The organism is Clostridium sp. AF27-2AA (assembly GCF_003478505.1).
GTDB lineage: Bacteria > Bacillota > Clostridia > Lachnospirales > Lachnospiraceae > Brotaphodocola.
In genome coordinates this window covers 21233-78903 of sequence record NZ_QUFI01000014.1, presented here as the reverse complement: position 1 = coordinate 78903, position 57671 = coordinate 21233, and the positions used below count along the sequence as shown (strand labels likewise).

The following is a 57671-nucleotide window of genomic DNA, read 5'->3' as shown; positions in this document are numbered from 1 at the left end:
TCGGGACCCGGATTCCGTGTATCCGATCTTCCGCTCGGAAAGCAAGGAGAATCTGGCAAGACTTTTGGAGCATGAGGAAAATGTTCACCTGCATAACCTGGTGGTTGATCTGAATCCCGGCAGAGAAAAGCAAAGTGAGGAACAAAAATCGGTAATTCCAGAGACAGAGCCGGAGAACACTCATGCAGAAAACTATCGTATCAACAGCTTTCATCTTGGCGAAGGCAGTCCCAAACAGAAATTCCGTGCCAACATGGATGCTATCTACACGCTGAAAACCTTAGAAAACCAGCACAGGGATGCGACACCGGAAGAACAGGAAACACTGGCCAATTATGTCGGCTGGGGCGGGCTGGCAGATGCCTTTGACGCAGAGAAAGCTGCCTGGACAGGCGAATATAAGGAACTGAAAGCAGCTCTTACGGAAGAAGAATATGCCGCAGCCAGGGCTTCGACTCTGAATGCACACTACACCAGTCCTACCGTGATCCGTGCAATCTATGAAGCGTTGGACGGTATGGGATTTGAGAAAGGCAATATTCTGGAACCGTCGATGGGTGTCGGCAACTTCTTCGGTATGCTGCCGGATTCCATGCTGGAAAGCAGACTGTATGGTGTGGAACTGGATTCCATCACAGGGCGTATTGCGCAGAAGCTGTATCCGCAGGCAGAAATCAAGGTGGCAGGTTTTGAAACCACCGACCGCCGCGATTTCTATGATCTGGCTGTGGGCAATGTGCCATTTGGCAACTACCGTGTCAGCGATAAACCCTATGATAAGCTCGGTTTTTCTATCCACAACTATTTCTTTGCCAAGGCATTGGATCAGGTTCGTCCCGGTGGCATCGTGGCCTTTGTTACCAGCCGCTATACGATGGATTCCAAGAATCCAGATGCACGAAAGTATCTGGCGCAGCGGGCAGAACTGCTGGGAGCCATCCGACTTCCCAATAACGCATTCCGTGCCAATGCCGGTACAGATGTAGTGTCGGATATCATTTTCCTGCAAAAGAGAGACCATCCCATTGATATCGAACCGGATTGGGTGCATCTGGGGCTGACATCGGAGGGTATTACCCTTAACAGTTACTTTGTTGACCACCCGGAAATGGTGCTGGGTGAGATTACAACGGAGAGTACCCAGTACGGCAAGGAAGAATGTACGGTCATTCCGATTCCAGGTGCGGATCTGGGAGACCAGCTGCATGAGGCTGTGCAGCACATCGGCGGGCACTATGAAGCGCAGGAGCTGGCACCGGAGGAAGAACTGTCCTTGCAGGGCGAAACCATTCCGGCAGACCCCAATGTAAAGAATTTCTCCTATGCAGTGGTGGATGGGGATGTCTACTTCCGTGAGAACAGCATCATGCGAAAGGCTGACCTTTCTGCGACAGCCACCGGCAGAATTAAGGGCATGGTGGAGCTTCGCACCATTGTGCAGGAACTGATTGACTACCAGCTGAACGATTACCCGGAGGACGCGATTGCCCAGAAACAGCGGGAACTGAATGTAGCCTATGACCGATTCGCCGATCAATACGGGCTTATCAACTCCCGTGCAAATGCGCAGGCTTTTTCGGAAGATTCGTCTTATTATCTGCTTTGCTCTCTGGAAAATGTGGACGAAAACGGAAGGCTGGAATCCAAGGCGGATATGTTCACCAAACGGACGATTCGACCGGAACGGGCTGTTACCAGCGTAGATACTCCGGCGGAAGCTCTGGCAATCTCCATCGGAGAGCGCGGCAGAGTGGATTTGCCCTATATGTCGGAGCTTTTAGGAACACCGGGGGAATATGAAAAAATCCAGCAGGAATTGCATGGTGTCATTTTCAAAGACCCGATGACGCAGGGTGGCGAGGAAACCGGCTGGGTAACTGCTGACGAATATCTGTCCGGCAATGTCCGTGAAAAGCTCCGCGTGGCAGAACTGGCTGCGGCTTCTGACCCTGCCTTTGCGGTGAACACGGAATATTTGAAGAAAGCACAGCCGAAAGACCTGGATGCGTCGGAGATTGATGTGCGCCTTGGTGCCACATGGGTCAATCGGGATTATATCCAGCAGTTCATGGAAGAAACCTTTGAACCGCCGTTCTACCTGCGCCGAAATATTGAAGTGAAATTTTCTCCCATGACGGCAGAATGGCAGATCACCGGCAAGAGTACACCGAGCCGGAATGATGTCCATGCCTATATGACCTACGGCACCAGCCGAGCCAATGCCTACCGGATTCTGGAGGATACGCTGAATCTGCGGGATATCCGTATCTACGATACCGTGGAGGATGCAGACGGCAAGCAGAAGCGGGTGCTGAACAAAAAGGAGACCACCCTTGCCCAGCAGAAACAGCAGGCCATTAAGGATGCGTTCCAGAATTGGGTGTGGAAAGACCCTTATCGACGTGCGGAACTTGTGGAAAAGTATAACGAGCTGTTCAACAGTACCCGTCCCCGTGAGTACGATGGTTCTCATATCCGCTTTGGCGGCATGAATCCGGAAATCCGGCTGCGGGAACATCAGCAGAATGCCATTGCCCATGTGCTGTACGGAGGCAATACGCTGCTGGCCCACGAGGTAGGTGCCGGCAAGACCTTCGAGATGGCAGCTTCTGCTATGGAGGCAAAACGGCTGGGACTGTGCCAGAAATCCATGTTCGTTGTTCCGAATCATTTGACCCTTCAGTGGGCCAATGAGTTTCTGCGCCTGTATCCGAGCGCAAAACTGCTGGTGGCAAGCAAAAAGGACTTTGAAACTGCCCGCAGAAAGAAGTTCTGTGCACGAATTGCCACTGGCGATTACGATGCTGTCATCATCGGGCATTCTCAGTTTGAGAAAATCCCGGTGTCCGCAGAACGGCAGGAGAGGATTTTGACTGCCCAGATTGATGAAATCGAAAACGCCATTGCTGAGATGAAATCCCAGAATGGCGAACGTTTCTCCATCAAGCAGATGGAAAAGACCCGGAAAGGATTGGAGGCGAGATTGGAGAAACTCCGGGCAACCGACCGTAAGGACGATGTGATTACCTTTGAGCAGCTGGGCGTAGATCGGCTGTTCGTAGACGAGGCACACGCGTTCAAGAACCTGTTCCTCTACACAAAAATGCGCAATGTCGCAGGCTTATCCACATCGGAAGCGCAGAAATCTTCGGATATGTTTATGAAGTGCCAGTATATGGACGAGTTGACAGGCGGGCGCGGCATCATTTTTGCGACCGGCACCCCGGTCAGCAACAGCATGACAGAGCTTTACACCATGATGCGCTACCTCCAGTATGGCACATTGCAGCAGAAAGGGCTGACCCATTTCGACAGCTGGGCTTCTACTTTTGGTGAGACCACCACGGCCATTGAGCTGGCACCGGAAGGAACCGGATACCGGGCAAGAACGAGATTTGCAAAGTTCTTCAACCTGCCGGAGCTGATGAACATGTTCAAGGAAGTGGCGGATATCAAGACTTCCGATCAGCTGCATCTGCCGGTGCCGGAGGCAAAGTTTGAAACCGTGGTGGTGCAGCCTTCGGAACATCAGCAGGCGATGGTAGCGGAGCTTTCGGAACGGGCGGCGGCTGTGCATTCCGGTGTGGTAGACCCATCGGTCGATAACATGCTGAAAATCACATCGGACGGCAGAAAACTGGGATTGGATCAGCGGCTGATGAATCCGCTCCTGCCGGATGACCCCAACAGTAAGCTCAATGCCTGTGTACGGAATGTGCTTCGGATTTATGAGGAAGGACAGTCGGATAAGCTGACCCAGCTGCTGTTCTGCGACCTCAGCACGCCGAAAAACGATGGAACCTTCAATGTCTATGAGGATATCCGCGCCAAACTCATCCAGGCCGGTGTACCGGAAGAAGAAATCGCATTTATCCATGATGCTGATACCGAGGCAAAAAAGAAAGATTTGTTTGCCAAAGTCCGTACCGGGCAGGTGCGGGTGTTGTTAGGTTCGACACAGAAGATGGGTGCAGGCACGAACGTGCAGGACAGGCTGGTGGCCGTGCATCATCTGGATGTGGGCTGGCGGCCTGCGGACATGACCCAGAGAAATGGCCGTATCATCCGTCAGGGCAACCGCAACAAAGAAGTGCAGGTTTATCAGTATGTGACGGAAGGAACCTTTGATGCCTACCTCTATCAGACACTGGAGAATAAGCAGAAGTTTATCAGTCAGATCATGACCAGCAAATCTCCGGTGCGTTCCTGTGATGATGTGGATGAACAGGCACTTTCCTATGCGGAGATCAAGGCACTTTGTGCAGGAGACCCGCAGATCAAGGAAAAAATGGACTTGGATGTGGATGTTGCAAGGCTGAAGGTATTGAAGGCAGACCATCAGAGCCAGCAGTACCGATTGGAAGATAAGCTGATGAAATATTTCCCTGCGGAGATTGAGAAAACGCAAGGGTTCATCAAGGGCTTTCAGTCGGATATTCGGACGGTGGCGGCACATCCGCTGCCGGAAGAAGGGTTCTGCGGTATGGAGGTGAATGGCACACGATTTACCGAAAAGGCAGAGGCCGGTGAAGCAATCCTTGCGGTCTGTAAAGCCAATCAGAGTTTGGAGCCGGTGCCGCTTGGCAGTTATCGTGGTTTCAAGATGGAACTTGCGTTTGACAGCTTCCAGAAAGAGTATCAGGTACTGCTGAAAGGCGAGATGACCCACCGAGTGCCCATCGGAACCAGTGCGGCGGGCAATATCCAGCGTCTGGACAATGCTCTTGCCGGGATTCCTGCAAGGCTGGAAAAGGCGGAACAGCAGTTGGACAGTCTTAGAAGCCAGCAGGAAGCGGCGCAGGCCGAGCTTGGAAAGCCGTTTCCCCAGGAGGCAGAACTGGCAGAGAAGAGCGCAAGACTGGCAGAACTGGACGTACTGCTGAATATGGATGACCGTGGAAAGGATGATCCTGACCGTGAGAAAACAATGGAAAAGCCGTCTGTCCTGGCAGAGCTGCGTGACCGTGCAGGTCGCATTCCGCCGGTGACACATCGGGATGATGAGGAGGTGGCACTATGAGCGTTCGGGAACACTGGATCAATGTCCGGGTAAACCCGGAAGAGCTGGCGAGGATTCGTGAAAAGCAGAAGGAATTGGGGATTCGGAATACCGGTGCCTATATGAGAAAAATGGCGATGGACGGATACTGCGTGAATCTTGATTTGTCGGATGTGGCGCAAGTGTCTACCCTTCTTCGCCGATGCAGCAATAACCTGAATCAGTACGCAAAACGAGCCAATGAAACCGGAAGCATCTATGCGGAGGATATTCGGGATTTGCAGAGGCGGCTGGATGAACTCTGGGAGATGCAGAAGCTGATCCTTAAGAGGCTTTCTGGTATTCGATGACGGCACAAACGTGCGGGATTTCTACAGCACATGGCACAGATGAAACGGTCTGTGCCGTTACATATTTTTTGGTCTACCTGTTGACATCGTGGTGTTTGGCAAGCGGGTACGATAAAATGAAGATGAAAAGAAAAACGAAGGGGTGAGATTCATGAAGATCGTATGTCTTTTGTTGAAGCTGGTGCTGAAAATCCTGTTGTTGCCGGTTGCGTTTCTGCTGCGATTTCTATGCTTTATCTGGAATCTGCTGATGCAGCTATCCCTGTGGGTGCTTTCGCCGGTTATGCTGTTCGTTCTTGGCTGCGGCATCTATTCTGTGGTTCGGGCGAGCTGGACGGATGTGTTCCTGCTGACCCTGATTGAGATGGGACTGTTCGCAGCTGCGGTTGGTGCGGGCGGTATCATGGAACTGATGGAGCAGCTGTGCGAGCGTGTAGAGGATGTTTTGACAATTTGAGTTCAGGAGGGATTAGATGGATATTCAGTTTATGAAAGATTATTATGATTTACGGTACGAGGAAACAGATGGAGAGAATCATTTTGTGGATGAGGCAGCTTATCAGGAAAAACAGTCTGAGCATTCAAAGATGGAAGACCAACTGATGGAAATGGTGGGTGGCAGCGAATCTAATGTGTGGAAGCTGTACGAAAACATCATGTGTGTCTATTTCGATATGGAAGAAAGCATCAAGCAGGCAGTTTATTTGCAGGGAGCTTATGATCGGGAACGGATGTTAAAATGAGAATAGTGAATTGGTAAGAGCTGCCTTCGGGTAGCTCTTTTTAGATGGAGGAATATGAAAAATGGCGGCTACAAGACTAATTGCTCTGCATATCAATAAAGGAAAGACGGTAGCGCAGTGTTTGGCTGACCGTACTGATTATTCTGAGAATGCAGCAAAGACGGAAGATGGAAAATACATTAGTGCGTATGCCTGTGACGCAAAGATCTGTGATGAAGAATTTCTGCTTTCCAAACGGCAGTATGAGCATATCACGGGTAGAACCCAGGCGCATGATGTGATTGCATATCAGATTCGGCAATCCTTTAAGCCCGGAGAAATTACGCCGGAGGAGGCAAACAAGGTTGGGTATGAGACGGCCATGCGATTCACCAAGGGAAAACACGCATTTATCGTTGCAACCCATGTTGATCGCGCGCACATTCATAACCACATTATTTTTAATTCGACTACATTAGACTGCACCAGAAAATTCCGAGATTTTCGCTTATCCGGTCTTGCACTGGCAAGGCTCAGTGATATCGTCTGCCTGGAACACCAGTTGTCGGTCATTATCCGGAAGCCCTATGGAGAGCGGCAGAAGAGAACGGAATACCCGGAGAAAAAATCGCAGCGAGATGAAATCTGCGAGGCCATTGATGTAGCATTGGCAAGAAAACCAAAAGACTTCCGGGAACTGATTGGAATTTTGCAGGAAGCAGGATACGAGTATAAAGATGGAAAACAGCCTGCACTGCGGGGAAAAGGCCACGCCAGATTTGCCCGCTTCCGCTCTCTTGGTAAAGGATATTCGGTTGAAGAACTCTGCGAAGTGATTGCTGGAAATGCGGTTCATAAAAGCAAATATGTAGAGAAAAACCGCACAAGCGCACGGTCGTCACAGGTGCATCAGAAGGCGGAGCTGTCGTTCCTTATAGATGTCCGTACCAAAATGCAGGAGGGCAGAGGCGCGGGATATGCGCGTTGGGCGAAAGTCTTTAATCTGAAGCAGATGGCAAAAGCTATGATGTTCATGGAAGAGCATGGAATCAAGAGTTATGCAGAGCTGAAGGAAAAGGCAGATGGAATTTCAGAAAAATGTGATGCGCTGCTGGAATCTGTAAAAGCAGATGAGGCACGGATGTCGGAAGTGTCGGTGCTGCGGAAGCATCTAATCAATTATGCCAAGACAAAAGATGTTTTTGCCGCGTATAAAGCATCCGGTTACAATCGGGAGTTCTATGAAGCCCATCGGGATACGCTGGCCTTACGCAGCGCAGCGAAAAAGGCATTTGATGCCTATAAGAAAGAGAACGGCTCTGACAAGAAGCTCCCGCGCATCAGCGAGCTGAACGCAGAGTATGCAATGCTTCTGGAACGAAAGAAAAGCTCTTATGCAGAGTACCGCAAGACCAAATCGGAAATGCAGGATTGGCTTGTGGCGCAGAAGATTGTGCAGGAAATCCTGAAAGAGGATGAGCAGAAAAAAGAGCAGCTGCATGAGCAGGAAGTGCGGCAGGAAGAAGAAAATAGACAGAGTAGTCGATGATGGAAAGTCCGGTGCAGTGTGGGTGTAATGCTCGTTCTGCACCGGGCTTTTTTCTTTGGCAGGAACTGCCGTTGAAGCATCCGGAACGGATGCGCAGCCCGATGCCGCAGGCAGCGTTCTATGGGGATTGGGGAGCTTCCCCAACAAGCAGAAAATCGCTTTCGTGTCACGAAAGCCCTGCTTGCAGAAGAGTGGGTTCTAAAAAAATCGTTCAAAATTTGGAAGAACTTTCGATTGATTTTGTTCGTTTCTTGGAGTAGAATATAAATGAGAAATTTTAACTTGCTGCGAGTGACTTTAGACATCGAAAAAGAGGTTCCGTATGGATTTCATGACGATTAAGCAGGCTTCTGAAAAATGGGGCATCTGCACAAGGAGAGTACAGACATTATGCACGGAAGGGCGAATTGATGGTGCCGAGCGTTTAGGCCATCAGTGGGTCATTCCTATTAACGCCGAAAAGCCGAAGGATGCCAGAATCAAAAGCGGCAAATACATTAAAACAAAATCCGGAAATGGAGAGAACGAAGATGGAAAGAAAACCGTATAGTGCCGGAGCAGTGAAATTTTCGTTCTGGTTCATGGAATTTCGGAAAACCGTGCAGCTTTTGAGCGAGGGTAAGAGCTTTGCAGATATTAAAAAGTTGAATGAAGAGACAAACATCTATGGTGCACCGACAAAACTACGAGCGCAGCAGATTTATTCTACCGTAACAGCCCGTATCAAGACATTAGATGAAAGCTTTTATCCAATCTTTTTGAGCAGTGATCTTGCTACACAAAAACTATTTGTGCTGACTGCGGCTCTTTTGCATGACACGCTGTTCTTTGATTTTGTGTATGAAGTAGTGCGGGAAAAAATGATTCTTGGTTCCGATGAGCTGACGGATGCAGATATCCGGATATTTTTCAAAAATAAGCAGGAACAGAGTGAGAAAGTGGCTTCTCTTCAAGACTATACGCTGCGCCGCCTCGGTTCCTGCTATAAAACGCAGCTTTATGAAGCGGGGCTTTTAGAAAGCAACCGGGCAAACAGCACAAGAAAAATACTGAAGCCAATTCTTGATATTGCATTTGAGCATTGGCTTTATGACCATGATCTTGGCATCATGGTAAAAACACTGACGGGGGTAAGATGAAATGGATTTAAGCCAAAGACTGGACGAGATGGAGCTTGCAATCCATAAGCCATCTTTCCGAAAAGGAACAGGCCGCGCAAATGAGGTCAACTATTGGGTGTTTGATTATCCACCGGAAAAGGAACTGGAAGTTCGGGAGCGTGTAGAGTATCTGAAAAATAAGAATGACCGGGGCGATGATGATTTTGAGCTTGTGGTCTTTGACCTGTATGATATCATCATTGACTTTTTGGAAAAGAAAAACTTTATGGAAAAGTGCTATGACTTTGAAAAAAAGCGAGGAATCGAGCGTATCGTCAAGGCAGTGACCAACTCCATGAAGGTGAATGACGATGACAGCCTGATCGTGCAATATATCAAAGAACATACGCCGGAGAATGCAGTCGTGTTCTTAACCGGTATCGGCAAGTGCTATCCGATTTTGCGCTCCCACAAGGTGCTTAACAACTTGCATCAGGCATTTGTGCGCTGCCCGGTCGTGATGTTCTTTCCGGGAACCTATAATGAGCAGGAGCTGATCCTGTTCAATGAGATTAAAGACGATAACTATTACCGGGCATTCCGACTGGTAAAGTAATGGATGGAGGAAACTGTTATGCAGATCAAGGACATGTTCCGAAAGAAAATTGACCGTGAGATACAGGGCGTTATCATTGTCGGTCAGGGTGAAGAAACAAATGTAGCGCAGGAGCTGGAAGAGTACGTTGTGACCCGTGAGCTTCAGCGTCATTTTGCGGATTTCTTTGCAGCATATAAAAAAGGTATTCAGGGAACCACACCGAAAATGGGTGTCTGGATTTCCGGCTTCTTTGGAAGTGGTAAATCTCATTTTCTGAAAATCCTGTCCTATCTGCTTCAGAATAAACAGGTCGGAGACAAACATGCCATCGACTACTTTATCGAGGATCAGAAGATTACCAATCAGATGGTGCTGGCAGATATGCAGCTGGCAGCAAACACCCCATCGGATGTAATTCTTTTCAATATTGATTCCAAAAGCGATTCGAATGGCAAAGAAAATAAAGATGCCATTGTGAACGTATTCCTGAAGGTTTTCAATGAGATGCAGGGCTTCTGCGGTTCCATGCCGCACCTTGCTGACCTGGAGCGCAGGCTTTCCGAGGAAGGACGTTTTGAAGAGTTTAAGGAAAAGTTTGAAGAAGAGTATGGCGATCCGTGGGAAAGCTCTCGCCAGGACTTCGATTTCATTCAGGATTCCGTTGTCGATGTTCTTTCTGACATGGATTTCATGAGCGAATCAGCTGCCCGTAACTGGTGCGAGAAAGCAACCGAGAGCTACCAGATCAGCATTGAGGATTTCGCCAAGCGTGTAAAGTCCTATATTGATAAAAAAGGGAACAACCATCATGTTGTCTTCCTTGTGGATGAGATCGGCCAGTACATTGGTGATGATTCTAAGCTGATGCTGAACCTTCAGACAGTGACGGAAGAACTGGGCAAGGAATGCATGGGCAAGGCTTGGGTAATCGTAACGAGCCAGCAGGATATCGACTCCATTACCAAGGTGAAGGGTAACGACTTCTCCAAGATTCAGGGACGTTTCGATACACGTCTTTCTTTGTCCTCTGCCAATGTGGACGCTGTTATCAAAAAGCGTATTCTGGATAAGACAGAGACCGCAGCACAGAGCCTGCGTCTGCTTTATGACCAGAAAGCAACCATCATCAAAAATCTGATTGTCTTCAACGACGGCGTGGAGAAAAAACTGTACGCCAACGCAGAAGATTTTGCAGAGGTTTATCCTTTTGTTCCGTACCAGTTTAATTTGCTTGCCAGCGTGCTGACCAGCATCCGTACCCACGGTGCATCCGGTAAACACCTGTCCGAAGGTGAACGCTCCATGCTGGCTCTGTTCAAAGAATCTGCCATGCAGCTGATGGACGATGAGATGGGAGCCATCGTGCCGTTCTATCGGTTTTATGATGCGTTGGAAAACTTCCTCGACCACAGCCACAGCAGCGTGATCATCCGCGCTTATGATAACAGCTACATCAACCCGGAAAAGAAGGAAAAAGATGTCTTTGCCATCAATGTGCTGAAGACCCTTTTCCTGATTAAATATGTTCTGGAGATCGAAGCCAACGTGGACAACATCGTCAGTCTGATGATTACCAGCATTGACGATGATCGTATTTCTCTGAAAGCACAGGTGGAGGATGCACTGAAAGTGCTGATGCGCCAGATGCTGATCCAGAAAAATGGCTCCATCTATGTATTCCTGACCGATGAGGAACAGGAAATCAACAACGAAATCGAAAAAGAAAATGTGGAGATGCCGGAGGTCATCACGAAGATTGCGGAGATGATCTATGAGGACATTTTCTCCAGCAAGAAGTATCAGTATCCAAGCTTTGGTGGACGGTATGCGTTCTCCTTCAATCAGACAGTGGATGACCGCCCCTATAAGGCAAACCAGAATTACGATATCGGCCTCCGTGTGTTGACCCCGTGGTATGAGGGCGGCACCGATGATGGTACGCTGCGCCTACTCTCTGGCCAGGGCAAGGAAGTCCTTGTGGTTCTGCCGAATGATGATGCGTTCCTGACGGAAATGCGAGCATACTTAAAAATTGAGCGGTTCCTGCGCAAGAATACCTCTGTGCAGCTTGCCAAGTATGAGACCATTAAGGAGGCAAAGCGCGTGGAGATGCGGGAACGCAACGGTAACGCCAAGCTTTACCTGACGGAAGCTCTGAAAGAGGCTACCATCTATGTCAATGGCGATGTGCTGCACACCTCCGGCAAGGAAGTGACCAGCCGCATCAACGAGGCAATCGGAAGATTGGTGCAGACGGTTTACCACAAGCTGTCCTACATCGACGCAGCGATGGGCGAAGCAGACATCCGGAAGATGTTCAAGACCAGCAATCAGCTGTCGCTGGCACTGGGAGATACCGGAGAATCCAATGTTCACGCACTGGATGATGTGCTGCAATTCGTGGCAGGTAACTCCCGGATGCACATGAAAACTTCTATGAAAACCATCAAGGATCGCTTTATGAAAGCACCCTATGGCTTTGTGGAAGATGACATCCATTGGCTGGTGGCACGTCTCTTTAAGCGTGGAGATCTGTCCTTTACGGTCAACGGTGAGAGCGTCAATCTGAACAACCGTTCCGAAGAGGAAATCATCGGCTACATCACGAAGAAGCAGTTCGTGGATAAGCTGCTGACGGAAGTGCGCGTCCGGGTGCCGGAAAATCAGAAAAAGGCCGTTCGCACCGTGATGAAAGAGCTGTTCAAGGTGGCACCGCCTGCCGATGACGAAGATACCATTATGAAGAACTTCCAGCACTATTGTGAGAATCGGATCACTGAGATTGAGCGGCTGGAACCGAAATATGAGAATTACGCCTATCCCGGAAAAGAAATTCTGGAAAAGGGCAAGAAGCGGCTTTCCGCATTGGTGCAGATTCAGGCACCGCTGGAATTCTTTAAGATCGTATTTGACGAGCAGGACGATCTGATGGATTTTGGCGAGGACTATGAGCCTATCCGTGATTTCTTTGGCAGTGAGCAGCTGACCATCTTCACCCGTGCGCTGGATATGCTGAATATCTACGAGGACAGCAAGACCTACATCGTGGATGCAGAGCTGGAAGACGTGGTGGCCAAGATGCGCACCATTGTCCGGATGGCGAAGCCCTACAAGGAGATTCCGAAGCTGCCGGAGCTGCGCGAGAAGTTTATGAACTGCTATATGCGCATTCTGGAAGAGCAGGCAGAGCCGGTCAAGGATTCCATCAATCAGGATCGGAACCGTGTCTTTGAAGTGCTGAACACCAAGCCTTATAAGGATGCGAAGTTCAACCGTTATCTGGAACTCTTTAAGGAGATCATGGACGGTGCGGAGCACTGCAACAATGTTTCCACTCTGCGAAGCTTCGCAGATAAGGCGGAGGCACTGAAGCTGCGCCTGCTCAACGAGATGAACGCAGAAGATATCCGTCTTGTGCAGGATGCAGCGGCAAAGGCCGAGGCAGAGCGCAAGCGTCAGGAAGAAGAGGCGGAAAAACGCGGCGAGACCGTGAAACCGGCAGAAAAGGTAGCGGAACCGCAGCCGGTATATAAGGTGCGCACCACGAAGAATGTTTCCATCAAGACGGTTGCCAAGACTGCATCGTGGCGGTTGGAGAGTAAGGACGACGTTGATAAATACCTTGCCGCATTGCGTGAAAATCTGCTGAAAGAGATGGACGAAGATACAATCGTCAACATTGAACTATAAATGACAGGAGGATTGGCTCCATGAACAAGACAGCCATAAAGAATTTTGCGATTTGGGCGCGGAATAAGCTGATTGCAGATGTTAGCTATGATGCCCGCCTGATCGGTATTACGGAGGACGGCATTGCCAAGCCGCTGCCGCAGAGCTTCGGCGGCACTCAGTTCTTTGATATCGGCACCGCAGAACCGTATTCGATTTCCGGTGAGGCCGTGCGCCAGCGTGACAAGCTGATAGAGGTCATCCAGCAGAAGGAAAAGGATACCGACTACAAAACCGCATATCAGTATGTGATCGAGGAGGTTGCCTATACATGGTTCAATCGCCTGATTGCGATCCGTTTCATGGAAGTCAACGACTATCTGCCTTCCCATATCAGGGTGCTTTCTTCCGAGAGCGGAAAGCTGGAGCCGGATCTGGTCACAACACCGTTTGACGCAGAGCTTCCCTTCACTGCGGAGGAAGAAGCTCAGATTTTCCAGCTGAAGCAGGACAACAAGCTGGACGAAGTGTTCCGCATCCTGTTCCTGAAACAGTGCAACGCCCTGAACGAGATTCTGCCTGCGCTGTTTGAAAAGACAAAGAACTACACCGAGCTGCTGCTCAGCTTGTCCGTTATTGACCAGGATGGTGTAGTCTATCACCTGATTCACGATATCCCGGAGGATGACTTCAACATCGAGCGCGGTGGTCAGGTGGAGATTATCGGCTGGCTGTACCAGTATTACAATACCGAGCCGAAGGCCGCTGCATTTGCCAAGAACGGTAAGATCACCAAAGAGGAAATCCCTGCTGTAACCCAGCTGTTCACCCCGGACTGGATCGTCCGCTACATGGTGGAGAACAGCCTTGGCCGTTTGTGGGTGGAAGGACACCCGGAATGCGACCTGAAAGAAAACTGGAAATACTATCTGGAAGAAGCACAGCAGGAGCCGGAGGTGCAGGAAAAACTGGCGGAAATTCGTAAAGAGTACGCTGCCCTGAACCCGGAGGATATAAAGCTCATCGACCCCTGCATGGGTTCCGGCCATATCCTCGTATACGCCTTTGATGTGCTGATGCAGATTTACGAGAGTGCCGGTTACAGCCAGCGTGATGCTGCAAAAAGCATTCTGGAGAATAACATCTACGGTCTGGACATTGATGACCGTGCCTATCAGCTGGCGTACTTTGCCGTGATGATGAAAGCACGGCAGTACAACCGCCGTATCCTCAACGGAGAAAACACCTGCCATGTCTATGCCATTCAGGAGAGCAACAGTATCAACCGTGCGCACCTGAAGTATTTCGGCGCAGGGATGGATGATATTGAGAAGAACGCCGCCAAGATGCAGCTGGAAGGTCTGCTGAACACCCTGACCGATGCCAAGGAGTATGGCTCTATCCTGAATGTGGAGAGCTACAACTGGGATTTGCTGCGCCAGTTTGTGGCAGCGGAAGATACCGCCGGTCAGATCAGCATGGATAGCGTGGGTGTGGAAGATACCGCCGAGCAGCTGAATCGACTCATTGATATTGGCAAGACCATGGCGCGGAAGTATTGGGTTACCTGCACGAATCCGCCCTATGCCGGAACCAGCAATCTGAGTGCAAATGTCAACAACTTTGTCAAGAAGAACTACCCGGACAGCAAAGCTGACCTGTTTGCCGTGTTTATTGAGCGTTGCCGTCAGATGACTGTGAACAACGGTTTTCAGGCAATGATTACACAGCACGCTTGGATGTTCCTTTCCAGCTTTGAAAAGCTCCGCGAAAAGATGATGCAGACCGAAACGGTTAACATGGCCCATCTGGGAGCAAGAGCCTTTGAAGAAATTGGCGGTGAAGTTGTCCAGACTACTGCCTTTGTACGGTGTGTAAATCATATTGATGACTATAAAGGCACTTATTGCCGATTGATTGAACCGACCTCTCAGCAGGGAAAAGAGGAAATGTTCCTTGCAGGGGAAAATCGCTATACCGCAAATCAGGATGATTTTGGGAAAATTCCTGGAGGGGCGATAGCTTATTGGACAAGTGATGCAATGCTAAAAGCATTTAGTAACCAGATTCTATACGATGTTGCGCGACCACGCCAAGGAATGGCAACTACCAACAATGATCTGTTCTTAAGATTGTGGTCGGAAGTGTCTTTTAAGAAAATGGGATTGGGGTGTACTTCACAGGAGGAAGCATTAGAAACAAAGAAAAAATGGTTCCCCGTTACTAAAGGCGGAGCATTTAGAAGATGGTATGGGAACTTTGATTATGTTGTTAATTATGAGAACTCAGGTAAAACTATCTGCGATTATATTGACACAACTCCTGGTGTTAAAGTGAAATCAAACGGAAGAGTTATCAATCGAGATTTATATTTTCATAAAGGAATGACATGGTCAACGATTGCTTCTGGGCCTTTTGGAATGAGATATGTTCCAAATGGATTTATTTTTGAAACGAAGGGATCAATGTGCTTTACCAGTGATGATTTATTAGATTATATATTGGGGTTGTATAATTCTCCGGTTATTCAATGTTTTCTTCAAATGGTCTCACCGACACTTGACTATCATGAGGGCCCCTTGGGAAAAACACCAGTGTTAATCAAGAAAAATGAGCAGATAAATCAACTTGTTGAAGAAAATGTCAAATCATCTAAAACTGATTGGGATTCCTTTGAAACCTCTTGGGACTTTAAAAAGCACCCCTTGATTCGCAATGTTTCCACGATTTCCGAAGCCTTTACCCAGTGGCAGTCAGAATGCGATGACCGTTTTAACCAGCTGAAAACCAACGAAGAAGAGCTGAACCGCATTTTTATCGACATTTACGGCTTGCGGGATGAACTGACCCCGGAAGTGGAGGACAAGGATGTAACCGTGCGCAAGGCGGATTTGCAGCGGGACATCAAAAGTTTGCTGAGCTATGCTGTGGGCTGTATGTTTGGTCGCTACTCAATTTATAAAGATGGCTTGATTTTTGCAGGTGAACCGTATTCCTTGCAGGCGTTTGCGGATAAGCTGAACGACCGCCCTGGAACGATTTCTGCTGATGAATTGGAACGTGCATACAGCAATGAAGGTGTCGTGGTCGAGGAAATGTTTTTCCCGGATGCTGACAATGTTATCCCTATCACCGATGAAGAATATCTGGACGATGATATCGTATCGCGCCTGTGCGACTGGCTGAAGGTGGTGTACGGTGCTGATACGCTGGAAGCAAACCTTGATTACATCGCAAAAGCCCTTGGCAATAAGGGCGGCACCAGCCGGGAGATTATCCGTAACTACTTCCTGAACGATTTCTTCAAGGATCACTGCCAGACCTATTCTGTTACCGGTTCCGGCAAGCGTCCGATCTACTGGCTGTTTGACAGTGGCAAGCAGAACGGCTTCAAGGCACTGGTTTACCTGCACCGCTACACGCCGGATACTATCGGTAACCTGCGTATCGACTACCTGCACAAGATGCAGCGTGTGTATGAATCCGAAATCAACCGGATGCAGGATATGATGGATCACAGCGAGAATGCCCGTGAGGTTGCAGCAGCCTCCAAGCGTAAGGATAAACTTGCCAAGCAGCTGAAGGAATGCCGGGAATACGATGAGAAGATCAGCCATCTGGCACTTTCCCGTATCGAGCTTGACCTCGATGACGGCGTAAAGGTCAACTACCGTAAGCTCCAGACCGCGCAGGACGGCAAGTTCTATGAGGTGCTGGCGGACAGCAAGAACATCATGGTGAAAGAAAAGAAATAAGAGGAACAGGAGGCGTTTGCAATGATTTTGTACCACGGAAGCAATGTTATCGTAGAACAGCCGAAACTTATCCGGCAAAATCGCTATCTGGACTTCGGTTTTGGATTTTACACCACCACTAACCGCGATCAGGCAGTGAACTTCGCTCAAAAGGTCACTGACCGCCGCAAAACAGGAGCCGCTACGCTCAATATTTATTCCGTAGAGGAAGCTGTGGCTTTCAAGGAGTGCAGCTTGCTGCGCTTTGATAGCCCAGATGAAGCATGGCTGGATTTTGTAGCTGAGAACCGTCAGGGAACCTATCAGGGAAAGCAGCATGATCTGATTTATGGTGCTGTGGCAAATGATGATGTGTACCGTACCATTACCCTGTATATGACCGGAGTGTTGGATAAGGAACAAACACTGGCGGCACTCAAGATTCGGAAATTGTTCAACCAGCTGGTGTTTGCAACTGAGAAGTCCCTGCAATACTTGCATTTTGAAGGGAGGGAGCTTGTATGAATGAAGATCAGTTCAGCGCAATGCTTGCAATCATTGTGCCGCCCATCATCGAACAGATTACAAAAAACAGCAATGTGGATGATGAAAAAGCGATTTCCCGCTTTTATCAGTCCAAGCTCTATCAGGAGCTTTCGGATGAAAAATCGAAATTGTGGCATTACAGCCCGATGACGCTGTATACCATGTATCAAGATGAACTTCTGACAGGCTCCTATGATTACCCGGAGGAGGCGTGAGTGATGAGCAAAGAATCCAATTTTTTGATTTATTGCATGGAGCGGTACCGTCATTTCAAAGGGCTTTCCGGTGCAGATGTAGCAAAGACTTTTGAAGAGTATGGCATCTATGGGTACATCACAAAGTATTTTGAATCACTGCACACAATGGGGGATCATTGTATCGTGCAGGATATTGACGATTATATTAGCAGCATCACAGGCAATAAACGGATCAAGGCGTAACTGCCTGTATGATATTCCCCAAAGGGCGGAATCTATCAAGTAAAGGAAATTGATATGGCAGAATTGAACCTGAAACAAATTATAGACCGCCTGAATGCGGAATTTACTGGGGAGACCCGAAAACTGGTTTTCTGGTACGATGACAAGGCAGAATTTTCCGAGGATATGGAGACGGTGGAGCTTCAGAATGCGAAGATCTACCATCTCCAGCCGGATAACCAGTTCTATACAAAGTATTTTCTGGAGCGTGTGGATAAGACCACGAATTATCTGATCTATGCACCGTTTCCGAAACCGGATGTAAGGGACAACCATCTGGAAGACACAATGCTGTATTCCAGACGGTTCTTTGCTGACCGAGCCTCCTTGCTGTCGGTTGACCTGGGTATTGAGGAAAAGTACAAGCCGGTTATTGAGAAGCACATCAAGTTTTTCGCCAACAAAGAGCGCACTCAGCGGTTCTATGATTTGGAAATCGAAAACTTCAATGAAGAAAATATCCTTGTCGGTCTGCTAAGTGCAGTCTGCAAGGCGCGTACCTGCTCTTTTGAAGAGGTTGTGCGCATCGTGTTGACGGATGGCGAGCTGGTGGACAATGCTTTCTTGCAGGAGTTTGAAAAATACGATCTGCTGTCTGCATTCTGGCAGCTCTGTGAGCAGCATTTCGGATACACTGATACAAAGCCGAGTCTGGAACGGCTGCTGGTAACGTTGTTCGTTACTTATACTGGTCGATATGTGCAGGCAGAGCTTCCGGCAGCATGGAGGAGCTTTGTCTCCTACAAGTCCGGTAATATCATCGCATTTCTCGATAGCCTGATGAACAGCGTCCTGTACCGGGACAAATACGATGCTCTGTCGGCGCACGTTGCCAAAGGGCTGAGTGTTCTTTCGACATTTGCAGGAATGCGAGTGGACGATTTGGTGGAGTGCGACACTTTCCTTGCCGTGGATCAGGTGCTGGTAAAGTGGCTCATTGGCAGACTTGTTTCGGAAGATATCGGTGCAATCGTAAACGGATTTACCATTCCGGAACTCTGTGAAAAACGGGCTAAAATGCACTTTGGCAGAAAGACCGGGAAAACCTATCAGATGCTTTCCAGTGCATACAGCATGGTGAAGGAAGCGGATTACCATGCCGCAGATGGCTTAAAGCCAATCATCGACCGATATCTTGCTGCGGATTACAATATGGATCAGCAGTATCGGAAATTCTACTATTATTACGACCAGCTGGAGAGCACGGAAAGCTTTGAGCCGCTTCGGGAGCTGGTGGAAAATATCTACACGAACGAATATCTGGCTTGTCTGCTCCCAGCATGGAATGCTGGAATTCAGCAGGATGCCGCATTTTCGGCGATTCCGTTGCAGCGGGAGTTTTACAATGCCAACCTGCGCTATACCAAGGAACGCACCGTGGTCATCATTTCGGATGCCATGCGTTACGAGGTAGGACAGGAGTTGTTTGCCAGAATGCAGGATGACCCGAAATGCACGGCAAAACTTTCTGTACAGTTGAGTGTTCTTCCGTCTTATACGAGGCTCGGTATGGCAGCACTTTTGCCACATAAGACACTGGAAATGACGGATGATTTTCAGGTACTGGCAGATGGTATCCTTTGCGATAATCTGGCAGGTCGGCAGCAGGTGCTGCAAAGCTATAACCCGGATAGTGTCTGTGTACAGTTCGATGATATCAAAAATTTGAAAGTGGCAGAGCTGCGAGATGTGCTGACAAAACGTCAGATTATCTATGTATATCATAATCAGATCGACGCGCGCGGAGACAAGGCAAATACCGAGGATGAGGTATTCAATGCATGTGAGGAAGCCGTTCAGGAAATCATGGATTTGATTCATAGAATTTCCGTCAGCGGCAACACCTATCATTTTATCGTCACTGCCGATCATGGCTTTATTTACAAGCGTGATAAGTTGACAGAAAGTGACAAGATTTCCGGGAAAAGCGCGGACAAAGCATTTGTCAATCGCAGATTTATTGTGTCTAAGGCGGCACTGGAAGATGACGGCATTGACCATATGAGCATGGGACACGTTCTGGGGAATGAGGACAGCAAGGTGGTGTCCTATCCAGTCAGCAGCAATGTCTTTAAGGTGGCCGGAGGCGGTGCTAACTATGTGCATGGCGGTTCCTCACCGCAGGAAATGCTGGTGCCGGTGCTGGAGTTTAAGATGGAGCGCGGTCATATGGAAACAAAGAATGCAGAGATTGCTCTGGTCAGCATTGTCCATAAGATTACGAACCTGATCACGTCCATGGACTTTATTCAGTCGGATGCCGTTAGCGATACTGTAAAAGCTGCAAAATACCGCATTTTCTTCCTCTCGGAAGACAATGAGAAAATCTCGAACGAAAACAGTTATGTGGCAGACAGTCGTGAGGAAAATGCACAGAAGCGTATCTTCCGGATGCGGTTCACATTCAAGAATAAGAAATACGACAAGGACAAGCAATATTACCTTGTGGTTTACGACGAAGAAAGCGGTCTGGAGCAGTGGAGGCAGCCTGTCATCATGGACATTGCCTTTGCAGATGACTTTGGATTCGGATTCTGATATAGAGGAGGCAGGAATTCCGTATGGAAATGATGGATATGGCGGCAGATGATAACCGTGAAGAACTGCGCCGGAAGCTGCGCAGCAACTTTGACGGTCGGATCGTCCGAAAAGACCTGACAAAGAAAATAAAAGAAGGAGCGAATGTTCCGGTCTATGTGCTGGAGTTCCTGCTGGGTCAGTATTGTAGTTCAGACGATGAGACAATCATTGAGCAGGGCGTTCAGAATGTAAAACGCATTCTGGCAGATAATTTTGTCCGCCCGGATGAGGCTCAGAAAATTCTCTCACAACTGCGCAAGAACGGGAGCCATACCATTATTGATATGGTGACCGTACATCTCGACATCAAAAAGGATTGCTTTTTTGCAGAGTTCTCTAACCTTGGTCTCACCAATGTGCCGATTACGGATGATTATCCGGAAAAATATGACCGGCTGCTTTGCGGCGGTATCTGGTGCATCGTGCAGCTGGAATATGAGTCTGAGGGAGACAGCAGCTTTGGAATCACGGATATAGATGGACAGCCGATTTCCTCTAAACAGAAAAAGCAGAAGGACATCTCTCCCATCAGCATCCATAAGCTGACTCCGATTCAGATGCCCCATATCGACATCGAAGAAGTTCGAGAGGGACGCAAGGCATTCACACAGGAAGAGTGGATGGATGTTATGCTGCGTTCCTGCGGATATGAGCCGGAACAGCTGAACAATCGGGAAAAGTGGCTGCTGCTTGCGCGTATGTTACCGCTGGTGGAGAACAACTTCAATCTCTGTGAGTTGGGGCCGCGCAGCACAGGCAAGTCCCATATCTATAAAGAAATCAGCCCGAACAGTATCCTGGTATCCGGTGGTCAGACGACCGTTGCAAATCTGTTTTACAATATGGGGCGCAAAACCGTAGGTTTGGTAGGCTTATGGGACTGCGTTGCCTTTGATGAGGTTGCCGGAATCAAGTTTAAGGACAAAGACGGCATTCAGATTATGAAAGACTATATGGCTTCCGGTTCCTTTGCCCGCGGCAAAGAGGAAAAGGCAGCATCGGCATCTATGGTCTTTGTAGGAAACATCAATCAGAGCGTGGATGTGTTGCTCAAGACTTCCTCTCTGTTTGACCCGTTCCCGCCGGAGATGGGAACGGACACAGCCTTTCTTGACCGTCTGCATTGCTACATTCCAGGTTGGGAGATTCCGAAGTTCCGTCCGGAGCATTTTACAAACGACTACGGCTTTATCACGGATTACTTGGCAGAGTTTATCCGAGAACTGCGGAAAGAACAGTATGGTGATGCGTTGGATAAGTATTTCCGCCTTGGAAAGAACCTGAACCAGCGCGATACGATTGCTGTCCGCAAGATTGTAGGCGGCTATGTGAAATTGCTGTATCCGGATGGGGAGTTCACCAAGGAACAGATTGAAGAAATTCTTGTATTTGCGCTGGAAATGCGCCGTCGCGTCAAGGAGCAGCTGAAAAAACTGGGTGGAATGGAATTCTATGATGTGAACTTCAGCTATATTGATCTTGATACCTTTGAAGAAAAATTTGTTTCCGTGCCAGAGCAGGGCGGCGGCAAACTCATTCCTGATGGTATCTGCAATCCTGGACAGGTATATACCGTAAGTCAGGGTAAGTCCGGTATGATCGGTGTATTCCGCCTCGAAAGCCAGATGCTGCCCGGCAACGGAAAATTTGAACGTACTGGCCTTGGCAGCGACCGTGACTGCAAGGAATCCACGAATACGGCGTTCAATTTCCTGAAAGCTAATGGAAATCGTATCAGTGGCAGCATCAGTACCACGATGCGGGATTACATCATCAACTATCAGGATTTACAGGGCATTGGCATGACTGGAAAGCTGGCATTGCCTACATTGATTGCACTATGCAGCATCGCTCTTGGACGGCCTACGGTCAGTACACTTGCCGTGCTGGGAGAAATCAGTATTAGCGGCACGATTCTGAAAGTGGACGAGCTTGCCAATAGTTTGCAGGTGTGTCTCGATAGCGGAGCAAAGAAAGTGTTGCTTCCGATTACCAGTGCAGCAGACCTTGGCACCGTGCCGCCGGAGCTGGTGGGTAGTTTTAATCTGATTTTCTACAGCAGCGCGGAAGATGCGGTGTTTAAGGCGTTGGGGGTAGAGTAATACTAAAGGTACGGAGGAAATGCGCCAATGGAGAAAAGTTCGCTGGATTACCGTGAAAAATTATATTCTCAAATACAAGAAGAATATGGAAAACTTGTATATACCTATACATGTCATTTTAAGATGGCTGATCGGTTGAGTAAGCGTAATTTTTGGATAAAATGGGGACAGATTGGGTTATCAGCAATATCAACAGGCGGCTTTTTGGGAGTGCTCATTTCAAATGAACAGATACTGTTATGGGCTGGTGGACTATGTTCAACAGCACTTCTTGCCCTAACAAGCTATCTGAAGGATAAGGACATTTCCACTGAAAAAACCGATCATATTAAGACTGCAAATAAGCTGTGGAAGGTAAGAGAAAAATATCTGTCACTTTTGACAGACTTTGACGAAATTAGTATTGAAGAAATAGTGCGCAAAAGAGATGAACTGTTGGATGAAAGTTCGGAAATTTACTGTGCTGCACCTTTAACTGATGGGAAAAGTTATGCTGCCGCCCAAGCTGCGCTTAAAACAAATGAAGAGCAATTCTTTACGCAGGAGGAATTAAACAGGATGCTTCCGGCGCATTTGAGGAAAAAATGAGTAAATGGGGGATGAATACATTGAGTTTGTATGTTCAAAGAAATGAAGAAGTAATATCAGCTGACAGCCGTTCTCTTATTTCAAAAAGATATTGCACTGTAACATCAGCAATGAACCGTGAGTTTTGGAATATAACAAGCGATAGACAAAATAGTATATATGTTGGCTCCTATGGAAGGGGAACTGCGATAGATACAAGTGATATTGATATTTTGATGTCCTTGCCGGAATCATATTACAACCAGTTCAACTCTGTTTATGGGAATGGTCAATCTCGTCTTCTGCAAGTAGTTAGACAGGCTATTCTTGTTCGGTATCCAAGAAGTGAAGTAAGAGCAGATGGACAGGTTGTGAAGATCAATTTTTCAGATGGAATGTTCTTTGAAATTCTGCCGGCATTCAAAAATTGGGATGGCTCATACAGATATCCAGATACAAATATGGGTGGGAATTGGCGTTCAACTAATCCAAAAGCAGAACAGGATGCCATGAAAAACAAAAATATAAGCAGTAATGGACTGCTTTTTGACACTTGCAAGCATCTACGATATGTGCGAGATAACTATTTTAGAAGCTACCATTTGTCAGGAATAGTTATTGACAGCTTCGTTTATCAAGCAATAGGAAATTGGAGATGGCTTTCCTCTGGAGAAAGTTCAACTTCAGCAGCAGGTACATACGAGAAGATTCTTTTAGATTATTATAATCAGCATTTTATGTGGGGAGCGATGCCTCTTAGCGCACCAGGAAGCAATCAACAGGTGTCTACGGATAACAGCAGAGATTGCCTGGGTAAAGTTCTTAGATATATTGCTGGTTAAATACAGCAAGGGATAATGACAATAATTAGTAGGAAGGAGGAATTGTTATGACTGATACTCGAAAGAAAGCCTCTATGTCGCAGGTGCTGGCAGATATAAAGCCTTACATAACGAAGAAGTTCATGGCGGCACCGTGTATAAATAATGTTTTGAAATCAGGGATGAGGTAGAAAGGAAAGTTCCATGACAAAGGATGAAGTAAAAAAACTCAGGATGAACAGTCCGGAATCACTACAGTTTTTAAATAATGCTACAAAATTTTATAATTTAATGATGATGTATCGTTGTGCTATTCGGGAGATACAAACTAAACTTGAGGTTTTGGATGATGAATTTTCAGTTGAGAACAATCGAAATCCTATTTCTTTTATAAAGACAAGAATTAAGAAACCCAATAGTATTTATAATAAACTGCAGAAGATGGGATATGAATTTACAACAGAAAATATACAGACATATCTCAATGATGTAGCAGGCGTTCGAATAGTTTGTGCGTTTATTGATGATATTTATATGATATCTGATTTGATCACACAACAAGATGATATCAAAGTTATTGAAGTAAAGGATTATATAAAAAATCCCAAACCAAATGGCTATCGAAGCTATCATATGATTGTTGAAATACCAGTATTTTTTGCTAAGGGTAAAACACCTATGCGTGTAGAATTACAGATTCGAACCAATGGTATGGATTTCTGGGCAACATTGGAACATCAACTTCGTTATAAAAAAGGCATTGAAGAAATGCCTGGATATGATGAGATAAGTGAAGAATTACTTCATTCTGCAAGAGCTATCATTGAAGCAGATAATGAAATGCAGAGAATAAAAGACAAAATTGGTATGTTCCACGAAATTTAAGCAGAAATTTGATCGGGTAGAAAGGTTGGAATATATATGAAACAAGATACTTTAGAAGGAAAAGCGAAAACAAAAAACGGAGTAAAACGATTGTGTTTTTCCATAATCTGCATTCTTCTAGAAGTAGTTTTTATTATTACTATCGTAACACGCTTAAATGAATATGCAGAAATCATAAATTTATTTACAAGGATTTTGAGTGGAATTTTGGTTTTGGGATTGTACGCATCAAATAAGACATCCTCTATGAAAATGCCTTGGGTCATCTTAATTCTAATTTTCCCAATTATGGGTGTAGGCCTATATTTATTGATTGGTTTGAATGGCGGCACACATAAAATGCGTGAGCGGTATGCAGAAATTGATAGCAAATTGTTACCAATGCTTTCCGATAATCAGGAGTGCTTAAACAGAATAAACGAAACGATTCCGAAGGCAGGAAATATTGCAAGTTACATACAAAGAAATTCGCAGTATCCAATCTATCAGAATACGGATGTGATGTATTTCGATGAAGCAGTAAAGGGATTAGAGACCCAGCTTGAAGATCTCGCAAAGGCACAAAAGTTTATCTTTATGGAATATCATGCGATAGAAGACGCTGAAGCATGGCATAAGATTCAAGATGTTCTGGAAGAGCGAGTAAAAGCAGGTGTGGAAGTTAGAGTATTCTACGATGATATGGGTTCTATAGGCTTTATTAACACAGATTTTGTGAAAAAAATGGAGACAATAGGAATTCATTGCCGTGTATTCAATCCGTTTATGCCAGGTTTAAATCTGTTTTTGAACAATCGTGATCATAGAAAAATAACAGTTATTGATGGAAAAGTCGGATTTACAGGTGGGTATAATCTAGCAAACGAATATTTTAATTACACACACCCGTATGGACAGTGGAAAGATACAGGTATTCGTTTAGAAGGAGATGCTGTTCAGTCGCTTACAGTGACATTTTTAGAAATGTGGAATGCTGTTAGTGAAAAAGCTACGAATGATACTGATTTTAGTAAATACATTATTCATTACGATTATAAAGCACAGCAAACAGGTTTTGTTCAGCCTTATGCAGACAGTCCTATGGATAATGAGCAGGTCGGAGAAGAAGTTTATATCAGTATGATAAATAAAGCTGAAAAATATTGTTGGTTTATGACTCCATATCTAATCATAACAGATGAAATGACGCATGCGTTATGTCTGGCTGCTAAGCGAGGGGTAGACGTAAGAATTATCACACCTGGTATCCCTGATAAAAAATTCATTTATAATGTAACTCGTTCTTTTTATCATGGATTAGTTAAACATGGTGTTCGTGTTTATGAGTGGACTCCTGGTTTCTGTCATGCAAAAATGAGTGTGGCAGATGACTGTATGGCAACTTGTGGAACAATTAATTTGGATTATCGAAGTTTATATCACCATTTTGAAAACGGCTGTTTTATGGCAGATTGTCAGGCAGTTGTGGAAATAAAAAATGATCTGATAAGAACGATGGGAGAATGTCGTGATGTGACAGACCAATATCAAACCGGACGAAGTGCATATTTGCGACTGGGACAATTATTTATGAGATTGTTTGCAGGACTATTATAGCAGAAAGAAGAGGTGTTCGATATGTGTACAGCAGCAACTTACAAAACAAAAGATTTTTATATGGGCAGAACGCTTGATTATGAATTTTCCTATGGGGAACAGATCACGATAACGCCAAGAAATTACGAATTTGATTTCCAGTTTGCCGGGAAGATAAAAAGCCATTATGCTTTGATCGGAATGGCATTTGTTGCAGGAGGTTATCCGCTTTATTATGATGCTGTTAATGAAAAAGGCCTTGGAATGGCAGGTCTTAATTTTGTCGGCAATGCGGCATATGAAGAAGCTTTGCCGGAAGATGAAACAGAAGTCAGCCAGGTGGCACAGTTCGAGTTCATCCCATGGATCCTTACACAGTGTGCTACTGTAGCAGAGGCGAGAGAGAAGCTGGCAGCAATGAGACTGACAGGCACAGCATTCAGTGAACAGCTGCCGACAGCACAGCTTCACTGGATCATTGCAGACAAAGACTCCTGTATCGTTGTTGAGTCTATGAAAGATGGGCTGCATGTATATGATAATCCGGTAGGAGTGCTTACCAATAATCCACCATTCCCGAGTCAGATGTTTGCACTGAATAATTATGCCGGAGTATCCAGAAAACAGCCGGAGAGTACTTTTGCAGGAGTATTACAGCTTGATGCATATAGCAGAGGAATGGGTGGAATGGGAATACCTGGAGATCTTTCCAGCCAGTCAAGATTTGTGAAAGTTGCCTTTACAAAATTAAATTCGATCTCCGGTGAAGAAGAGGATGAGAGTGTAAGCCAGTTCTTCCATATCTTAGGATCCGTAGATCAGCAGCGTGGATGCTGTGAGGTGACAGAAGGCAAATATGAGATCACGATATACACGTCCTGTTGTAATACAGCAAAAGGTATTTATTATTATACGACTTATGATAATCATCAGATCACAGCGGTTGACATGCATGCGGAAAATCTGGATTCAGATCAGCTGATCTGTTATCCGCTTCTGTCCAAGGGCGAAGTCAGATGGCAGAATAAATAATACGAAAATGCACGGAGAAAGCATAACGCAGAACAACAGGAGGACAATATCGAGATTGTATGGAATGCAGATGTTAGGTTGATAATTGTGCAAGCACCGCCTGCACAATTTGTGCAACAAAAAAGAGGAGCCAGTCCAGACTCCTCAAAGGTACGTTATTTCAAAAAGTTGCTCTTGTGTTCCAGCGCGTGCAGATTATAGCCAAGTGTAGCCAGGTGCGCTACCTTCAGCGCAACCAGATTGATGTCGGTGGACATCGCACTGGCGATCTGCTCGGCTGTGTATCCATACTCATAGATGTAACGAAGGACTTCATCGCTGTCCATCAGAATCTCTGCTGCTACGATGTTCGCTTCATATTCCGGTTTGGATTTCATATCGTAGAGCATGAACTCATGAATCGGGGTGGTTTTCGCCATATTCCGGTGAAGCTGGTCATGACCTAATTCATGTGCGCACACGATGCGCAGCATATTTTCATCCAGACTGTTATTCAGGAAAATAAAGCGATTTCGCTTAATCACCCGGTACATTCCCTTCAGGGAACCGAAATTTTCGCAAAGCATGACATTGATACCAAGCTGCCTTGCAATTTCAAAAGGGTCTCTGGAACCGCAGCGTTTTACCAGTTTCTCACCGACCCGTGAAAGCTGTTCCGCATTCATCATACCACCTCCAGTTTACAGTATAGCGAAAAGTGTGTACGATAAATATCACTGATCGGTTTTTTTACGCCTCGTTTTCGGGGCGTATTTTTTATTGTTCTCTTTGGCAATCCAGTAGGCATCGGTCAGAGCTTTATATGCTCCTTCGATGGCATCCTCGCTTAATTCGCCGCCAGCGAACATACCGGTCACTTCGCTGACCAGTTCTTCAATATCTTTCGCTGCTTTTGCGCCGCCTTTTTCATGGGCTTCTACAACATAGGTGCCGCTGCTTCCCAGCAGATACTCAGTAGTAGTATTCAGCGCATCCGCGATCTTCTGGATCGTAACCATATTGGATGGTTTACGGCTGCCAAGCTCATAATTCTGAATTGTGCGGGCGGTTACACCGGCCTTCTCTGCAAGTTCTACCTGAGTTAAATTGGCTTCTGTTCTTTTTTCTTTCAACCTTTCTTTGAAGACCATAGGAATACCTCTTTCTTTTTTGATTACGAACACGAACACTTTTTCATAAAAATCTATTGACACGAAAAATTGTGCTTGCTATAATGACGATGAAAACACGAAATACAATTCGTGTAATTATAGTATCACAAGAAATGCTGTGTGTCAATGCGTTCGTGAAAAGTTGTTCGTGCTTTCACGAACGGAGAGGAGGAATACGGGATGCAAAGGGTGATTCTTCATTGTGATATGAATAACTTCTATGCCTCTGTCGAGTGTATGCTGAACCCGGAACTGAAGAACAAGCCGGTGGCAGTGTGCGGTTCTGTGGAGGAACGGCATGGCATCGTACTTGCGAAGAACTATGCAGCAAAGGCGTTTGGCGTTTCCACGGGAGAGGCAATCTGGCAAGCAAAGCAGAAGTGCCAGGATCTTGTGATCGTGGAGCCGCACTATGAGCAATATATGAAGTTTTCAAAGCTGGCTCGTGGGATATACGGTCGCTATACCGATCAGATCGAGCCGTATGGGATGGACGAATGCTGGCTGGATGTGACCGGAAGCGGCTGCATGGGAACCGGATTTGAAATCGCAGATGAGATTCGCAGAACGGTTAAGTTTGAATTGGGACTTACGATTTCCGCAGGAGTGAGCTTCAATAAGATTTTTGCCAAGCTTGGGTCGGATATGAAAAAGCCGGATGCGATTACCTGCATCGAAGCAGATTCGTTCCAGGAGAAGATTTGGTGTCTTCCCGCCTCTGACTTGCTTGGAGTCGGCAGAGCGACCGAGAAGGTTCTGTCCGGTTATGGGATTCATACCATTGGAGAGCTTGCTGCAACATCGGATGATTTCTTGAAGTGCCGCCTTGGAAAGAATGGACTGGCGATTAAGAAATATGCTAATGGACTGGATGATTCGCCGGTTATGCGTTCCGATTATGTCTCCCCAGTAAAGAGCATTGGGCACGGAATAACGACCATGCAGGATTTGGAGAATAACGCCGAAGTCTGGTGTGTCATGCTGGAACTGGTGCAGGAGATCGGAACCAAGCTGCGAGCACATAAAAAGAAAGCTGGCGGAATAGCGATTTCCATCCGCAACAACGAGCTTTACACGAAAGAGTGGCAGTGCCGGATTGGTATTCCGACACAAAGCCCTACCTATCTGGCGAAAACCGCATTTGCACTGTTTGCAAAGAACTATCAGTGGGAGCATCCGATTCGTTCAGTGACGGTTCGGGCAATCAACCTGTTTGAAGAGGATTGTCCGATACAATACGACCTATTCACCGACGTGAAATCACTGGATCGCCAGGAACGGCTGGACGCAGCGATTGAGCAGATTCGATTCCGATTCGGGAAAGATGCGATTAAAAATGGGGTACTTTTTCAGAAAAGCAAGATGCCGACAGAGCGAAAAGTGGATTTGGTTATGCCGACAGGAATGATTGGTTAATACAGCACCGGTAGAATCTGGTGAGTTCTTTGCTAAAAGAAGTCAACACATTCGCCGGTTTACAGAGGAGGAGCGTAGAATATGTCGGAACAGAAATGTAGAAAAGTATATGTACCTGTGAACTTAGATGTGGATGCAGAGGGAAATATTCGCCCGCGCCTAATTCGATGGATTGACGGACGGGTGTATGAGATCGACCGATTGAAGCATAAGTGCCGAGCTTCTTCCACGAAAGTGGGCGGCTGCGGAATTCGTTATACGGTCATGATCGGTGGGCATGAGAGTTTTCTGTTCAACGAAGATGAAAAATGGTTCGTTGAGGCAAAGGAGCAGTGCCTATGATCCTTTCACAGAAAAAAATAGAAGAAATCGCTGTTGCAGTGATAAGAGATTTTCAAAAGTCCTTTTTCGGCAGCGAAGCAGATGATCCGGCAAGATTTGCGCTTCCGACACCCATTGACCAGTTTGCATCCGATTATCTGAACCTGAAGGTGTCATTTCAAAAGTTGTCCTCGGACGGAAGCATCTATGGTCTGACCGCGTATGTGGATACAGAATATCAGATAGAGGTTGATGGAAGTCAGAGGAGCATCTTCCTGAAAACTAATGATGTGGTTCTGGACAAGGGTTTCATTGAACCAGAGAATATTCGGAAACTCTGCGGAAAACGCAGATTTACGCTGGCACATGAGTGCGCTCACCAGATATTGTTTCAGCTGGATGCCGATGACCGAAAGATAGCCTGCCATAAGAGACCGGAAGTGAGGAAAAAAGGTTCCCGCGTTCTGAGAACGCAGGAAGATTGGAACGAGTGGCAGGCCAATTCGCTGGGAGCTGCCATCCTGATGCCCCAGTCAGAAGTGGATCGGGCGATGTGGTTCATCAACAGCAGAAAGCCTCTGACATGTTATGGATGGCGTTTTTATAACAAAGACCAGGTGAAGATAGATACTTTCTGTGGTGTCTTTGGCGTTTCGAGATCGGCAGCTGCTATCCGCTTGGAACAACTGGGCTATCTGAACCGGAAAAAGGATTATGAATATCGTGATCCATTGGAGGTGTGGCCATGAGCGGGAATATCAGAGTATCGGAACCATCTGCGGAAATGCAGATTAAAATCATCCGGGCAAAGGATGCGATTGCTTCGCAAAAGCCCAGGATTGTCAGGTGCCCTTATTGCCGACACAATTCAATCATCGTCTTTGAGGATACCAGAGGACATGTGCAGACCAAATGTAAGGCCTGCGGACGCGAGACCGTCTTCAATGTTTTGGAGATGAGAAGATTACGGAGATTGCAGCTCTACTATTCGTCTTTGAATGGTTGAGATGACAATAAATAACCCTATTAACACAATTTTATAAGTCATAGCTGTGCTGTGGAGCCGCTGATAGGCGAAGTCTTCCGAATGCCGCATGAGACAGAATTATGGGATACCCATGTTCTGTTTTATCGGCACAGGATTTTTCTTCACCGTCATGCGGCTCTTTTTTGACCTTCCGTCGATCCGGTTCTGTACCGGCTGTGCGGAAGGAGAAACGTATGTATTACGATCAGCATGTATGTGGAGCAAGAATTCAGGAATTACGCAAATCAAAAGGGTATACGCAGGAGGCCCTGGCTGAGGCGATTGATATTGATGCAAAACGCATTTCCAAAATTGAGCGCGGAGTAATATCGGCATCTTATAATGACATGATTTTGTTTTCGGAATTCTTTGGAGTAACGCTGGATTATCTGATCATTGGCAAGAGACAGGATGTGGATGCGTTGAAAAAGAAAGTGCAGGATGCCATTACGCAGCTTCAGGAAGCACTGATGTGAACTCGCAAAATTAGGTGGGCAAAGTCGCAGTTTCCGGCGTGTTATGTAAAACCGCATTCTTTTATACTTACTTTACAGCTAAGGCAACAAGGCTGATGAACTATGAAAATTGAATACTCATTCTCCAAGTACATTACTGACAGAACGAGCCTTCGACTGCACGCCATGATGCCCAACAGGGGCGAAGCGGAATCGCAGCAGCAAATGTCGGATTGCAACCGACGGTGGTGTAAAAGCCTGTCAGGGACAATGATACTTCCGTAATTCGCGGTCCGGCCATAAAGAAGGCGGGATGGTTAAATTCCAATGGAGCAGTGAAGCACACTGCCGCTTGTGAGAAATCCCCGATCTCTGGGGTGCCAAGAAAAAGTACAGAGAAACCATATTTTAAGAAAGGCTGTCAGAATAAAGCATTTGTATTATTTTCTGTCAGCTTTTATCCATAGATGATTATGGGATTGGAGGCAACCAGATGAAAGAAAACTGGGTTTACCGGCGAGGAGATATTTACCTTGCCAATCTTGGTGTTCCGATAGGATCAAAGCAGGGCGGTGTTCGTCCGGTAGTGGTTCTTCAGAACGATGTCGGCAACTTTTATTCGCCGACGATTACGGTTGCTCCTCTGACAACGAAGATACAAAAGAAAAGAAACCAGCCGACACATTATTTTCTTCGGAAGGCAAAAGGGCTGGCAAGATCTTCGATGGTATTGGCGGAGCAGCTTGATACATGTGATAAGACCTGTGTGATTCGGTATCTCGGCAAGGTAAGCAAGGGACAGATGCGCGGAATTGATGAAGCTGTGAAAGTGCAGCTTGGATATTATATTCCGGAACAGGCAGAGAAAAAAAGGCAAGGCAAATGCCGAAAGGAAGTGAATTTTGATGGTGGATAAATTGATTAAGCGTAAAGAAGCCGCTGAGATGTTGGGGATTAGCCTGGACACCTTGGATCATGCAAGAATGGAAGGGTTGATCACTTACGTTCAGTATGTTGAGAATGGCTGTGTTTATTTTACTGAAGTTGGACTTCAGGAGTATATTGCAAGGTCTACACACCGTGCAAGGCCGAAGGATAACAATCCGACTTTCCGAAAGAAGAGAACAGTCAGGAGCGAAATTCGACATCGTTGAGTATTGGCAGGTTATTCGCAATAATGAATATATCAGCTAAAAGTTTGGAGGTGTCGAAGATGGCAAGAAAAAGATATGCGATTCCTCAGTACGGAACCGTCATCATGGCGGGTAAGGAATATTACCGGACTCGAATTGAGGATGCTGATGGAAAGCGGGTGGCGTTGTATGGTAGAACCCGTGAAGAACTATATGATAAGGTGCTCGAAGCGAGAGAGCAGATTGAGGATAATACATTTCGCAGATCATCCCCCACAGTAAAGGAGTATTGCGAAAAGTGGCTGTTGTTACAATCCGCACAGGTAAGAGCCACTACTTTGACGGATTACACATCGAAAGTAAACCGGCATATTATAAAGCCTCTGGGTCATATGAATATAGCAGATGTTACAGCAGATGATATTCGTCTGGCACTGGTTCCGGTATCCAAAAAATCAGCGTCTGTGTACAAATCGGTTAATATACTTTATAAGAGCATTTTTGCGGCGGCAAAAGAAAGCAAAGTGATTCAGGACAATCCTACAATTTATTTGTCTGGAAAGAACGGAGGCGTTCCTCAAAAAGAGAAAACCCCTTTGACTGATGATCAGGTGGAGAGATTGCTGGATGCGATAAGAGGACTGCCGCCGTATGTATTTGTGATGCTTGGTTTGTATGCGGGGCTTCGGCGAGAAGAAATTCTTGCATTGCAGTGGGATTCAGTTTTTCTGGATGAAGCAGCACCGTATTTGACAGTGTGCAGAGCTTGGCATACAGAGCACAATCGACCGGTAATAATGTCTGAACTGAAAACAAAGGCTGCTCATCGAGATGTACCGCTTCCTGATTGCCTGACGAAATGCCTGAGAGAAGCAAAGGAGACTTCCACATCAGACTATGTTGTTGCGAACAGCGAGGGTGAACCGCTTTCATATACGCAGTTTAAGAGGCTCTGGCAGTATATTGTGACCAGAACTGTAAAGGAACGGAGCTACTACCGTTATGAGAATGGAAAACGAGTGAAGCATACGGTGAAACCGGTGCTGGGCGAAAGAGCTGCGCATAATGGAAAGGTGGTTTATAGCTTAGATTTTGAAGTGACACCACACTTGCTGCGGCATACTTATATTACAAATCTTATTCACGCATCGGTTGATCCTAAAACAGTTCAGTATCTTGCCGGTCATGAGAACAGCAAGATAACGATGGACATTTATGCAAAGGCAAAGTATAACCGACCGGATGAACTGGCGGGCATATTAGAGGATACCTTTACACTGTGGGATGCAGAATAGGCCAGACCGTTTCATGAATGAGATCAAAAAGAGTAGGGATAATCCCTGCTCTTTTTACTTATAGCCGACATCCTTGAGAACCGGAGCAGCATTCTGGATAATTAAAGAGCAAAGATCAATTTGGATATCAAGAAAATGGAGGAAGCAATAATGGCAAGAAAAAAAGTAGTGCCGGAATATGGAACAATTATGAAGAGGGGTGTTCAATATTACAGAACACGAATGCAGGATGCGGATGGAAAATGGATTTCGCTATATGCACAGACTCCTGAAGAGCTGTACGATAAATCCATTGAGATGAAGCGCAGTATCGAGAATGAAATATTCCGGAAGAATAATCCGACAGTAGCTGAGTATTGCGAAAAATGGTTGAAGATGCGTTCGGCGAGTGTGCGAGAAAACACATTGAGCGGATATGAGCGCACGATAAGAAAATACATTATTGGAGCTATTGGAGATATGTATATGGACGAAGTGACGACCGATGACCTTCGCTTGCTGCTGGTTCCAATCTCCAAGCAATCAGCTTCCCTGTACAGCAAAATGAATATGCTGATCAAATGTGTCTTCTATTCAGCAGAAGAAAGCAAAATCATCAGTTATAATCCGGCTGCGTCGCTTTCCGCAAAAGGCGGAACACCAAAGCAGGAAAAGAAGGCATTGACGGATGAGCAGGTGAAAATTCTTCTGGATACAATCAGGGGATTACCACCGTATGTTTTCGTAATGATTGGGTTGTACGCAGGGTTGCGGCGAGAAGAAATTCTTGCACTGCGATGGGATTGTGTTTTCCTGGACGGAGCCACTCCATATATCTCGGTACGGCGAGCATGGCGTTCTGTGAATAATCGTCCGGTAATTTCAACAGAATTAAAAACGCCAGCAGCTAAAAGGGACATTCCTATTCCGGGCAAGTTGGTGGAATGTTTGAAAGAGGCAAAAGAAAAGTCAAAATCGGAATATGTGATCTCTGACAGGAATGGTGACGCTCTGGCTGAATCTCAGTTCGTGAGGGTGTGGAAGTACATAGCAGTTCGTTCTACGGAAGAACGCTGCTATTACACCTATGTGAATGGGCAGAAGATTAAGCATGTGGTAAAGCCGAAGCTTGGTGAGCATCAGCCGAACAATCCGAAGTTGGTATATACGATGGATTTTCAAGTGACACCGCATCAATTACGTCACACTTATATCACGAACCTGATTTATGCTTCGGTTGATCCTAAAACCGTACAGTATCTTGCCGGACATGAAAACAGCAAGGTGACTATGGACATTTACGCTAAAGTCAAGTATAATAAACCTGCCCAATTACATGGGGTGATCAACAGAGCAATCGACACATCAAAAAAAGATTAGGGTTAAAATCCGACAAAAGCTCACAAAATTGTGGGTTTAAGAACTGGTGGACGAAGAGCAAAAGGCTTGAAAAACCGCGTAATATCAAGCAAAATCGAGCTTCGGTTTCGTGAAATACGGTCTCAAAGCAGCTCGTCGCGCTCCGCAGTTCAGCAAGCGATAATCGACTGCTCAGACTATATCAAAATGGTTCAAAAACCCCGGAAAATCAAGGTTTTCCGGGGTTTTCTTATACCTAAATGGGCTGATATGGTTTGACCAAATTTGGTAAAACGAGAGCCGTTTTCACCCAATTTTTAGTGGTCCGCAAGTGGTTAACTGGCCAAAAAGAGGGCAAAAAGAGGGGGAAGTGGTTCCCAAAGTGGTTAACCGAGAGTCGATTTTTGGTGTGCTTTTCAGCCCTCCTTCCCCTCGTTTTTTGGCTGTGGCAGTTTGGCATAGTTTGAGCTAATTTGAATAATTAAATGTGAATTTTGGCACTTCCATTATACAACACAATCGAACTCAAGGTGTCTTTCTTTTATGCAAAATCACGAACTTGCTCATTTATAGCTTCTTGATTAAATAGGCGCGAAGCGCCACATTTTTGGAGACATATGTCAAGTGTTTTTGGTGAAAAAAGTGGGGGATTTTAATAAAAATGGAATCTGAAAGCCTTATATTTACTAGTGTACTGTATCATTGAAATTTAGTATATCTGCCGCTTTAATTAAAAAGTGACAGATGATAGTGTCGGATACAGTGATATCAGTTTTTCCTGTGCATCCCCTGTTTGGAAATGCCACTGTATCTTAGCTGTATCCCGATTACATTCCAGTTCCCATGCTGATAACTCACATTTAAGTTTGTCAAGGGTGGATATTCGACGCGAAAGACATTGGCGTGTCATTACATTAAGCTCAATTTCTGCCATGTCAAGCCAATTTCCATGTTTAGGCGTATAGTGGATTTCCAGTCGTTTTATGATCCTTCTTGCTTCTGATGGTGGAAATGCTTTATAAAGTGAAGCAGCTTTATGGGTGTTTAGATTGTCCATTACCAGTATAATTTTCTTTGCATCTGGAAACATTTCATCTGGCAGATATTTGATTTCCATTGCCCAGTCAATTGCAGTACGGTGTTCATGGACACTTACATGGTGTCTGCCGCCAAGTGGTTCAACAAAAGCAAATATGCTGCAGGTGCCATTCCTCTTATATTCGGAATCCGTTTTCTGGTTGTCACCCGGACGAACAGGCAGTGGCTGCCTTACATTATCCAAAAGCTGGTATGGCTTTTCATCCATACAGACAACAGGGTACATCGGGTCATATGGGAGTTCATAAACATCAAGGACATCTTCCATGCAGGCTACAAAATCAGCATCTTCTTTTGACGGAATACACCAGTAATCATTCATGTGAGGTCGAAGTTTATTTTTTTTAAAGCCCTGCCGATGGTATCTTTACTGACTGGAACATCAAGTACAATTTTTGCCTGTTCTTCCAGCAGACGGAGTGTCCAGCGGGAATGTCCTTCCGGTGCAGGACTGCACGCAATTTCAATAATACGAGCCTCAGCACGCCCATCAAATTTTCTGCGTGCATTATCAGAATTGACATTCCGGTTCATTGTACGGATACCCTGGATGCCTTTTTCGGAATAAAGCTTTACAGTATTCATGATAGTAGCCATACATACACAATTTGCTTTGGCAGACTGTGCATGGGTAAGAACTTTACCGTGTGCCTCATCTAGATCAATGATAATCTGGCATCTGTTTCGAACGGTTTTGGTTGTTTGCTTTTTACGCATAACAGATTTTAGTTCCTTGAGTTCGTCATCCGTTAATGAAATATTATATTTTTTGGTCTTGCCATCTAAAATCACCGCCGTTTCTTTTTAGTATATCATGAAACGGTTTGTCAGACCATAAAATTAATTAAATATCAATGATACAGTATACTAGTCAATTGCAAGACCTTCCATAAGCCACCGGAATTCCTGGCGTGTTAATAATCTGGCTTCCGAAGCATTGCGCGGCCATTGAAAACGACCATTTTCATCAAGTCGTTTCTGATAGAGCACAAAGCCGTCCTTGTCGTAATGGAGTGCTTTTAATTTCCGGCTATCCCTGCCACAAAACAGATACAGTGCATTTGCATAAGGGTCCAACTGATAGGTATCTCGTATAATAGCCATTAAACCATCAAAACTTTTGCGCATGTCGGTTCGTCCGGTGATGATAAAAATCTTAGCCACACCGGACAGTTCGCCTAACATAACTGCCGCAGCGCAGTGATGGTATTTCGAATGGTTTCACTTGCTGCCGTATTTTGAATCTCCACGGAAAATCCAGAATAGATTACGCGGATTGCCGGTGCGTATGCAACAGTCTTATTGCTGGGCTGTTCTGTTATTTCGCTTTCCGCAGGAACCGAAAAATCAACTGCTACAACTTCATGCTGTTCCTGACAGGAAGATACGGGATTCTCTGGGATTTCGCAAGCCATGTTTCGAAATCACCGGATATGATAATAAAGACTGCTGCGCTGAATGTGATTCCGTTCACACCAGGTCTTATCAGTAAGACCACTTGTGCGGCATTCTTGAATCAGTTCCATCCATTCCTGGTCAGAACGTTTGGGATGCCTTTGAACCATTCTTGTCCAACTCCTTTGTTGTGTACTATGAGTATACTGGACAAGCAACACTTCATTTTGAACCAAATTTGTCCAATATCTTAACTCACTTGGATTAGAATGATTGTCGCATGAATTAGCTGGAATGGAAAGACGGTGGGTTATTCAGCGCTTACTATAAAAATTACAATGCAGTAACTAAAGGGAATATTCAACGGGAAAGTGTTATAAGTGAAGTTGATATATAAGGAATATCTGGTAAACATATGGTATAATAGGCTTATCTATAAAGACACTGAACCATTATAAAGGAATAGTGTCATGGACTTAAAGATGCGAATACCAAGGAGGATGATAGTTCATGAAAAAAGGAAAACTTATAGCAATAGCTGGAATGGTGCTTGTAATGGGAAGTGCGTTTCCGGTGAGCGCTGCGGAGTGTCTGGCTGATTTTGATTATCAGACCTATGCGGATACCTATCCTGATCTGAAAGCAGCATTTGGATATAATGCGGCAGCTCTTTACAATCATTATGAAACCAATGGAAAGGCAGAGGGCAGAGTTGCTGTCTTTACAGAAGCGGCAACAACACAGACGGCTACAACAACAGAAACTACCGCCAGTGAAAAACTCGATCCCCTACCACCTCTGAACCCCAGCAAGATGCCGGCTTGGTTTGATGCGCGGACTTCGGTGGAGAGTATGACAAATGCCCGTCTTGTAGCAGAATATAATGCACTGGTTCCTTATATGGAAGAGCATGATTTATCCTTTGAGGGTCCTTTGTCTCGTAAGGAAGAGCTGCTCTCCGAAATGAATATCCGCCTGACAAGATATGATTATTATGAGGATTATAAAGATGCATTTGGAGAAGCGGCAGCCGCAGGAATAAAGAATGACCCGGCATATCAGAGAGCCGCAGCATCTGATATTACACCTTTACGGGAGTTCATGGGTTAAAATTTACAGGAAAATCAGTATCAAAAGAAGAAAAAAGGTTGTCCGAAAGGGCAATGTCATTAAGTTAACATTGTATAATAGTTGACTCAAAAATAAAATGGTAGGAGAGTTTTGTACTTTCCTGCCATTTTGCATTGTTAGGGCAAGGCCCTGTTCTCCATTGAGGAGTTTTTCGCTGATCCGAAAAACGAAACTTTGGAGAACAAATAAACCACCTGCTCTGCGGGTGGTTGGAATAGCTTCAGCGTTGTGCAAAAAACCTCCGATGATATAATAAAAAAGGTTCGCCAACCATTTTATTAATCAAAAGCAAGAAAAAGTAATAAGCCCAGGGAGCTTAGCAAGTAACTGATGTTGTGGCTGGCGAACCTTTCGATGAGTCTTTAGACTCCAGCACAGGAAAAGAGTCCTTATAGGGCGAAAAACAAACCACCGGCTAAGCCGGTGGTAATGATTTGCGCGTATCAAAATACAGGCACCCTGTGTGCAAAATAATGTACATTGCATCTGTCATTCTATGTTTGGAAGATATATAATAATATCGAAGCGAATGATGAGAAAGTTCTAAATACAAAAAGAAAGAGGAAGACAAGATGGCAGTATGGAGATTACAGATGAATACAGGAGGCACAAATGTTGCCGACTATTGCTTGAAAAATCATGTCGCAGCAATGGGATGGAGTCTTCGTGAATTAACCCAGGCAGAACGTTCTGGGATACATACATTTTTGGATTACTGTAATCTGGCAAGAACTCAGTACAAATCATTCGACAGTGTATGCCGCATGGTAGAGGATGTGAAAGAAGGAGACCTCCTATGGATGCGCTCAAGAAATGAAGGAAAATACTATATTGCGAGAGTTAAGGCGAACAGTACCTGGGTGTTTCGCGAAGATGCAGTACAGATGGATGCAGCGAATCAGTTGACCAATATAGACTGGTATCCAGCTACAGATAAGGCAGATAAAGAATCCGTTCCTGGTGCTGTGGCAACATCATTTATTATGGGTTCAACCATCCAGAGAATTAAGAAAAATGGAGTGGAAGAATACAGTCAGATGTTGTATAACCGTGTCCACGATTCAGCGCTGGATCTATTCAATTATCCCGATCCAGCCCTCTCGTTATGTGAGAAGCATTTTTACAGCCTGCTTCAGCCGGAAGATGTTGAGGATTTACTTGCGCTGTGTCTGTATGATACGAAAGGCTACGTTTGCATTCCATCGACAAATAAAATTGCTACGCCAAAGTATGAGTGCGTTTTGGTTGATCCAAATGACCTGAACCGAAAGCATATTTACATTCAGGTAAAGAAGGGTGATGTTGATCTCAATACAGATGATTATTCCAGCCTGAATGGTGAAGTGTATTTGCTTACAACAGAGGGAAACGTTCAGAATGCACAGAAATATTCAAATGTGAAAGTAGCAGATCCAACTGTTATCTATGAATTTGCGATCAATCCGGATAAGTCTCATATCATTCCGGAGAATGTTTTATACTGGGTGAAGTTTCTGACAGAAATAGAAAATAATCGTTTGAAGTTTTCTGCGTGTAAGGGAATCATGTTTGATACGAATATCTCGTATTCAAATACAAATGAATCCGAAATGATTCTCGGAAACAAAATAGCGGCATATGGAGATGCCAAACGGTACATCGACAGCTTCCGCAAAGATGACTATGCTCTTTTTTATTCCAAAGGAAGAGGAATTATTGCAGTTGGACAGATAGTTACAGACACACCAACGGAAGTGAGTGATGAAAAATATCATAGTGTCAGAATGATTGTGCCGGAAAATTTCAATGGAGATGTTAAAGCATTGCCTGCTCTTTCTCCGAATGAGATTAAAACAATTTTGAAGCGGAATTTTTATTGGGCATCGACAATCAAAACACCGTTCCTTACAGGAGTACAGGTTGAGATGTTGATTCGTGAACTGAAAAAGAAGCATATTTAACGAGATGGCAGAAGGGGGAGAAATAAGCAATGCCCTTACAGATTATCAGAAACGATATTACAAAAATGAGCGTTGACGCAATCGTCAATGCTGCCAATACTTCTCTTTTGGGCGGCAGCGGTGTGGACGGCTGCATTCATCGTGCCGCCGGGCCGGAGCTGCTTGCAGAATGCAGTACGCTGCATGGCTGCGAAACCGGCAGCGCAAAAATCACAAAGGGGTATCGGTTACCCTGCAAATACGTGATCCATGCAGTCGGCCCGCGCTGGTGGGATGGCAAGCATCGGGAGCAGGAGCTTCTGGAATCCTGCTATCGGACATCTTTGAACCTGGCAAAAGAAAATGGCTGTCAGTCGGTGGCCCTTTCGCTGATTTCCTCCGGCATTTACGGCTATCCAAAAGACCAGGCCCTAAAGGTTGCAGTCGATACCATCAGTACGTTCCTGCTGGAAAATGAGATGATGGTCTACATCGTTATCTTTGACCGGAAGGCATATCAGATTAGTGGAAGATTGACGAAAGAGGCATGACGGATGCCCAGTGCTACAAGAAGGCAAACATTAACCGAAAGCTCTTTTCCAAAATTCGCTCTGATAAATTCTATAAGCCATCCAAACCCACGGTGATGGCATTTGCCCTGGCTTTGGAACTGCCGCTTGCTCAGATGCAGGAGATGATCGGTAAGACCGGGTTTACCCTTTCCCATTCGAGCAAATTTGATATCATTGTAGAATATTTTGTCGAACGGGGAAACTACAATGTGTATGAAATCAACGAGGCACTGTTTGCCTTTGACCAGAGCCTGATCGGAGCATAAGGACAAAGAAATGTCGCTTTCCATGCGACCACTCCACAAAAGAAAATCGCTATACTATGGCTGTGAGGTACGAAACCGAGCAGCCATAATCTTTTGGGAGGACAAGCATATGAGAAAGATTTTAACAGAGATCGTTTTTATCTTAGACCGCAGCGGTTCCATGAGCGGACTGGAACAGGATACCATCGGCGGATTCAATTCCATGATTGAGCAGCAGAAAAAAGCAGAGGGCGAAGCACTGATTTCAACGGTGCTGTTTGACAATGTGAGCGAAGTCCTGCATGACCGCGTAAATGTAAAGGACATCCGACCAATGACTGACCGTGATTACACGGTTCGCGGCTGCACAGCACTCTTAGATGCCATCGTCGGTGCGATTCATCACATTGGAAATGTTCATAAGTACGCAAGACCGGGGGATGTGCCGGAACACACCATGTTTGTAATCACTACGGACGGAATGGAAAATGTTTTTTGAAGCTGGGGTGATGATTCACTCTGGCTTTTTCTTTGGCAGGAACTGCCGTTAAAGCATCCAGAACGGGCGCAAGACGTCCGGTAGACCTCGATTTTGCGCGGACCGGAACGGAGTGGAGACTTCCCCAACAAGCAGAAAATCGCTTTCGTGTCACGAAAGCCCTGCTTGCAGAAGACTTGCGATTTATGAGAAGTCGGCATTTTTTGTTTACTCTTAAAGCGCGTTGTGCTATAATGTCAATAGAGTTTTTTGATGGCTTGGAAACCACTTAGAAAGATAGAAGGCGAGGAAAAAATGGCAGTATCGTACAACAGACTATTCAAACTCATGATCGACAGAAAAATGCGTAAAAAAGATTTGTGTGAGCTTGCCGGTGTGAGCACAAGCACTATGAGCAAGATGGGGCGGGATGAGATCGTTTCGCTGGAAGTCATTGATCGAATTTGTCAGAAATTGAATTGTAATGTCGAGGATGTTCTTGAAATTCTTCCTGATAGTCCTGATAACGGGACATCAAAAAATGTAAAATAAAGACTGAGAACAAAGGCGGATGAGCAATTTGAAGATTCTTGACAATATTACCAGTACGGTCAGGGATGACCTGCGAGTGGAAATCAAAAAGGGAAGCAAGGTGTCAATAGCGGCAGCCTGCTTTTCGATGTATGCGTATAAAGAGCTGAAGAAGCAGTTGGAATCTGTGGACGAGTTTCGTTTTATCTTCACATCGCCCACCTTTGTCAAAGAGAAGGCGGAAAAGCAGAAACGAGAATTCTATATTCCCCGTCTTTCCCGTGAGACCAGCCTATACGGTACAGAGTTTGAAATCAAGCTGCGCAATGAGATGACCCAGCGAGCTATCGCAAAGGAGTGTGCTGACTGGATCAGAAAGAAAGCGAAATTCAAATCAAACACAACCGGCGAAAATATGGCTGGCTTTATGACTGTGGATTCTAAAATAGCACAAACGGCCTATATGCCAATCAATGGGTTTACGACGGTGGACATCGGCTGTGAGCGTGGCAATAACAGCTACAACATGGTCAACTGCATGGAAGCTTCGTTCGCCCAGCAATATATGCAGCTTTTTGATGGATTGTGGAATGATCGTGAAAAGATGCAGGATGTCACGGACGTGGTTTTGGAAAACATCAGCACGGCCTATGCGGAAAATTCTCCGGAGTTCATCTATTTTATGACCTTGTATCATGTGTTCAGTGAATTTCTGGATGATATCTCTGAAGATGAACTGCCGAACGAGGCTACTGGTTTCAAGCAGAGCAAAATCTGGAGTATGCTGTACGATTTCCAGCGGGATGCCGTGCTTGCCATCATCAACAAATTGGAAAAGTACAACGGCTGCATCCTTGCTGATAGCGTCGGTCTTGGTAAAACATTCACTGCGTTGGCAGTTGTAAAGTATTACGAAAATAGAAACAAGTCGGTGCTGGTGCTTTGCCCGAAAAAGCTGGCTGAAAACTGGAATACATACAAGGACAACTATGTCAATAACCCGATTGCATCGGACAGGTTGAACTACGATGTTTTGTTCCATACGGACCTTTCCCGCAATGGCGGACAGTCCAATGGCCTTGACCTGAATCGCCTGAACTGGGGCAACTATGATCTTGTGGTGATTGATGAATCGCACAACTTCCGCAACGGTATTGGTACGCACAGCAAGACGCAGGATAACCGTTATCAGCGTTTGATGGATAAGGTGATCCGTTCCGGAGTAAAAACCAAAGTTTTGATGCTCTCGGCAACGCCAGTCAACAACCGTTTTGTTGATTTGAAGAACCAACTTGCCCTTGCCTATGAGGGTAATTCGGAATTCCTTGACGAGCGGCTGAATACATCCAAAAACGTGGAGGATATTTTCAAGCAGGCGCAAAAGGCGTTCAATGCATGGAGCAAACTGCCTCAGGAGGAACGAACCACAGATGCGCTGCTGCGCACATTGGATTTTGACTTTTTTGAGCTGTTGGACAGCGTGACCATTGCCCGCTCCCGTAAACATATTGAAAAATATTATGACACTAACGAAATTGGAAAATTTCCCGAACGGCTCAAGCCAATTTCCAAACGTCCCTGCCTGACGGATTTGAACAACGCCATCAACTATAACGAGATTTATGAGCAACTCATGCAGCTCTCTTTGTGTGTGTATGCGCCCTCCAATTACATTTTCCCCAGCAAGCTCCAGAAATATAAAGAGCTGACCCACAATAAGGGTGAGAACCTGACCCAGACAGGACGTGAGCAAGGTATCCGCCGCTTGATGAGCATCAACCTCTTGAAGCGTCTGGAAAGCTCCGTACATTCTTTCCAACTGACACTGACCCGAATCAAGGAACTGATCAATGGTACGATTCAGTCCATCAATCAGTTTGAGGCATACGGTCGGGCGGATTTGGACATGTACGATGCTGGTGGCGATGACTTTGATATAGATGATGAAAATTCGGATTTCTTCACCGTTGGCAAAAAGGTAAAAATCGACCTTGCGGATATGGACTGGAAGAGTTGGCGCACGGAGCTCAAACGAGATGCGGAGGTTCTGGAACTGTTGACCTTTATGGTTGCGGACATTACCCCGGAACATGATACCAAGTTGCAGGAACTGTTAAAGCTGTTGTCTGAAAAAATCGAGCATCCCATCAATGACCAGAATAAGAAAGTCCTGATCTTCTCGGCGTTTTCTGATACGGCCGAGTATCTGTACGACCATGTCAGCGAGTATATCAAGAAGAACTATGGATTGAATACAGCGGTCATCACCGGCTCTATTGATGGAAAAACAACGATCAAAGGATTTCAGGCAACACTGAATAATGTGTTGACCTGCTTTTCCCCTGTTTCCAAAGGTCGGGATGTTCTGATGCCGGGCAGTACCACCGAAATTGATGTGCTGATCGCAACGGACTGTATCTCAGAAGGTCAGAACTTGCAGGACTGCGATTATCTGATCAACTATGATATCCACTGGAATCCGGTTCGCATTATTCAGCGGTTTGGCCGTGTTGATCGTATCGGTAGTCGCAACCAGTACATTCAGCTTGTAAATTTCTGGCCGGACTTGACGCTGGATGAGTACATCAATTTGAAATCCCGTGTGGAGACCCGCATGAAAATCACTGTTATGACATCTACCGGTGATGATGACCTGATCAATCCGGAAGAAAAAGGTGATTTGGAATACCGCAAGGCGCAGCTCAAACGCTTACAGGAAGAAGTGGTTGATATTGAGGATATGTCCAATGGAATCTCCATTATGGATCTGGGGCTGAATGAATTCCGACTCGACTTATTGGACTACATAAAACGGAACGGAGACATGGACAAAAAGCCTCGTGGACTTCATGCTGTGGTGCCTGCCACGGATGAGTTGCCGGATGGTGTGATCTTTGTGCTGAAAAACATCAACAACAGTGTCAATGTGGATAACCGGAACCGCATGCATCCGTTCTACATGGTTTATATCGGAGTGGACGGTCAGATTATCTGCGATTACCTGAATCCGAAAAAGATGCTGGATGATATCCGCTTACTCTGCCGCGGAAAATCCGCACCGATCAAAGAGGCATACGAACGCTTTAACCGCGAAACGGATGATGGGCGGAATATGGCAGAGATGTCCGAGCTGCTGAGCGAAGCAATCAATTCCATCATTGATGTGAAAGAGGAAAGCGACATTGACAGTCTGTTCTCTGCCGGTGGAACATCCGCTTTGATGAGCAATATATCCGGGCTGGATGATTTTGAACTGATTTGCTTCCTTGTTGTGAAATGATTGTCTGGAGGTGAGATGCCGTGCTGGGATTGCCGAAATCCACGGAGTTTAACAAGCGTATCCCCAAGCAGAAGTTTTATGAAAACATTGCTGTGACAACGGCCATGAAAAAAGCGTTCGTGGAGCAGATAAGGATCATCTACTGGCGCAATAAGATTGCGGCCACCACCCTGAATCTGGCTGCTGGCGAACAGGTGACAGAGATTGAGGTGTTCGAGGTTCGCTTATCTGCCCCGGATTTGGACGAAAGTGTGTTGCGCCAGATTGACCGGGAGGTTCCGTATCACATTCTGTTTCTTTTGGAATACGAGGGCAGGTATCGGGCTGCTATCGGTTACAAGGAAGCTGCGGCGGGTAAGACGGCTTTTAAGGTTGATCGTTATTATTACACAGATTGGCTCGAAGCAGATGAACTTCCGGTGCATCTGGAAGGGCTTTCGCTGGATGCCGTGTATGAGAACTTTGTACGGCAGATTGCAGGGACGGCTCTCGATTCGGATGAATCCGCTACGCTGAAAGAAAGTGTAGAACACCAAAAGCAGAGAGAACAACTGGAAAAGCAGATTGTGGCACTGGAAGCCAAAATCAGGAAAGAAAAACAGCCAAGGAAGAAATTTGAACTGGTGAGCGAGTTAAAGCAACTACAAGAAGATGCAAGGAAGATGGGAGGGCACTAAAGCATGGATAATGGAAATAATACAAATATTCTAAAAGTACGAGATGATCGTGACTGCATCAGGCCAATTTGGCACGAGGCAGAAGATAAAGCAGAAAGTAAATTTACGATTGATGCCACTTATAAACCAGATTGGTGTTCTGGTAACACCTGTACGAAAAGCGAATTACGTTCTCGGATTGAGCCTTGGCTAACGTCTCTTTTCCAATCGGAGCATTTGTCATTATTGGTTGGCAGCGGGCTTACAACGGCAATTCAAATTGATGCGTGTGGCTCAGCCAATAATGGCATGAACAGCGATTCTGAATTTACCGTTTTTTCCGAAGAAATAGAAAAAGCCGCAAAAGAAAGTGCAGAGAAATCGGGACGCAAAGAAGCTAATATTGAAGATCAAATCCGTGTTGCAAACGAAATAATCAAGGGACTTACTGCATTGCGTGATAGTAGTGACATCTCTGGCATTGCTCCAAAACTTGATTCTCTGTGTTCTAATCTCGAAAATGTAATTGAAAAATTCACCAATAACATCTCTGTAATAGAATCTTCCATCGCTGATGCCGAGACAAAGAAACGTGAAGCGGCTTTTAATAAGCTGGTCTTGTTTTTGATGAGCTTTGCCAGCAGAACAGGAACTAGGGACAGACTCAATATTTTCACTACGAATTATGACCGCTTAATTGAGGCCGGTGCAGATGTTGCCGGTCTTAGACTAATTGATCGTTTTGTGGGTGCCCTATCCCCCATATTCCGATCTTCTAGGATGGACGTTGATATGCATTATAATCCTCCTGGAATACGTGGAGAACCGAGATATTTAGAAGGGGTCGCAAGATTTACAAAGTTGCATGGATCTTTGGATTGGATAAATGTTGGTGAAGATATCAGAAGAATCGGTTTGCCCTTTGGGGCAAAATCCATCAAACCATTTCTTGAAACAGCGGGGATAGATGCCAGTTTTTCAAGCTTGATGATTTATCCGAACTCCGCAAAGGATCGTGAAACAGCAGAGTATCCGTATGTGGAATTATTCAGAGATTTTGCTGCTGCATTATGCCGTCCCAACAGTACATTGGTGACATATGGGTATAGCTTTGGTGATGATCATATCAATAGGGTTATAAGGGATATGTTGACGATTCCGTCAACGCATTTAGTCATTATTGATTATAGCGATTCATCGGGTCGGATTATGGATAAATACAATTCATGGGGGCATCAAAGCCAAATGTCCTTGATAATCGGAAAAGACCTTGCCAACATTGATGACTTGGTAAATTATTACCTGCCGAAGCCTTCAATTGACCGTGCTTCTATACGGATGGCGGATATCCTGAAGCAGCGTTTTAGTCAGCCACCAAAGAAAGATCAGGAAGGAGAATCATAGTCATGAATACCCCTATCGCAAGCTCGGAATCTTTGCAGATTGGCAGCGTCGATTTCGTTTCTCCTGATGAAATTAAAGTTTTACTCGATCTGGATGCACCAAGTGATGTTGCTTTGAATTCTGGGGTGCCACGTCCATTTCCACGGATCAATAGCTATGTCTTAATTGCCGGAGAAGGAGGATATCTTGTATGCCAAATTGAATGGATTACGATTGAACGCTCTCAATTCCCTAAAAGGCGTGGTATGCAGGATTTTGGGATTTTGGATTTGCCCTATCCTTTGCGAAAGATGAGTGTAATTCCTCTTGGCGTTTTGAAAGAAAATATAGGTGAGGATAATCTGTGCAGTTATGACTTTGTTCGAGGAATTGAGGTGTTTCCAACAGTGGGAGATCCTGTCCTCATTCCTACGCAAACGCAGCTAAAATCTATCGTTGAATCCGGGAGTAATCGGAGAGTCAATATTGGAATCAGTCCATTGGCTGGAAATGCAGTTGTTTCGGTTGATCCAGATAGACTTTTTGGCAGGCATCTTGCAGTTCTTGGTAATACCGGAAGCGGAAAGTCATGCTCTGTTGCTGGTTTGATTCGTTGGTCAGTAGAATCGGCAAAAACGGAAAGAAAAAAGAAGCAGGGACAAGGCCAGGGAAACGTTGAAACAAATACTCGTTTTATCATACTTGATCCTAATGGAGAATATACAAAATCATTTACGGGACTCGGTGATGTCCGCATATATGGGGCAGAGAAGAATGAGAAACAGGGTATCGAGCAGCTTACCGTACCATTGTGGCTGTGGAATACTGCAGAATGGGTAGCCTTTACACAAGCCAGTGGAAAAGCGCAAAAGCCCACTTTGGTGCAAGCCTTAAGATGCGTTAGAGATGGTAGCATAAAAACAGAAACTGAACCTGAGACAAAAATGCGTCGGTATCTCCGAAGCTTGATTAGTCTAAACCAACTTGAAATAACAAATGGAACGCCGTGGATGGGTGGTGGAAAGAGCAAAGGATATTCCGAATCACTTCATACATGGAAAGACGGCATAAAAAATGAGAACACATTTACTCAAGTTGAAACAAACAGTGTAGATAAAGTGAGTAGAGCATTTGATGCCGTGTTCAATTCCAACACATCAAATAACCCAGATTGGCCTAAATATCCTCGCACAACAGTGGAGCAATTACAGCAAGAGCTTATGACAGCGCATTCTGTATTTGGTGGCACAGATAATGATGTTCTTCCGATTGATGCTGATGTGCCTCGTCCGTTTACAGGCGATGACTTTCTGAGGAGTATTGAAGCCAATGCGGAGATGATGGGAACCTCTGACTATGTTGAGACCATGATTATGCGCATTAAAACGCTACTGGCTGACGCAAAACTTAAGCCGGTTATCTGCCCAGATGAAGATGTATCGTTGGATGATTGGCTAGATAAATATATTTGTCCCTCAAATGATAAGAATGGTTCGATAACCATTGTTGATCTGTCACTATTGCCGGCGGAAGTGACTCATATTATAACTTCGGTTATGGCAAGAGTGACACTGGAGGCATTACAACGCTACCGACGCCAAAATAATGGAGAGACACTTCCAACAGTATTGGTAATGGAAGAAGCTCATACTTTTATTAAGAGATACAATGCTGACACTGAAAATGAAAATGCAACAGCAATGTGTACAAAGGTGTTTGAAAAAATTGCCAGAGAAGGACGAAAGTATGGACTGGGACTTGTTCTTTCTTCCCAACGCCCAAGTGAGCTGTCTCCAACCGTCATCTCTCAATGTAACAGTTTCCTCTTGCATAGACTTTCAAATGACAGAGATCAGGAATTGGTGAATAAGCTGGTTCCAGACAATCTGCGTGGAATATTACGTGAGCTTCCTTCATTGCCAGCAAGAAACGCAATCTTACTTGGATGGGCATCAGAACTGCCAGTAATGGTGCGAATGAATTATTTGAATGAACACTTTCGTCCTAAGTCGGATGATCCAGAATACTGGAACACATGGACTGAAAGCGATAAGACGGTTAAATGGGATGAAGTTTCAAGGGAGTGGCAGGATTATTCTAATACGGAAAGAAGCTAATTCTATTAGAAAAGCCAGAAAGGATAACAATAATGGACAAACTGAAAATGCACAGCCTTGACGGCGTGGAGAGAAATATAGAACTGATCGGCAAGCTGTTCCCCAATGCCATCACCGAAGTAATGCGTGACGGCAAGGTAGAACACGCCATTGATTTTGACGTTCTGCGGCAGGAACTTTCGGATTCCATCGTGGAGGGCCGGGAAGAGCGCTACCAGTTTACATGGCCGGATAAGAAAAAGGCGATGTTGGCGGCCAATGCGCCCATTACGGCAACGCTGCGTCCGGTGGCAGCTGACAGTGTGGGCAAAGATGGCATACCCGGCGGTTTTGACAGTGAGAACCTCTACATCGAGGGCGATAATCTGGAAGTGCTGAAGCTCTTGCAGGAAACCTATCTGGGTAAGGTCAAGATGATCTACATTGATCCGCCGTATAATACGGGTAACGATTTTGTCTATGAGGATGATTTTGCCCAGAGTGCGGCGGACTATATGGATAATAGCGGTCAGTATGATGAAGAAGGCAACCGTCTTGTGACCAACACCGAGAGCAATGGCCGTTTCCATACCGATTGGCTCAATATGGTTTATCCGCGGCTGAAGTTGGCAAAGGATTTGCTGACAGATGATGGCGCGATTTTTATTAGTATAGATGATAATGAATGCGCGAATCTTCTTAAAATTTGTGCAGAGGTTTTTGGAGAAAGTAATTTCATTGCAGATATTTCCTGGCAACGGACTTACTCCACAAGAAATGATTCTCAGGGCATTGTGCATGAAGTAGAGCATATAGTAGCATATAGTAAACAAACTGGATGGAATCCTGCTAAGTTGCCTCGTACAGAGGAAATGGACTCAAAATATAAATCCCCAGATGGAGATTCTGTTCCATGGACAAGTGATAATCCATTTGCACCCGGGGCAGCGACACATCAAGGAATGGTTTATGCTATACAGCATCCCTTTACAGGCGAGATGATTTACCCGAGCGATAGAGCTTGTTGGCGTTATCAACAAGATGAAATGCTGAAAATAATGCAAGGATGGTGTCCTTACGAATTAAAAAACTTAAATGATGAAGAAAAACGTGCAAACGTGTGTGGGATTTCGGCAAACCAAGTTAGACCAGACGTAATGGGTATCGTTTTGGCACTTCCGTTTGAGAAATCAAAAAAACTTGCCCGAAAAGTTTACGATAAAGGTCCATGGCCAAGGTTTTATTTTACTAAAGGCAGTTTGGGTGGGATACGTCGAAAAACATACTTGGATAGCGTAGGAGGAAAACTACCTACAAATTTTTGGTCATATAGTGAAGTTGGACACACCGATGAAGCAAAAAAAGAAGTGAAATCACTATTTGGTGGAACAGCACCTTTTGACACGCCTAAGCCGACTAGATTATTGGAACGCATTTTGACGATTGCAACAGAGAAAGACTCTTACGTTTTGGATTTCTTTTCTGGGTCTGCAACGACGGCGCATGCAGTTATGAAAAAGAATATGGAAGATGACGGGAATCGAAAGTATATTCTTGTCCAACTTCCAGAAAAGAGCAATTCGCCGCAATATGCAACACTTTGCGAAATCGGCAAGGAGCGTATCCGCCGTGCTGGCCGGAAAATCAAGGAAGAAGCCGGATTGACGGCTCCGGCTGATTTGGACATCGGCTTCCGCTGCCTGCGTCTGGACGAAAGCAACATGAAGCCTGTGTACTACACGCCGGATGAAATCGGTCAGCAGGATCTGTTCTCGTTGGTGGACAACGTGAAGGAAGACCGTACCCCGGAGGACTTGCTGTTCCAGGTGATGCTGGATCTGGGCGTGTTGCTGTCCAGTTCCATTGAGGTAAAAGAAATCGCAGGCAAAAAGGTGTTCAATGTGGCAGACGGGTTCCTGCTGGCCTGCTTCGACCATGATGTGACCGAGGAAACCGTCAAGGCCATTGCGCAGATGAAGCCTTACTATGCCGTGTTCCGTGACAGCAGTATGGCAAACGACAGCGTAGCCACAAACTTCGAGCAGATTTTCGAGACATATAGCCCTGATACTGTAAGGAAGGTGCTGTGATATGGACGATAAGAAGACAAAAGAACTTGCCATTCGCAGCTCCGCAGCAGAATATCTGACCTTTGTTGCCTCTACCGGTGAGAGCGATGCCAGCTTTGAAATGCGTTACGAGGATGAGAATATCTGGCTGACGCAAAAAATGATGGCGGCATTGTATGATGTTTCGGTTGCGGCGATCAATCAGCATCTGAAACGGATTTTTGAGGATGGAGAGCTGCGGGAGGAAGCAGTTGTTAAGAAATACTTAATAACTGCCACAGACGGAAAAAACTATAATACAAACCATTATAATTTGCAGGCAATTATTGCCGTAGGCTTCAAGGTGAATAATCAGCGGGCGGTGCAGTTCCGCAAATGGGCGGGACAAATTGTCAAAGACCATACTATTCAAGGCTGGACGATGGATGTGGAGCGGCTGAAAAAAGGCCATATGTTCACCGACGAATACTTTGAGCGGCAGTTGCAGCAGATTCGGGAGATTCGTCTGTCTGAACGTAAATTCTATCAGAAAGTGACAGATTTGTACGCCACTGCGTTTGACTACGACAAAAACGCAAAGACGACCCGTCTGTTCTTCCAGACGGTACAGAACAAAATGCACTATGCCGTCCACCGTCACACGGCGGCGGAGCTGATCGTGGAGCGGGCGGATGCCAACAAGGAACACATGGGACTGACTACATGGGAGAATGCTCCGGATGGGAAAATTCTGAAAGCAGATGTGACGATTGCTAAGAACTATCTGAGCAAAGAAGAAATGAATTATCTGGAACGCATTGTGTCGCTCTATCTGGATTATGCCGAGTTGCAGGCCGAGCGCAAAATCCCAATGAGCATGGAAGATTGGGCAAAGCGGCTGGATGGTTTTCTGGAGTTCAACGGCAACGAGCTGCTAACCGGGCCGGGTAAAATCAGCGCAGAGCAGGCAAAACTCCATGCGGAAACGGAATATGAAAAATATCGTATCATTCAGGATCGTCTGTATGAGAGCGACTTTGACCGTTTCCTGATGCTGGAGCAGGAGGTGAACCACAAAGATGAAGTTTAGTTTCAAAATTCAGCAGTATCAGACCGATGCCGTGGAAGCTGTGGCTCGTGTCTTTCAGGGTCAGCCTTATAGTGCAGGAGTGTCCTATCTGCGTGATATGGGCAGTCTGTCTGCAAAGCCCCAGCAGTTGAGCCTTATGCCGATGGCCGACGATGCAGCACAGTTGGAATTGCAGGATTTGATTAACGATTCCGGGTTCAAGAATGAAGCGCTGCAATTAACCGATGCGGATTTGGTGCAGAATATCCGTGCATTACAGGCGGAAAGCAATATTCATCAGTCAGACAAGCTGGTTGCCCCGCTGGGTAGATGCTCTCTGGACATTGAGATGGAGACCGGTACGGGCAAGACCTATGTTTACATCAAGACCATGTTCGAGCTGAACAAGCGATATGGTTGGAGCAAATTCATCGTTGTTGTTCCGAGCATTGCCATCCGTGAGGGTGTAAAGAAGTCTTTTGAGATCACTGCCGATCATTTCATGGAGTGCTACGGCAAAAAAGCACGGTTCTTTATCTACAATAGCAGCAACCTGAACCAGTTGGACTCATTCTCCAGCAATTCCGGCATCAACGTCATGATTATCAATACACAGGCCTTTGCTGCCTCCATGAACGAGGACAAGAACGTGGAAGGTCGCAAGGGTGATGCCGCTGCGAGAATTATTTACACCAAGCGGGACGAGTTCGGTTCCCGCCGCCCGATTGACGTCATCGCAGCCAACCGCCCGATTCTGATTCTGGATGAACCGCAGAAGATGGGTAAAGAGGATTCTGCTACCCAGAAAGCGTTGAAGAAATTCAATCCTCTGTTCACACTGAATTACTCTGCTACCCACGCCAAGCAGCACAATCTGATTTACGTTTTGGATGCGCTGGATGCTTACAATAAGCGGCTGGTTAAAAAGATTGAGGTCAAGGGTTTTGAGGTCAAGAATCTGCGTGGTACAGACAAATATTTGTATCTGGAAAGCATCATTATCTCCCCCAAGAATCCGCCACGGGCAAAGGTGGAGTTGGAGGTCAAACACCAGAGCGGCACAAAGCGGGAATTCCGTACATTGGATGTGAGTGACAATCTCTACTATATCTCCGGCGAGATGGAGCAGTATAAGGGCTTTGTTATCTCTGAAATTGACCCAATTACTGGCGTTGTCACCTTTACCAATGGCGATACCATTCGCAAAGGTGACGTAACCGGCGATGTCTCTGAGGATGATATGCGCCGGGTACAGATTCGGGAGACGATCATTTCCCACTTTGAAAAAGAACAGGAGCTGTTCAAAATGGGTATCAAGACCCTTTCCCTGTTCTTCATTGATGAAGTGGCTAAATACCGTCAGTACGATGAAGACGGAAATGAGCTTCTGGGCGAGTATGGTAAGATTTTTGAGCAGGAATACATGGCTGTAATGAACGAATATCGTTCTATTCTTGAGCCGGAGTATACTGCCTATCTGGATGCCACCGATGTACATGATGTGCATAAGGGCTATTTCAGCATTGATAAGAAAGGGCGCAGCGTCAACAGTTCGGTTAAGCGTGGCACGGATATGTCCGATGACATTTCGGCCTACGATCTGATTCTGAAAAATAAGGAGCGACTGCTGTCCTTTGAAGAGCCAACTCGGTTTATCTTCTCCCATTCCGCTCTGCGTGAGGGCTGGGATAACCCGAATGTGTTCCAGATCTGCACGTTAAAACACAGCGACAGCACCACGCAGAAGCGGCAGGAAGTAGGCCGTGGTCTGCGTCTGTGCGTAAATAAGGACGGAAACCGCATGGATGCCGAGGTTCTGGGGGAGAAGGTTCAGGATATCAACGTCCTGACCGTTATTGCAAGCGAGAGCTACGCCGGATTTGTGGACGGGCTGCAAAAGCAGACCGAAGCTGTGCTGTATGACCGCCCACGCAAGGCAGACATCGACTACTTTGTTGGAAAGGCTATCAAGCTCGATGGCAAAACAATCAAAGTGGATGACCGTCAGGCACGGGCTATCTATCAGTATCTTGTTCGCAACAACTATGTAGATGAGCAGGATAACGTCACACAGGACTACCGGGACGATGTGCAGGCCGGAACGCTTGCGCCTGTGCCGGAGACACTGAAACCTATCGAAGAGGGCGTGCATTCGCTGGTTCAGGCGATTTATGACGATAGTGTGCTCAAATCCATGTTCGAGGATGGCAACAAGCCGAAAGTACTGGAAAATCCTCTGAACGACCGATTTGAAAAAGCAGAATTCCAGAAGCTCTGGCAGACCATCAACCACAAATACGCCTATACGGTGGATTTTGATTCTGCAGAGCTGATTCGGAAGTCGATTGCGCACATCGACAGCGAACTATATGTCAGCCGCCTGCAATATACCGTTACCTATGCCGGGCAGAAAGACACCTTGAATGCTGACATGATACGTGAGGGCAGCAGCTTTTATGGCGCAAAAAGCAAGACAGCTGTATTGAAAAATGCGCATACCAGCCAGGTGGCATATGACCTGATCGGAAAAATCGCAGAGGGCACAACATTGACCCGCCGCACAACAGCCCGCATTTTGCAGGGTATCAAGCCGACTACCTTTGCCATGTATCAGAACAACCCGGAAGAGTTTATTACCAAGACAATTCGTCTGATCAAAGAACAGAAAGCTACGATGATCGTGGAGCATATTACCTACGATACCATTGAAGGCAGCTACGACAGCAGTATCTTCACGGCAGAAAAGCACGCTCTGACGATGGACAAGGCTTATAAGGCGCAAAAAGCGATTCAGGATTATGTTTTCACCGATGGCACGGCAGAAAAGAGCGTGGAGCGTAAGTTTGCGGAGAATCTGGATGGTGCGGAAGAGGTCTTTATCTATGCAAAGCTGCCGAAAGGCTTCTTTATTCCGACTCCGGTAGGACACTACTCCCCGGACTGGGCAATCGTGTTCCATGAGGGTAGGGTAAAGCACATCTATTTTGTAGCAGAAACAAAAGGTACGATGGAGAGCCTGAACCTACGCCCAATCGAGAAGTCCAAGATCGACTGCGCCAAGAAGCTCTTCGCAAAACTGTCGGATGGTCTTGTGACATATGACCATGTAGACAGCTATCAGGAGTTGATGAATAAGGTGCTGCAATAACGTGTGATAGGAGAAGAATATGGCACAATCGACGGTTCTTGGACGGGACATTGCTGCAATCTGCCAGATTCTGCTTCCTCGCTATAAAAACGTGAAGCTGCTTCAGGGACTGACTAACAACAAGCCAGATTTCAGAATTCAGGTGAAAGGTTTGTTCGGAACGGAAGAGATAGATGCTGCGCTCGATGATTTCTGATATCAATGCAGTGCGTAGCGGTATCTGAGGGAAAACTTTGTGCAACAGGTTATTGCACAAAACCACACATAAAATAGCGGGGAATGGAGCGGGAAGCGAAAGAACGGGAACGGCTGGCAGAACTGTATGAGGACTGCGATGGTCATTTTGCTTTTATCGCCGGATATACAGATGGCGGCGCACCGTATGGTGTGATGTGGGAAGAAGTCGGCATTGATCCGGGACTACCGTTCGAGGAAAAAGTGAAGCTCTATCACATGCAGATGTTAGGCTGATAATTCTGCAGACGGCATCTGCACAATCTGCAACAAAAAGAGGAGCCGGTCCAGGCTCCTCGAAGGTACGTTATTTCAAAAAATTGCTCTTATGTTCCAACGCGTGCAGATTATATCCAAGTGTAGCCAGGTGTGCTACCTTCAGCGCAACCAGATTGATGTCGGTGGACATCGCACTGGCGATCTGCTCGGCTGTGTATCCATATTCATAGATGTAGCGAAGGACTTCATCGCTGTCCATCAGGATTTCCGCTGCTACGATGTTGGCTTCATATTCCGGTTTGGATTTCATGTCATAGAGCATGAACTCATGAATCGGGGTGGTTTTCGCCATATTCCGGTGAAGCTGGTCATGACCTAATTCATGTGCGCACACGATGCGCAGCATATTTTCATCCAGACTGTTATTCAGGAAAATAAAGCGATTTCGCTTAATCACCCGGTACATTCCCTTCAGGGAACCAAAATTTTCGCAAACTGGGCTATCTGAACCGGAAAAAGGATTATGAATATCGTGATCCATTGGAGGTGTGGCCATGAGCGGGAATATCAGAGTATCGGAACCATCTGCGGAAATGCAGATTAAAATCATCCGGGCGAAAGATGCGATTGCTTCGCAAAAGCCCAGGACTGTCAGGTGCCCTTATTGCCGACACAATTCAATCATTGTCTTTGAGGATACCAGAGGACATGTTCAGACCAAATAC

At 45.8% G+C, this 57671-nt stretch carries 47 protein-coding genes and 2 pseudogenes (1 of these 49 cut by a window edge); 42 read left to right on the top strand and 7 right to left on the bottom strand.

What is annotated here, in order from left to right:
• The 20 genes from DWY84_RS09740 to bsh form a co-directional block, all read left to right on the top strand.
• A protein-coding gene (locus DWY84_RS09740; protein ID WP_243024817.1) for an SNF2-related protein crosses the window boundary here: on the top strand, nt 1-5020 show its 3' portion. It extends 1238 nt beyond the left edge of the window; 5020 of the gene's 6258 nt are visible here — the last part of the coding sequence; its start codon lies beyond the left edge, outside the window; the stop codon is at nt 5018-5020.
• A complete protein-coding gene (gene mobC / locus DWY84_RS09735) occupies nt 5017-5349 on the top strand; it encodes a plasmid mobilization relaxosome protein MobC (protein ID WP_118532772.1) in 333 nt (110 codons plus the stop codon). Before DWY84_RS09740 ends, mobC begins: the two co-directional genes overlap by 4 nt.
• Before the next feature lie 151 nt (nt 5350-5500).
• Nucleotides 5501-5806 carry a hypothetical protein gene (locus DWY84_RS09730; protein ID WP_118532770.1) on the top strand — a complete coding sequence of 102 codons (306 nt, stop codon included), beginning with the start codon at nt 5501-5503 and terminating at the stop codon, nt 5804-5806.
• 16 nt (nt 5807-5822) lie between these two features.
• Nucleotides 5823-6092: a protein BART-1 gene (locus tag DWY84_RS09725; protein ID WP_118532768.1), complete on the top strand. Its 270-nt coding sequence runs from the start codon at nt 5823-5825 to the stop codon at nt 6090-6092.
• A 61-nt stretch (nt 6093-6153) separates the two neighbouring features.
• Nucleotides 6154-7620: a relaxase/mobilization nuclease domain-containing protein gene (locus tag DWY84_RS09720; RefSeq protein ID WP_118532766.1), complete on the top strand. Its 1467-nt coding sequence runs from the start codon at nt 6154-6156 to the stop codon at nt 7618-7620.
• Between the two features lie 322 nt (nt 7621-7942).
• Nucleotides 7943-8170, top strand: a complete 228-nt coding sequence (locus tag DWY84_RS09710; protein WP_005929859.1) for a helix-turn-helix domain-containing protein — start codon at nt 7943-7945, stop codon at nt 8168-8170.
• Complete coding sequence (locus DWY84_RS09705) at nt 8151-8759, top strand: DUF1819 family protein (RefSeq protein WP_007882141.1); 609 nt, start codon at nt 8151-8153, stop codon at nt 8757-8759. The genes DWY84_RS09710 and DWY84_RS09705 overlap by 20 nt, the downstream gene beginning before the upstream one ends.
• A 1-nt stretch (nt 8760) precedes the next feature.
• The gene (locus DWY84_RS09700; RefSeq protein WP_005929853.1) at nt 8761-9336 is read left to right on the top strand and encodes a DUF1788 domain-containing protein; all 576 of its coding nucleotides are present in this window, start codon (nt 8761-8763) and stop codon (nt 9334-9336) included.
• Between the two features lie 18 nt (nt 9337-9354).
• Nucleotides 9355-13008, top strand: coding sequence for a BREX system P-loop protein BrxC (brxC, locus tag DWY84_RS09695; RefSeq protein WP_118532764.1), 3654 nt, complete (start codon nt 9355-9357; stop codon nt 13006-13008).
• A gap of 20 nt (nt 13009-13028) precedes the next feature.
• A complete protein-coding gene (gene pglX / locus DWY84_RS09690; protein ID WP_118532762.1) occupies nt 13029-16742 on the top strand; it encodes a BREX-1 system adenine-specific DNA-methyltransferase PglX in 3714 nt (1237 codons plus the stop codon).
• A 21-nt stretch (nt 16743-16763) separates the two neighbouring features.
• Nucleotides 16764-17246 carry a DUF3990 domain-containing protein gene (locus tag DWY84_RS09685; RefSeq protein ID WP_013274275.1) on the top strand — a complete coding sequence of 161 codons (483 nt, stop codon included), beginning with the start codon at nt 16764-16766 and terminating at the stop codon, nt 17244-17246.
• On the top strand, nt 17243-17482 hold the full coding sequence (locus DWY84_RS09680) for a hypothetical protein (protein ID WP_005539002.1): 240 nt from the start codon (nt 17243-17245) through the stop codon (nt 17480-17482). The genes DWY84_RS09685 and DWY84_RS09680 overlap by 4 nt, the downstream gene beginning before the upstream one ends.
• A 3-nt stretch (nt 17483-17485) precedes the next feature.
• Entirely contained in the window at nt 17486-17707 is a 222-nt protein-coding gene (locus tag DWY84_RS09675) for a DUF3791 domain-containing protein (RefSeq protein WP_013274273.1), read from the top strand.
• A gap of 54 nt (nt 17708-17761) precedes the next feature.
• Nucleotides 17762-20284, top strand: a complete 2523-nt coding sequence (pglZ, locus tag DWY84_RS09670) for a BREX-1 system phosphatase PglZ type A (protein WP_118532760.1) — start codon at nt 17762-17764, stop codon at nt 20282-20284.
• 23 nt (nt 20285-20307) lie between these two features.
• The gene (brxL, locus tag DWY84_RS09665) at nt 20308-22428 is read left to right on the top strand and encodes a protease Lon-related BREX system protein BrxL (RefSeq protein WP_002576379.1); all 2121 of its coding nucleotides are present in this window, start codon (nt 20308-20310) and stop codon (nt 22426-22428) included.
• A 27-nt stretch (nt 22429-22455) separates the two neighbouring features.
• On the top strand, nt 22456-23016 hold the full coding sequence (locus tag DWY84_RS09660) for an SLATT domain-containing protein (protein ID WP_118532758.1): 561 nt from the start codon (nt 22456-22458) through the stop codon (nt 23014-23016).
• A complete protein-coding gene (locus tag DWY84_RS09655) occupies nt 23013-23837 on the top strand; it encodes a nucleotidyltransferase domain-containing protein (protein WP_242998800.1) in 825 nt (274 codons plus the stop codon). The genes DWY84_RS09660 and DWY84_RS09655 overlap by 4 nt, the downstream gene beginning before the upstream one ends.
• 183 nt (nt 23838-24020) lie before the next feature.
• The gene (locus tag DWY84_RS09650; RefSeq protein WP_118532756.1) at nt 24021-24701 is read left to right on the top strand and encodes a GTP pyrophosphokinase family protein; all 681 of its coding nucleotides are present in this window, start codon (nt 24021-24023) and stop codon (nt 24699-24701) included.
• A gap of 36 nt (nt 24702-24737) precedes the next feature.
• Nucleotides 24738-26297, top strand: coding sequence for a cardiolipin synthase (gene cls / locus DWY84_RS09645; RefSeq protein ID WP_118532754.1), 1560 nt, complete (start codon nt 24738-24740; stop codon nt 26295-26297).
• 21 nt (nt 26298-26318) lie between these two features.
• Nucleotides 26319-27308, top strand: coding sequence for a choloylglycine hydrolase (gene bsh, locus DWY84_RS09640; protein WP_118532752.1), 990 nt, complete (start codon nt 26319-26321; stop codon nt 27306-27308).
• 155 nt (nt 27309-27463) lie between these two features.
• Here the strand turns inward: bsh and DWY84_RS09635 are convergent, their stop codons facing one another.
• Both DWY84_RS09635 and DWY84_RS09630 read right to left on the bottom strand, forming a co-directional pair.
• On the bottom strand, nt 27464-27973 hold the full coding sequence (locus DWY84_RS09635; protein WP_002576373.1) for an ImmA/IrrE family metallo-endopeptidase: 510 nt from the start codon (nt 27971-27973) through the stop codon (nt 27464-27466).
• Between the two features lie 48 nt (nt 27974-28021).
• Nucleotides 28022-28438 carry a helix-turn-helix transcriptional regulator gene (locus DWY84_RS09630; protein WP_181985606.1) on the bottom strand — a complete coding sequence of 139 codons (417 nt, stop codon included), beginning with the start codon at nt 28436-28438 and terminating at the stop codon, nt 28022-28024.
• A gap of 201 nt (nt 28439-28639) precedes the next feature.
• Between DWY84_RS09630 and DWY84_RS09625 the strand changes: the two genes are divergently transcribed.
• From DWY84_RS09625 to DWY84_RS09580, 8 genes are all read left to right on the top strand, one after another.
• Nucleotides 28640-29875 carry a DNA polymerase IV gene (locus tag DWY84_RS09625; protein ID WP_008396547.1) on the top strand — a complete coding sequence of 412 codons (1236 nt, stop codon included), beginning with the start codon at nt 28640-28642 and terminating at the stop codon, nt 29873-29875.
• A gap of 81 nt (nt 29876-29956) precedes the next feature.
• On the top strand, nt 29957-30217 hold the full coding sequence (locus DWY84_RS09620) for a hypothetical protein (protein ID WP_008396548.1): 261 nt from the start codon (nt 29957-29959) through the stop codon (nt 30215-30217).
• Entirely contained in the window at nt 30214-30945 is a 732-nt protein-coding gene (locus tag DWY84_RS09615; RefSeq protein WP_118532750.1) for an ImmA/IrrE family metallo-endopeptidase, read from the top strand. The genes DWY84_RS09620 and DWY84_RS09615 overlap by 4 nt, the downstream gene beginning before the upstream one ends.
• 472 nt (nt 30946-31417) lie before the next feature.
• Nucleotides 31418-31699 carry a helix-turn-helix transcriptional regulator gene (locus DWY84_RS09605; RefSeq protein WP_158579098.1) on the top strand — a complete coding sequence of 94 codons (282 nt, stop codon included), beginning with the start codon at nt 31418-31420 and terminating at the stop codon, nt 31697-31699.
• 472 nt (nt 31700-32171) lie between these two features.
• Nucleotides 32172-32594, top strand: a complete 423-nt coding sequence (locus DWY84_RS09595; RefSeq protein ID WP_117965625.1) for a type II toxin-antitoxin system PemK/MazF family toxin — start codon at nt 32172-32174, stop codon at nt 32592-32594.
• Nucleotides 32587-32832, top strand: coding sequence for a DNA-binding protein (locus tag DWY84_RS17765; RefSeq protein ID WP_117966290.1), 246 nt, complete (start codon nt 32587-32589; stop codon nt 32830-32832). The genes DWY84_RS09595 and DWY84_RS17765 overlap by 8 nt, the downstream gene beginning before the upstream one ends.
• Nucleotides 32833-32891: 59 nt before the next feature.
• Nucleotides 32892-34106 carry a site-specific integrase gene (locus tag DWY84_RS09585; RefSeq protein ID WP_118532744.1) on the top strand — a complete coding sequence of 405 codons (1215 nt, stop codon included), beginning with the start codon at nt 32892-32894 and terminating at the stop codon, nt 34104-34106.
• A 150-nt stretch (nt 34107-34256) separates the two neighbouring features.
• Nucleotides 34257-35465 carry a site-specific integrase gene (locus DWY84_RS09580; RefSeq protein ID WP_118532742.1) on the top strand — a complete coding sequence of 403 codons (1209 nt, stop codon included), beginning with the start codon at nt 34257-34259 and terminating at the stop codon, nt 35463-35465.
• A gap of 709 nt (nt 35466-36174) precedes the next feature.
• Here the strand turns inward: DWY84_RS09580 and DWY84_RS09560 are convergent.
• From DWY84_RS09560 to DWY84_RS09545, 4 genes are all read right to left on the bottom strand, one after another.
• A complete protein-coding gene (locus tag DWY84_RS09560) occupies nt 36175-36864 on the bottom strand; it encodes an IS630 family transposase (protein ID WP_118532740.1) in 690 nt (229 codons plus the stop codon).
• Nucleotides 36861-37334 (bottom strand): helix-turn-helix domain-containing protein, encoded by a 474-nt coding sequence (locus DWY84_RS09555; RefSeq protein WP_243024816.1) that lies wholly within the window; start codon nt 37332-37334, stop codon nt 36861-36863. The genes DWY84_RS09560 and DWY84_RS09555 overlap by 4 nt, the downstream gene beginning before the upstream one ends.
• Nucleotides 37335-37409: 75 nt before the next feature.
• Nucleotides 37410-37727, bottom strand: coding sequence for an IS66 family insertion sequence element accessory protein TnpB (gene tnpB / locus DWY84_RS09550; RefSeq protein ID WP_118532738.1), 318 nt, complete (start codon nt 37725-37727; stop codon nt 37410-37412).
• Nucleotides 37721-37957: a hypothetical protein gene (locus DWY84_RS09545; protein WP_118532736.1), complete on the bottom strand. Its 237-nt coding sequence runs from the start codon at nt 37955-37957 to the stop codon at nt 37721-37723. The genes tnpB and DWY84_RS09545 overlap by 7 nt, the downstream gene beginning before the upstream one ends.
• A 490-nt stretch (nt 37958-38447) precedes the next feature.
• Between DWY84_RS09545 and DWY84_RS09540 the strand changes: the two genes are divergently transcribed.
• From DWY84_RS09540 to DWY84_RS09475, 14 genes and pseudogenes are all read left to right on the top strand, one after another.
• Nucleotides 38448-39047, top strand: a complete 600-nt coding sequence (locus DWY84_RS09540) for a hypothetical protein (RefSeq protein ID WP_118532734.1) — start codon at nt 38448-38450, stop codon at nt 39045-39047.
• Between the two features lie 593 nt (nt 39048-39640).
• Nucleotides 39641-41008 carry a hypothetical protein gene (locus DWY84_RS09530; RefSeq protein ID WP_182434938.1) on the top strand — a complete coding sequence of 456 codons (1368 nt, stop codon included), beginning with the start codon at nt 39641-39643 and terminating at the stop codon, nt 41006-41008.
• A 29-nt stretch (nt 41009-41037) separates the two neighbouring features.
• Nucleotides 41038-41825: pseudogene (locus tag DWY84_RS09525) on the top strand (macro domain-containing protein).
• Between the two features lie 109 nt (nt 41826-41934).
• A pseudogene (locus DWY84_RS09520) lies at nt 41935-42294 on the top strand (hypothetical protein); the annotation flags it as partial.
• 261 nt (nt 42295-42555) lie between these two features.
• Entirely contained in the window at nt 42556-42834 is a 279-nt protein-coding gene (locus tag DWY84_RS09515; protein ID WP_347560783.1) for a helix-turn-helix transcriptional regulator, read from the top strand.
• A gap of 19 nt (nt 42835-42853) precedes the next feature.
• The gene (locus DWY84_RS09510; protein WP_243024815.1) at nt 42854-46093 is read left to right on the top strand and encodes a helicase-related protein; all 3240 of its coding nucleotides are present in this window, start codon (nt 42854-42856) and stop codon (nt 46091-46093) included.
• Between the two features lie 20 nt (nt 46094-46113).
• On the top strand, nt 46114-46770 hold the full coding sequence (locus DWY84_RS09505) for a DUF4391 domain-containing protein (RefSeq protein ID WP_118532728.1): 657 nt from the start codon (nt 46114-46116) through the stop codon (nt 46768-46770).
• A 3-nt stretch (nt 46771-46773) separates the two neighbouring features.
• Nucleotides 46774-48153: an SIR2 family protein gene (locus tag DWY84_RS09500; RefSeq protein WP_118532726.1), complete on the top strand. Its 1380-nt coding sequence runs from the start codon at nt 46774-46776 to the stop codon at nt 48151-48153.
• Between the two features lie 2 nt (nt 48154-48155).
• The gene (locus DWY84_RS09495) at nt 48156-50249 is read left to right on the top strand and encodes an ATP-binding protein (protein ID WP_118532724.1); all 2094 of its coding nucleotides are present in this window, start codon (nt 48156-48158) and stop codon (nt 50247-50249) included.
• A 32-nt stretch (nt 50250-50281) separates the two neighbouring features.
• On the top strand, nt 50282-52318 hold the full coding sequence (locus DWY84_RS09490) for a site-specific DNA-methyltransferase (RefSeq protein ID WP_118532722.1): 2037 nt from the start codon (nt 50282-50284) through the stop codon (nt 52316-52318).
• A gap of 1 nt (nt 52319) precedes the next feature.
• Nucleotides 52320-53366, top strand: a complete 1047-nt coding sequence (locus DWY84_RS09485; protein ID WP_118532720.1) for a virulence RhuM family protein — start codon at nt 52320-52322, stop codon at nt 53364-53366.
• Nucleotides 53356-56493 (top strand): DEAD/DEAH box helicase family protein, encoded by a 3138-nt coding sequence (locus DWY84_RS09480; protein ID WP_118532718.1) that lies wholly within the window; start codon nt 53356-53358, stop codon nt 56491-56493. Before DWY84_RS09485 ends, DWY84_RS09480 begins: the two co-directional genes overlap by 11 nt.
• Nucleotides 56494-56512: 19 nt before the next feature.
• Nucleotides 56513-56689: a hypothetical protein gene (locus tag DWY84_RS17405; RefSeq protein WP_182434939.1), complete on the top strand. Its 177-nt coding sequence runs from the start codon at nt 56513-56515 to the stop codon at nt 56687-56689.
• An 83-nt stretch (nt 56690-56772) separates the two neighbouring features.
• Complete coding sequence (locus DWY84_RS09475) at nt 56773-56964, top strand: hypothetical protein (protein WP_243024814.1); 192 nt, start codon at nt 56773-56775, stop codon at nt 56962-56964.
• Between the two features lie 70 nt (nt 56965-57034).
• Here the strand turns inward: DWY84_RS09475 and DWY84_RS09470 are convergent, their stop codons facing one another.
• Nucleotides 57035-57403, bottom strand: coding sequence for an ImmA/IrrE family metallo-endopeptidase (locus DWY84_RS09470; protein WP_242998102.1), 369 nt, complete (start codon nt 57401-57403; stop codon nt 57035-57037).
• Between the last annotated feature and the right edge of the window lie 268 nt (nt 57404-57671).

Bases quoted from the DNA above. Each gene is read 5' to 3' on its own strand.
- mobC (WP_118532772.1), top strand. From the start codon at position 5,017: ATGAGCGTTCGGGAACACTGGATCAATGTCCGGGTAAACCCGGAAGAG.
- DWY84_RS09730 (WP_118532770.1), top strand. From the start codon at position 5,501: ATGAAGATCGTATGTCTTTTGTTGAAGCTGGTGCTGAAAATCCTGTTG.
- DWY84_RS09725 (WP_118532768.1), top strand. From the start codon at position 5,823: ATGGATATTCAGTTTATGAAAGATTATTATGATTTACGGTACGAGGAA.
- DWY84_RS09720 (WP_118532766.1), top strand. From the start codon at position 6,154: ATGGCGGCTACAAGACTAATTGCTCTGCATATCAATAAAGGAAAGACG.
- DWY84_RS09710 (WP_005929859.1), top strand. From the start codon at position 7,943: ATGGATTTCATGACGATTAAGCAGGCTTCTGAAAAATGGGGCATCTGC.
- DWY84_RS09705 (WP_007882141.1), top strand. From the start codon at position 8,151: ATGGAAAGAAAACCGTATAGTGCCGGAGCAGTGAAATTTTCGTTCTGG.
- DWY84_RS09700 (WP_005929853.1), top strand. From the start codon at position 8,761: ATGGATTTAAGCCAAAGACTGGACGAGATGGAGCTTGCAATCCATAAG.
- brxC (WP_118532764.1), top strand. From the start codon at position 9,355: ATGCAGATCAAGGACATGTTCCGAAAGAAAATTGACCGTGAGATACAG.
- pglX (WP_118532762.1), top strand. From the start codon at position 13,029: ATGAACAAGACAGCCATAAAGAATTTTGCGATTTGGGCGCGGAATAAG.
- DWY84_RS09685 (WP_013274275.1), top strand. From the start codon at position 16,764: ATGATTTTGTACCACGGAAGCAATGTTATCGTAGAACAGCCGAAACTT.
- DWY84_RS09680 (WP_005539002.1), top strand. From the start codon at position 17,243: ATGAATGAAGATCAGTTCAGCGCAATGCTTGCAATCATTGTGCCGCCC.
- DWY84_RS09675 (WP_013274273.1), top strand. From the start codon at position 17,486: ATGAGCAAAGAATCCAATTTTTTGATTTATTGCATGGAGCGGTACCGT.
- pglZ (WP_118532760.1), top strand. From the start codon at position 17,762: ATGGCAGAATTGAACCTGAAACAAATTATAGACCGCCTGAATGCGGAA.
- brxL (WP_002576379.1), top strand. From the start codon at position 20,308: ATGGAAATGATGGATATGGCGGCAGATGATAACCGTGAAGAACTGCGC.
- DWY84_RS09660 (WP_118532758.1), top strand. From the start codon at position 22,456: ATGGAGAAAAGTTCGCTGGATTACCGTGAAAAATTATATTCTCAAATA.
- DWY84_RS09655 (WP_242998800.1), top strand. From the start codon at position 23,013: ATGAGTAAATGGGGGATGAATACATTGAGTTTGTATGTTCAAAGAAAT.
- DWY84_RS09650 (WP_118532756.1), top strand. From the start codon at position 24,021: ATGACAAAGGATGAAGTAAAAAAACTCAGGATGAACAGTCCGGAATCA.
- cls (WP_118532754.1), top strand. From the start codon at position 24,738: ATGAAACAAGATACTTTAGAAGGAAAAGCGAAAACAAAAAACGGAGTA.
- bsh (WP_118532752.1), top strand. From the start codon at position 26,319: ATGTGTACAGCAGCAACTTACAAAACAAAAGATTTTTATATGGGCAGA.
- DWY84_RS09635 (WP_002576373.1), bottom strand. From the start codon at position 27,973: ATGAATGCGGAACAGCTTTCACGGGTCGGTGAGAAACTGGTAAAACGC.
- DWY84_RS09630 (WP_181985606.1), bottom strand. From the start codon at position 28,438: ATGGTCTTCAAAGAAAGGTTGAAAGAAAAAAGAACAGAAGCCAATTTA.
- DWY84_RS09625 (WP_008396547.1), top strand. From the start codon at position 28,640: ATGCAAAGGGTGATTCTTCATTGTGATATGAATAACTTCTATGCCTCT.
- DWY84_RS09620 (WP_008396548.1), top strand. From the start codon at position 29,957: ATGTCGGAACAGAAATGTAGAAAAGTATATGTACCTGTGAACTTAGAT.
- DWY84_RS09615 (WP_118532750.1), top strand. From the start codon at position 30,214: ATGATCCTTTCACAGAAAAAAATAGAAGAAATCGCTGTTGCAGTGATA.
- DWY84_RS09605 (WP_158579098.1), top strand. From the start codon at position 31,418: ATGTATTACGATCAGCATGTATGTGGAGCAAGAATTCAGGAATTACGC.
- DWY84_RS09595 (WP_117965625.1), top strand. From the start codon at position 32,172: ATGAAAGAAAACTGGGTTTACCGGCGAGGAGATATTTACCTTGCCAAT.
- DWY84_RS09585 (WP_118532744.1), top strand. From the start codon at position 32,892: ATGGCAAGAAAAAGATATGCGATTCCTCAGTACGGAACCGTCATCATG.
- DWY84_RS09580 (WP_118532742.1), top strand. From the start codon at position 34,257: ATGGCAAGAAAAAAAGTAGTGCCGGAATATGGAACAATTATGAAGAGG.
- DWY84_RS09560 (WP_118532740.1), bottom strand. From the start codon at position 36,864: ATGAATGATTACTGGTGTATTCCGTCAAAAGAAGATGCTGATTTTGTA.
- tnpB (WP_118532738.1), bottom strand. From the start codon at position 37,727: ATGTTAGGCGAACTGTCCGGTGTGGCTAAGATTTTTATCATCACCGGA.
- DWY84_RS09545 (WP_118532736.1), bottom strand. From the start codon at position 37,957: ATGGCTTGCGAAATCCCAGAGAATCCCGTATCTTCCTGTCAGGAACAG.
- DWY84_RS09540 (WP_118532734.1), top strand. From the start codon at position 38,448: ATGAAAAAAGGAAAACTTATAGCAATAGCTGGAATGGTGCTTGTAATG.
- DWY84_RS09530 (WP_182434938.1), top strand. From the start codon at position 39,641: ATGGCAGTATGGAGATTACAGATGAATACAGGAGGCACAAATGTTGCC.
- DWY84_RS09515 (WP_347560783.1), top strand. From the start codon at position 42,556: ATGGCTTGGAAACCACTTAGAAAGATAGAAGGCGAGGAAAAAATGGCA.
- DWY84_RS09510 (WP_243024815.1), top strand. From the start codon at position 42,854: ATGAGCAATTTGAAGATTCTTGACAATATTACCAGTACGGTCAGGGAT.
- DWY84_RS09500 (WP_118532726.1), top strand. From the start codon at position 46,774: ATGGATAATGGAAATAATACAAATATTCTAAAAGTACGAGATGATCGT.
- DWY84_RS09495 (WP_118532724.1), top strand. From the start codon at position 48,156: ATGAATACCCCTATCGCAAGCTCGGAATCTTTGCAGATTGGCAGCGTC.
- DWY84_RS09490 (WP_118532722.1), top strand. From the start codon at position 50,282: ATGGACAAACTGAAAATGCACAGCCTTGACGGCGTGGAGAGAAATATA.
- DWY84_RS09485 (WP_118532720.1), top strand. From the start codon at position 52,320: ATGGACGATAAGAAGACAAAAGAACTTGCCATTCGCAGCTCCGCAGCA.
- DWY84_RS09480 (WP_118532718.1), top strand. From the start codon at position 53,356: ATGAAGTTTAGTTTCAAAATTCAGCAGTATCAGACCGATGCCGTGGAA.
- DWY84_RS17405 (WP_182434939.1), top strand. From the start codon at position 56,513: ATGGCACAATCGACGGTTCTTGGACGGGACATTGCTGCAATCTGCCAG.
- DWY84_RS09475 (WP_243024814.1), top strand. From the start codon at position 56,773: ATGGAGCGGGAAGCGAAAGAACGGGAACGGCTGGCAGAACTGTATGAG.